Origin of the sequence: Halohasta salina, from assembly GCF_024178165.1 — an archaeon.
GTDB lineage: Archaea > Halobacteriota > Halobacteria > Halobacteriales > Haloferacaceae > Halohasta > Halohasta salina.
The window spans coordinates 329,132-382,605 of the sequence record NZ_JAMZIE010000003.1; the positions used below are offsets into that span (position 1 = coordinate 329,132).

General features: G+C 64.3%; 61 protein-coding genes and 1 tRNA gene (2 of these 62 running past the window's edge). 29 read left to right on the forward strand and 33 right to left on the reverse strand.

What is annotated here, in order from left to right; translation table 11 throughout:
• Together NKJ34_RS08845 and NKJ34_RS08850 are read left to right on the forward strand one after the other, a co-directional pair.
• Positions 1-4, forward strand: the end of a protein-coding gene (locus NKJ34_RS08845) for a DUF7836 family putative zinc-binding protein (protein ID WP_253737927.1). 182 nt of this gene lie to the left of the window's left edge; only the last 4 of its 186 coding nucleotides appear in the window; its start codon lies off the left edge, out of view; its stop codon occupies positions 2-4.
• A 199-nt stretch (positions 5-203) separates the two neighbouring features.
• On the forward strand, positions 204-449 hold the full coding sequence (locus tag NKJ34_RS08850; RefSeq protein WP_253737928.1) for a UPF0058 family protein: 246 nt from the start codon (positions 204-206) through the stop codon (positions 447-449).
• A 115-nt stretch (positions 450-564) separates the two neighbouring features.
• On the opposite strand, the gene NKJ34_RS08855 is transcribed toward NKJ34_RS08850, so the two are convergent.
• The 5 genes from NKJ34_RS08855 to NKJ34_RS08875 form a co-directional block, all read right to left on the reverse strand.
• A complete protein-coding gene (locus tag NKJ34_RS08855; RefSeq protein ID WP_253737929.1) occupies positions 565-1,566 on the reverse strand; it encodes a metal ABC transporter permease in 1,002 nt (333 codons plus the stop codon).
• Positions 1,563-2,306: a metal ABC transporter ATP-binding protein gene (locus NKJ34_RS08860; protein ID WP_321169448.1), complete on the reverse strand. Its 744-nt coding sequence runs from the start codon at positions 2,304-2,306 to the stop codon at positions 1,563-1,565. Before NKJ34_RS08860 ends, NKJ34_RS08855 begins: the two co-directional genes overlap by 4 nt.
• An 11-nt stretch (positions 2,307-2,317) precedes the next feature.
• Entirely contained in the window at positions 2,318-3,343 is a 1,026-nt protein-coding gene (locus tag NKJ34_RS08865; RefSeq protein WP_253737931.1) for a metal ABC transporter substrate-binding protein, read from the reverse strand.
• A gap of 97 nt (positions 3,344-3,440) precedes the next feature.
• Entirely contained in the window at positions 3,441-3,971 is a 531-nt protein-coding gene (locus NKJ34_RS08870) for an MOSC domain-containing protein (RefSeq protein ID WP_253737932.1), read from the reverse strand.
• A gap of 24 nt (positions 3,972-3,995) precedes the next feature.
• On the reverse strand, positions 3,996-5,015 hold the full coding sequence (locus NKJ34_RS08875) for a class I SAM-dependent methyltransferase (RefSeq protein WP_253737933.1): 1,020 nt from the start codon (positions 5,013-5,015) through the stop codon (positions 3,996-3,998).
• Between the two features lie 117 nt (positions 5,016-5,132).
• Here NKJ34_RS08875 and NKJ34_RS08880 point away from each other — a divergent pair, with 117 nt between their 5' ends.
• Positions 5,133-5,411 (forward strand): hypothetical protein, encoded by a 279-nt coding sequence (locus tag NKJ34_RS08880; protein WP_253737934.1) that lies wholly within the window; start codon positions 5,133-5,135, stop codon positions 5,409-5,411.
• 11 nt (positions 5,412-5,422) lie between these two features.
• Here NKJ34_RS08880 and NKJ34_RS08885 read toward each other — a convergent pair whose 3' ends face one another.
• Together NKJ34_RS08885 and btuC are read right to left on the reverse strand one after the other, a co-directional pair.
• Positions 5,423-6,256 (reverse strand): ABC transporter ATP-binding protein, encoded by an 834-nt coding sequence (locus NKJ34_RS08885; protein ID WP_253737935.1) that lies wholly within the window; start codon positions 6,254-6,256, stop codon positions 5,423-5,425.
• On the reverse strand, positions 6,253-7,350 hold the full coding sequence (gene btuC / locus NKJ34_RS08890) for a vitamin B12 ABC transporter permease BtuC (protein WP_253737936.1): 1,098 nt from the start codon (positions 7,348-7,350) through the stop codon (positions 6,253-6,255). The genes NKJ34_RS08885 and btuC overlap by 4 nt, the downstream gene beginning before the upstream one ends.
• A 59-nt stretch (positions 7,351-7,409) precedes the next feature.
• Between btuC and NKJ34_RS08895 the strand changes: the two genes are divergently transcribed.
• The 4 genes from NKJ34_RS08895 to NKJ34_RS08910 are packed head-to-tail and all read left to right on the forward strand — an operon-like array spanning position 7,410 to position 10,094.
• Positions 7,410-8,528: a PGF-CTERM-anchored ABC transporter substrate-binding protein gene (locus NKJ34_RS08895; protein ID WP_253737937.1), complete on the forward strand. Its 1,119-nt coding sequence runs from the start codon at positions 7,410-7,412 to the stop codon at positions 8,526-8,528.
• Positions 8,529-8,586: 58 nt separating this feature from the next.
• Positions 8,587-8,862: a signal recognition particle subunit SRP19 gene (srp19, locus tag NKJ34_RS08900; protein WP_253737938.1), complete on the forward strand. Its 276-nt coding sequence runs from the start codon at positions 8,587-8,589 to the stop codon at positions 8,860-8,862.
• Positions 8,862-9,086: an H/ACA ribonucleoprotein complex subunit GAR1 gene (locus NKJ34_RS08905; protein ID WP_253737939.1), complete on the forward strand. Its 225-nt coding sequence runs from the start codon at positions 8,862-8,864 to the stop codon at positions 9,084-9,086. Before srp19 ends, NKJ34_RS08905 begins: the two co-directional genes overlap by 1 nt.
• Before the next feature lie 48 nt (positions 9,087-9,134).
• Positions 9,135-10,094: a presenilin family intramembrane aspartyl protease PSH gene (locus tag NKJ34_RS08910; RefSeq protein ID WP_253737940.1), complete on the forward strand. Its 960-nt coding sequence runs from the start codon at positions 9,135-9,137 to the stop codon at positions 10,092-10,094.
• Positions 10,095-10,124: 30 nt separating this feature from the next.
• Here the strand turns inward: NKJ34_RS08910 and NKJ34_RS08915 are convergent, their stop codons facing one another.
• The 6 genes from NKJ34_RS08915 to NKJ34_RS08940 are packed head-to-tail and all read right to left on the reverse strand — an operon-like array spanning position 10,125 to position 13,182.
• Positions 10,125-10,658, reverse strand: coding sequence for a PUA domain-containing protein (locus NKJ34_RS08915; protein ID WP_253737941.1), 534 nt, complete (start codon positions 10,656-10,658; stop codon positions 10,125-10,127).
• 39 nt (positions 10,659-10,697) lie between these two features.
• Complete coding sequence (locus NKJ34_RS08920; RefSeq protein WP_253737942.1) at positions 10,698-10,871, reverse strand: hypothetical protein; 174 nt, start codon at positions 10,869-10,871, stop codon at positions 10,698-10,700.
• Positions 10,871-11,368, reverse strand: coding sequence for a LabA-like NYN domain-containing protein (locus NKJ34_RS08925; protein WP_253737943.1), 498 nt, complete (start codon positions 11,366-11,368; stop codon positions 10,871-10,873). Before NKJ34_RS08925 ends, NKJ34_RS08920 begins: the two co-directional genes overlap by 1 nt.
• Positions 11,361-12,038: a DUF2110 family protein gene (locus NKJ34_RS08930; protein WP_253737944.1), complete on the reverse strand. Its 678-nt coding sequence runs from the start codon at positions 12,036-12,038 to the stop codon at positions 11,361-11,363. Before NKJ34_RS08930 ends, NKJ34_RS08925 begins: the two co-directional genes overlap by 8 nt.
• Positions 12,038-12,562, reverse strand: coding sequence for a transcription factor (locus NKJ34_RS08935; RefSeq protein ID WP_253737945.1), 525 nt, complete (start codon positions 12,560-12,562; stop codon positions 12,038-12,040). Before NKJ34_RS08935 ends, NKJ34_RS08930 begins: the two co-directional genes overlap by 1 nt.
• A 56-nt stretch (positions 12,563-12,618) precedes the next feature.
• Positions 12,619-13,182 (reverse strand): tRNA (cytidine(56)-2'-O)-methyltransferase, encoded by a 564-nt coding sequence (locus NKJ34_RS08940; RefSeq protein WP_253737946.1) that lies wholly within the window; start codon positions 13,180-13,182, stop codon positions 12,619-12,621.
• 130 nt (positions 13,183-13,312) lie between these two features.
• Between NKJ34_RS08940 and NKJ34_RS08945 the strand changes: the two genes are divergently transcribed.
• From NKJ34_RS08945 to NKJ34_RS08965, 5 genes are all read left to right on the forward strand, one after another.
• Complete coding sequence (locus NKJ34_RS08945) at positions 13,313-13,801, forward strand: redoxin domain-containing protein (RefSeq protein WP_253737947.1); 489 nt, start codon at positions 13,313-13,315, stop codon at positions 13,799-13,801.
• Between the two features lie 45 nt (positions 13,802-13,846).
• Entirely contained in the window at positions 13,847-14,650 is an 804-nt protein-coding gene (locus NKJ34_RS08950) for an HD domain-containing protein (RefSeq protein WP_253737948.1), read from the forward strand.
• A 130-nt stretch (positions 14,651-14,780) separates the two neighbouring features.
• Positions 14,781-16,502: a type II/IV secretion system ATPase subunit gene (locus tag NKJ34_RS08955; RefSeq protein ID WP_253737949.1), complete on the forward strand. Its 1,722-nt coding sequence runs from the start codon at positions 14,781-14,783 to the stop codon at positions 16,500-16,502.
• Positions 16,502-18,562 (forward strand): type II secretion system F family protein, encoded by a 2,061-nt coding sequence (locus NKJ34_RS08960; protein WP_253737950.1) that lies wholly within the window; start codon positions 16,502-16,504, stop codon positions 18,560-18,562. The genes NKJ34_RS08955 and NKJ34_RS08960 overlap by 1 nt, the downstream gene beginning before the upstream one ends.
• A gap of 72 nt (positions 18,563-18,634) precedes the next feature.
• On the forward strand, positions 18,635-18,919 hold the full coding sequence (locus tag NKJ34_RS08965) for a DUF357 domain-containing protein (RefSeq protein ID WP_253737951.1): 285 nt from the start codon (positions 18,635-18,637) through the stop codon (positions 18,917-18,919).
• 75 nt (positions 18,920-18,994) lie between these two features.
• Here the strand turns inward: NKJ34_RS08965 and NKJ34_RS08970 are convergent, their stop codons facing one another.
• From NKJ34_RS08970 to NKJ34_RS08990, 5 genes are all read right to left on the reverse strand, one after another.
• Positions 18,995-20,863 carry a PAS domain-containing protein gene (locus tag NKJ34_RS08970; RefSeq protein WP_253737952.1) on the reverse strand — a complete coding sequence of 623 codons (1,869 nt, stop codon included), beginning with the start codon at positions 20,861-20,863 and terminating at the stop codon, positions 18,995-18,997.
• Positions 20,856-22,301 carry an ATPase domain-containing protein gene (locus NKJ34_RS08975; RefSeq protein ID WP_253737953.1) on the reverse strand — a complete coding sequence of 482 codons (1,446 nt, stop codon included), beginning with the start codon at positions 22,299-22,301 and terminating at the stop codon, positions 20,856-20,858. Before NKJ34_RS08975 ends, NKJ34_RS08970 begins: the two co-directional genes overlap by 8 nt.
• 94 nt (positions 22,302-22,395) lie before the next feature.
• Complete coding sequence (cysS, locus tag NKJ34_RS08980) at positions 22,396-23,874, reverse strand: cysteine--tRNA ligase (RefSeq protein ID WP_253737954.1); 1,479 nt, start codon at positions 23,872-23,874, stop codon at positions 22,396-22,398.
• Positions 23,875-23,929: 55 nt separating this feature from the next.
• Positions 23,930-24,223 carry a DUF7521 family protein gene (locus tag NKJ34_RS08985; protein ID WP_253737955.1) on the reverse strand — a complete coding sequence of 98 codons (294 nt, stop codon included), beginning with the start codon at positions 24,221-24,223 and terminating at the stop codon, positions 23,930-23,932.
• 58 nt (positions 24,224-24,281) lie between these two features.
• The gene (locus NKJ34_RS08990; RefSeq protein ID WP_253737956.1) at positions 24,282-24,788 is read right to left on the reverse strand and encodes a DUF7523 family protein; all 507 of its coding nucleotides are present in this window, start codon (positions 24,786-24,788) and stop codon (positions 24,282-24,284) included.
• Between the two features lie 102 nt (positions 24,789-24,890).
• Between NKJ34_RS08990 and NKJ34_RS08995 the strand changes: the two genes are divergently transcribed.
• Positions 24,891-25,769 carry a CbiX/SirB N-terminal domain-containing protein gene (locus tag NKJ34_RS08995; RefSeq protein ID WP_253737957.1) on the forward strand — a complete coding sequence of 293 codons (879 nt, stop codon included), beginning with the start codon at positions 24,891-24,893 and terminating at the stop codon, positions 25,767-25,769.
• Positions 25,770-26,891 (forward strand): DR2241 family protein, encoded by a 1,122-nt coding sequence (locus NKJ34_RS09000; RefSeq protein ID WP_253737958.1) that lies wholly within the window; start codon positions 25,770-25,772, stop codon positions 26,889-26,891. It abuts the gene before it with no gap.
• 23 nt (positions 26,892-26,914) lie between these two features.
• On the opposite strand, the gene NKJ34_RS09005 is transcribed toward NKJ34_RS09000, so the two are convergent.
• From NKJ34_RS09005 to NKJ34_RS09025, 5 genes are all read right to left on the reverse strand, one after another.
• Complete coding sequence (locus NKJ34_RS09005; RefSeq protein ID WP_253737959.1) at positions 26,915-27,487, reverse strand: DUF7524 family protein; 573 nt, start codon at positions 27,485-27,487, stop codon at positions 26,915-26,917.
• A gap of 46 nt (positions 27,488-27,533) precedes the next feature.
• On the reverse strand, positions 27,534-27,728 hold the full coding sequence (locus NKJ34_RS09010) for a methytransferase partner Trm112 (RefSeq protein ID WP_253737960.1): 195 nt from the start codon (positions 27,726-27,728) through the stop codon (positions 27,534-27,536).
• A 50-nt stretch (positions 27,729-27,778) separates the two neighbouring features.
• A complete protein-coding gene (locus tag NKJ34_RS09015) occupies positions 27,779-28,183 on the reverse strand; it encodes a response regulator (protein WP_253737961.1) in 405 nt (134 codons plus the stop codon).
• Positions 28,184-28,240: 57 nt separating this feature from the next.
• Entirely contained in the window at positions 28,241-29,554 is a 1,314-nt protein-coding gene (locus NKJ34_RS09020; protein WP_253737962.1) for a DUF7504 family protein, read from the reverse strand.
• 75 nt (positions 29,555-29,629) lie between these two features.
• The gene (locus NKJ34_RS09025; RefSeq protein ID WP_253737963.1) at positions 29,630-30,670 is read right to left on the reverse strand and encodes a hypothetical protein; all 1,041 of its coding nucleotides are present in this window, start codon (positions 30,668-30,670) and stop codon (positions 29,630-29,632) included.
• A 430-nt stretch (positions 30,671-31,100) separates the two neighbouring features.
• Here NKJ34_RS09025 and NKJ34_RS09030 point away from each other — a divergent pair, with 430 nt between their 5' ends.
• The gene (locus NKJ34_RS09030) at positions 31,101-32,159 is read left to right on the forward strand and encodes a DUF5305 family protein (RefSeq protein WP_253737964.1); all 1,059 of its coding nucleotides are present in this window, start codon (positions 31,101-31,103) and stop codon (positions 32,157-32,159) included.
• On the opposite strand, the gene NKJ34_RS09035 is transcribed toward NKJ34_RS09030, so the two are convergent.
• Positions 32,156-33,262, reverse strand: a complete 1,107-nt coding sequence (locus tag NKJ34_RS09035; protein WP_253737965.1) for a S26 family signal peptidase — start codon at positions 33,260-33,262, stop codon at positions 32,156-32,158. The genes NKJ34_RS09030 and NKJ34_RS09035 overlap by 4 nt on opposite strands.
• 399 nt (positions 33,263-33,661) lie before the next feature.
• Here NKJ34_RS09035 and NKJ34_RS09040 point away from each other — a divergent pair, with 399 nt between their 5' ends.
• The 4 genes from NKJ34_RS09040 to NKJ34_RS09055 all read left to right on the forward strand — a co-directional run bounded on the left by NKJ34_RS09040 (position 33,662) and on the right by NKJ34_RS09055 (position 37,502).
• Positions 33,662-34,399, forward strand: a complete 738-nt coding sequence (locus NKJ34_RS09040; protein WP_253737966.1) for a hypothetical protein — start codon at positions 33,662-33,664, stop codon at positions 34,397-34,399.
• A gap of 103 nt (positions 34,400-34,502) precedes the next feature.
• Positions 34,503-35,303: an inositol monophosphatase family protein gene (locus NKJ34_RS09045; RefSeq protein WP_253737967.1), complete on the forward strand. Its 801-nt coding sequence runs from the start codon at positions 34,503-34,505 to the stop codon at positions 35,301-35,303.
• Between the two features lie 67 nt (positions 35,304-35,370).
• Complete coding sequence (locus tag NKJ34_RS09050; RefSeq protein ID WP_253737968.1) at positions 35,371-35,829, forward strand: PH domain-containing protein; 459 nt, start codon at positions 35,371-35,373, stop codon at positions 35,827-35,829.
• Positions 35,826-37,502 (forward strand): PH domain-containing protein, encoded by a 1,677-nt coding sequence (locus NKJ34_RS09055; RefSeq protein WP_253737969.1) that lies wholly within the window; start codon positions 35,826-35,828, stop codon positions 37,500-37,502. Before NKJ34_RS09050 ends, NKJ34_RS09055 begins: the two co-directional genes overlap by 4 nt.
• 9 nt (positions 37,503-37,511) lie before the next feature.
• Here the strand turns inward: NKJ34_RS09055 and NKJ34_RS09060 are convergent, their stop codons facing one another.
• Positions 37,512-38,162 (reverse strand): bifunctional 4-hydroxy-2-oxoglutarate aldolase/2-dehydro-3-deoxy-phosphogluconate aldolase, encoded by a 651-nt coding sequence (locus tag NKJ34_RS09060; RefSeq protein ID WP_253737970.1) that lies wholly within the window; start codon positions 38,160-38,162, stop codon positions 37,512-37,514.
• 174 nt (positions 38,163-38,336) lie between these two features.
• On the opposite strand from NKJ34_RS09060, the gene NKJ34_RS09065 reads away from it, so the two are divergent.
• A complete protein-coding gene (locus NKJ34_RS09065; protein ID WP_253737971.1) occupies positions 38,337-38,609 on the forward strand; it encodes a DUF7123 family protein in 273 nt (90 codons plus the stop codon).
• A 27-nt stretch (positions 38,610-38,636) separates the two neighbouring features.
• Here the strand turns inward: NKJ34_RS09065 and NKJ34_RS09070 are convergent, their stop codons facing one another.
• A complete protein-coding gene (locus tag NKJ34_RS09070; protein ID WP_253737972.1) occupies positions 38,637-41,792 on the reverse strand; it encodes an adenosylcobalamin-dependent ribonucleoside-diphosphate reductase in 3,156 nt (1,051 codons plus the stop codon).
• Positions 41,793-42,199: 407 nt separating this feature from the next.
• Here NKJ34_RS09070 and NKJ34_RS09075 point away from each other — a divergent pair, with 407 nt between their 5' ends.
• Positions 42,200-42,403 (forward strand): DUF8029 family protein, encoded by a 204-nt coding sequence (locus NKJ34_RS09075; protein WP_253737973.1) that lies wholly within the window; start codon positions 42,200-42,202, stop codon positions 42,401-42,403.
• Between the two features lie 34 nt (positions 42,404-42,437).
• On the opposite strand, the gene trpG is transcribed toward NKJ34_RS09075, so the two are convergent.
• The 4 genes from trpG to trpD are packed head-to-tail and all read right to left on the reverse strand — an operon-like array spanning position 42,438 to position 46,337.
• Positions 42,438-43,085 (reverse strand): anthranilate synthase component II, encoded by a 648-nt coding sequence (gene trpG, locus NKJ34_RS09080; protein ID WP_253737974.1) that lies wholly within the window; start codon positions 43,083-43,085, stop codon positions 42,438-42,440.
• Complete coding sequence (gene trpE, locus NKJ34_RS09085; protein ID WP_253737975.1) at positions 43,082-44,677, reverse strand: anthranilate synthase component I; 1,596 nt, start codon at positions 44,675-44,677, stop codon at positions 43,082-43,084. Before trpE ends, trpG begins: the two co-directional genes overlap by 4 nt.
• Positions 44,674-45,321 (reverse strand): phosphoribosylanthranilate isomerase, encoded by a 648-nt coding sequence (locus tag NKJ34_RS09090; RefSeq protein ID WP_253737976.1) that lies wholly within the window; start codon positions 45,319-45,321, stop codon positions 44,674-44,676. The genes trpE and NKJ34_RS09090 overlap by 4 nt, the downstream gene beginning before the upstream one ends.
• Positions 45,321-46,337: an anthranilate phosphoribosyltransferase gene (gene trpD / locus NKJ34_RS09095; protein WP_253737977.1), complete on the reverse strand. Its 1,017-nt coding sequence runs from the start codon at positions 46,335-46,337 to the stop codon at positions 45,321-45,323. Before trpD ends, NKJ34_RS09090 begins: the two co-directional genes overlap by 1 nt.
• 493 nt (positions 46,338-46,830) lie before the next feature.
• Here trpD and NKJ34_RS09100 point away from each other — a divergent pair.
• From NKJ34_RS09100 to NKJ34_RS09125, 6 genes are all read left to right on the forward strand, one after another.
• Positions 46,831-46,905, forward strand: a tRNA-Val gene (locus NKJ34_RS09100).
• 199 nt (positions 46,906-47,104) lie between these two features.
• Positions 47,105-47,533: a hypothetical protein gene (locus NKJ34_RS09105; RefSeq protein WP_253737978.1), complete on the forward strand. Its 429-nt coding sequence runs from the start codon at positions 47,105-47,107 to the stop codon at positions 47,531-47,533.
• A gap of 140 nt (positions 47,534-47,673) precedes the next feature.
• The gene (locus tag NKJ34_RS09110; protein WP_253737979.1) at positions 47,674-48,360 is read left to right on the forward strand and encodes a hypothetical protein; all 687 of its coding nucleotides are present in this window, start codon (positions 47,674-47,676) and stop codon (positions 48,358-48,360) included.
• The gene (locus NKJ34_RS09115) at positions 48,353-48,985 is read left to right on the forward strand and encodes a J domain-containing protein (protein WP_253737980.1); all 633 of its coding nucleotides are present in this window, start codon (positions 48,353-48,355) and stop codon (positions 48,983-48,985) included. Before NKJ34_RS09110 ends, NKJ34_RS09115 begins: the two co-directional genes overlap by 8 nt.
• A 208-nt stretch (positions 48,986-49,193) precedes the next feature.
• Positions 49,194-49,583 (forward strand): hypothetical protein, encoded by a 390-nt coding sequence (locus NKJ34_RS09120; RefSeq protein WP_253737981.1) that lies wholly within the window; start codon positions 49,194-49,196, stop codon positions 49,581-49,583.
• A 500-nt stretch (positions 49,584-50,083) separates the two neighbouring features.
• Entirely contained in the window at positions 50,084-50,440 is a 357-nt protein-coding gene (locus NKJ34_RS09125; protein WP_253737982.1) for a hypothetical protein, read from the forward strand.
• 160 nt (positions 50,441-50,600) lie between these two features.
• On the opposite strand, the gene NKJ34_RS09130 is transcribed toward NKJ34_RS09125, so the two are convergent.
• Positions 50,601-50,774, reverse strand: coding sequence for a hypothetical protein (locus NKJ34_RS09130; protein WP_253737983.1), 174 nt, complete (start codon positions 50,772-50,774; stop codon positions 50,601-50,603).
• A gap of 427 nt (positions 50,775-51,201) precedes the next feature.
• Between NKJ34_RS09130 and NKJ34_RS09135 the strand changes: the two genes are divergently transcribed.
• The gene (locus tag NKJ34_RS09135) at positions 51,202-51,393 is read left to right on the forward strand and encodes a hypothetical protein (protein ID WP_253737984.1); all 192 of its coding nucleotides are present in this window, start codon (positions 51,202-51,204) and stop codon (positions 51,391-51,393) included.
• Positions 51,394-51,480: 87 nt separating this feature from the next.
• Here the strand turns inward: NKJ34_RS09135 and NKJ34_RS09140 are convergent, their stop codons facing one another.
• On the reverse strand, positions 51,481-51,696 hold the full coding sequence (locus NKJ34_RS09140) for a hypothetical protein (RefSeq protein WP_253737985.1): 216 nt from the start codon (positions 51,694-51,696) through the stop codon (positions 51,481-51,483).
• Between the two features lie 85 nt (positions 51,697-51,781).
• On the opposite strand from NKJ34_RS09140, the gene NKJ34_RS09145 reads away from it, so the two are divergent.
• On the forward strand, positions 51,782-52,498 hold the full coding sequence (locus NKJ34_RS09145; protein WP_253737986.1) for a hypothetical protein: 717 nt from the start codon (positions 51,782-51,784) through the stop codon (positions 52,496-52,498).
• 224 nt (positions 52,499-52,722) lie between these two features.
• Here the strand turns inward: NKJ34_RS09145 and NKJ34_RS09150 are convergent, their stop codons facing one another.
• Positions 52,723-53,474: the 3' portion of a matrixin family metalloprotease gene (locus NKJ34_RS09150; protein ID WP_253737987.1), read on the reverse strand. 283 nt of this gene lie beyond the right edge of the window; only the last 752 of its 1,035 coding nucleotides appear in the window; the start codon falls outside the window, past its right edge; the stop codon is at positions 52,723-52,725.

Sequence of the window (53,474 nt, forward strand, 5' to 3'; positions counted from 1 at the left end):
CTAGCGCGCCGTCGACTGCCGGGGTGCGCGCGAGCCGAATCCGGGGGGAGAACCGCCCGAATCGCCCGCACAGCCTGGCGGACTATCATCATTCATCAGTGGCAACCCGTCGCTCGGCGGCTATATAGCCACAATAGATACACTCCTTGTTAACTCATCTCAAGATAGTACTATAACCCTCCGGTCGCAACGAGAGTTTGCTCATGAAGAAGCAGGAGCTCATTCACCTACACGGCCTGCTTGCCGAGGTACGTACTCAGTGTGAGATGTGGGAAGGCGAATTCGAACTCACCGAATACGAAACCCTTGGCATCAAGCCGACATCGATCCACAAGTCGAAGACCGATCACAAAGCAGCTGTTTTCAAACTGGCAAAAGGAATCACGTCCTCGATGGCCGAGGCCGAAGCGGAATCGGAGTCCGAACCGCTGGCTCCCAACGCTGACTAACACTTCGAACAGTGTTCTGCAGCTCTCGATCGCCGAGCGACAGCCTCATTTGCTAGTCCGTACCCGTCTTGTCGACCCGACTCGGTGATCGCCAGCGGCGTCGAACGAAATCGGATCAGTCCGCCATCTGGTCGTCCGTCGCTTGCTCGTCGGCCGACACCGTGTCGACGGTCCCTGCCCGACTCGACCGTAGTTTGCCGTACAGCACCGCCCCGATGTAGAGCCCCACGGCAACGAGGACGATCATTCCGCCGGCGGTCGCCTCGTACTGGAACGAGAGTGTGATCCCCACGAGCACCGCGATCTCGGCCAGCACCACCGACGCGAGCAGGGCTTCACGGAAACTCCGGGCGATCTGTGTGGCCCCCGCGACCGGGACGACGAGCATCGCCGCGACGAGGATCACGCCCATGATCTGCATCGCGCCGACGACCACCATCGCGGTCAGCATGACCATCACGCGATTGTACCACCGGACGTTGATTCCTGCGACCTGCGCGGCCGTCTCGTCGAACGTCACGTACAACAGCTGTTTGTAGGTCACCCCGACGACGAGTGCGATGATCGCAAACAAGCCCACCAGAAGGATCGTGTTCTGGTTGGTGACCGTCGACAGATTGCCGAACAGGTACTGGTTGACTCCCACCGCGAGCCCACCCGAGTTGAGACTGATCAGCACCGCGCCGAGCGCAAAGCCGGTCGACAGCACGATCGCCATCGAGACGTCGTTGTAGGCGTCGGTCGCTTCCGAGATCAACTCGATGGCGAGGGCGGCGAGCATGGCCACGACGACGGCCGTGAGGTACGGCGAGACGCCAACCCCGAGGACGGCGTTGACGAACAGCCCGACCGCAACGCCCGCAAACGCGGTGTGTGCCAGCGCGTCGCCGATCAACGCGAGTTGACGGTGGACGAGAAACGTCCCGATGAGGGGGGCCATCACCGCGATCAGCATTCCGACGAGAAACGCCCGATGCATGAAGCCGTACTGGAGCATCCCGATGCCGAACTGGTCGGCGACCAAGAGTATGGCGTCGCTCCACCGTTCGAGCAGCCAGTACAGGACGTCGTACGGGACGCCGAGGGCGCCCGACACGACCAATAGGGAGGAACTCATCGCGGCTCCACCCGCTCGCCGCGGTGGACGTTAGTGCCGTAGGCCCTGTCTAAGGCGTCGCTGTCGGCGAACTCGGTCGGCGAGCCGTCGAAGTAGAGTTCGCGGTTGAGACAGACCACCCGATCGGCGTGTTCGAGGACGGCTCCGATGTCGTGTTCGACGAGCAGCACCGTCATTCCGTCGGCGTTGAGCCCGGCAAGGAGTTCGAAGAAGGCATCCACCGATTCGGCGTCGACGCCGACGGTCGGCTCGTCGAGCACGAGCAGATCGGCCTCACCTGCGAGTGCGCGAGCGATGTAGGCGCGCTGGCGCTGGCCGCCCGAGAGTTTGGTGATCCGCCGGTCGGCCAGATGGTCGATCCCGACCGTCTCTAGGGCCTGCTGTGTGAGCTCCCGGTCTCGTTTGCCGACGCGACCGAAGCCGGTGTGTGGGAACCGGCCCATCAGGACGACTTCGGCGACCGTGATCGGCATCTGTTTCGTGTTTTCGGTGACGTCTTGGGCGACGTAGCCGACGCGTTCGCGGTCGACGAACTCGTCGGCGGGATGGCCGAACAGCTCGATGCGGCCCGCATCCGGCGTGTGAAGCCCCAAACACAGCCGGAGGAGCGTGCTTTTCCCGGAGCCGTTCGGCCCGATCAGGCCGACGTACTCCCCGGCGTCGACGGTGAGTGAGACGTCTTTGACGACGGGACTCGCCGTGTAGCCGAACGAGACGTCGTCGAGTGTGAGTAGTGTCATGGTATCGCTGATTACTCGAAATTGCGCCATTCGGCGTCGAACCCGGCGTCCGGCTCGCCCGCATCGAGCAGTAGCTCGAAGGTGTTCATGTTGATGTTGCGGGCGATCTCGAAGTAGCCCCAGCCGCGGTCGACCCATTCGGGGGTGGTTCCGGCGTACGGCGTCACGGGGTAGTAGGCCTCGACGGCGGTTTCCTCGCGGAGCTGTGTGGCGGGTCGGCGGGGTTCGAAGACCGCCGCCCCGATGGCCGTAAGATCGTACTCGGCGATCGTGTCCTCGGCGCGCTGCATATCGGCCGGTCTGACATCGCCCTCGGCGGCGAGGTTCGAGACGAGCGGGCGGATGGTCGCCCCGTATCGTTCGCCGACGTAGGCGAAGGCGTTGTGGGCGGCCAGAAAGACGACATCCCGCTCGGCGGCCGCAAAGATCGCCTCCCACTCGGCGTCGAGGCTGTCCAACTCGGCTTTGACCGATTCCGCGTTCTCACGGAGGGCGGTCTCTTCGTCGGGAACGACGTCGACGAGACCGTCGGCGATGGTGTCGACGGCCTGTCCGGCCAGCGAGGGGTCGAGCCAGAAGTGTGGGTCCTTCCCGCCGGCGATCTCCTCGTCGTCGTCGACGGTGGCGAGCAGATCCATCAACTCGACCCCCTCGCGGGCGTTGATCATGTGGGTATCCGCGCCGTCGTCCTCGACGGTCCGGATCGCCCGGTCGGCCCACGGCTGGAAGTCGGGGCCGACGGTGATGAACGCATCCGCGTCGATGATGTCCCGCGTGATCGACGGGTCGGGCTCCCAGCCGTGGCCGTGGAGCCCGGTCGGCACGAGGTTGTCGACCGTCAGTTCGGTTCCGTCGGCGATCTGCCGAGCGAAATCGTAAAACGTGAAAAACGAGGCGACAGCCACGGGCCCGTCAGTGTCGGCTGTACTACCGGTACAGCCGGCGAGCCCGGCGGTAACTGTTGCTGCCCCCAAGCCGAGAAAGCGTCGCCGAGAGGTGCGATGGGGTCGGTTTGCCGTACCTGCGTCGTCTGGCATTACACGCCTATCGTCGACGGCGGTATATTAGTTTTGGGTAGCTAATTCAAAATTTAGTCACTTCTAATTCATTGGTGTCGGGCCTGCGAGAGACCACTCACGAGGAGTCGGTGGTCGTCGACTCGGCTTCGAGTCGTTTGGCGATCGTCACGCCAACCGTCCGGGGGTCATCCTCGAGAATCTCGATGGAATCACCGACCGCGATCGTGCCCGGCGACACCACACGCGCACAGATTCCACCGCGGCCCTCCCCGAGGGCGCTGGCGACACCCTCCTCACCAGCGACCGCCTCGACGTGTGCACAGGGCGGTCGCGGGCGGGTGCCGCGGAGTTGGGCACTGCCGACGCGAAACGTCGTTTCGAGCAGGTCGTGGAGCGCCCGGCCCCGAGTGACGATGTTCCGGCGATGTCGACCGTCGCCGAGATCGATCCCGACGGTGTCGCGGATCGTCTCGATGGCGTCGGCTTCCAGTAGCGTGATTTCACAGACGTCGTACGGCGAGTAGTAGCCGGTCCCGCGGCGATAGCGGTCGCCGACGAGGCCGCCCTCGACGGCCTCTACGCTCTCGCGTCGTTCCATCGGTTCGCCACCTTCGGGCGCGATAAACAGTTGGTCGACCGTTCCCATACCAACCGTCCGCTCCCGGTCGGCCTAACGGTTCGCTTCCGATTTCGTGAGCCGCACGTCGAGACAGACGTTCTCCTCGTGCGGCGCATACGACCGCACGACGTGTTCGGTTTCGACCTCGATCTCGTATTCGGGCTCGGCAGCCGCCCGGATCGCCTCGATGCCGGGGCCGAACGGGTCCGAATCGTGCTGGATATCGTAGTAGTGGAGCACACACTCCTCGCCGGCGAGTTCGACCGCGGTCTCCAGGAACTCACCTGCACTGTGTGGTAGATTCATGACGAGTCGGTCGGCCCATCCGTGGTAGTCGCTGGCTACTGTTCGCACGTCACCGGCAATCGCCGTTATCGACTCACTAACGCCGTTTCGTCGGGCGTTTTCGCGGAGATAGTCGACGGCCGTCTCGTTGAGGTCGACGGCGACGACGTCGGCACCACGGCTAGCCGCCGGGATCGCAAACGGGCCCACGCCGGCGAACATGTCGAGGACGTGTTCGCCGGGGTCGATGCCCTCGACGACACGGTGGCGCTCGGTCGCCAGCCGTGGCGAGAAGTAGACTGCCGCGAGATCGAGCAAGAACTCGTGGCCGTACTCCCGGTGGACGGTTTCGGTCGGCGACCGGTTGGTGTCGGTGTCCTCGCGTTCGGCCAGTAGCTCCCAGTCCCGGACCCGGAGTTCGCCTTTGATCTTCGAGGCCCGATTGAGCACCGAGCGAACGGGCAGATCCGACGCCATCACCGCGTCGGCGATCTCGGCGGCGCGCTCGGCGTCGTCCTCGTCGACGATGATGACGTCGCCCAGTCGTTCGAGCGAGGGCTCGTAGCCGAGGATATCCGCGGGCGTTCGAGCCGTCCGCCGCGTCGGGAGGTCGCGGGTCGTCGTCTCGAATCCGTCGGGGACGCCGTCGGGGTCAGTTACCGGGATGTAGAGGGTGCCCTCGTCGTTGACGATTTGGTAATCGTCGTCTAACACCCCCGCTTCGGCTAACGCCTGCCTGCTCTCTTCGCCGGCTTCCCGCGGGACGGCGATACACGGAACCTCCATACGAGTCGGTAGTTGCCGAGCGGATGAGTAAGGGTGACGTTTCGGTGTGGCTGCTGCGGCTCGGGCCGCTCACCGCATAACCGGTGGTTTTAGGCCGTCGACGCCAACTGGTTGGTGATGGTCGACACGGAGTTCCCGGAGCCCCAACCCGGACCGTCGTGGGAGCAGCTGCGGGTTCGGCTCGCCTGTAGCGCGGGCGTCGCAGTCCTCCAGCTCGTCGTCTTCTGGGAGTTCGTTATCCGGTCGCTACCGCTGCTGTGGCCGCCGATGGAGCCGCTCAGTCAGTGGGCGACGTTCCTCATGCTCTCGGCGGGTTCGTTCGTCGTGATTTCGGGGCTGTTCGGCACGCTCATCGCCGATCAGCTCTACAAACGGTATCTGGTCGACGACCGGTAGCCGCCGGCTACTCACCGCTCGTCGGCCCGTTCTTCTTCGGCTCGTTCTCCTTCGGCCCACTCTTCTTCGGAGAGCGCGGTCACCCGCGGCGAATCGGTCGTCGGATCGGTCGCGACGACCGTCCGGGCGTCGAAGGCCGCTTCGAGCGTTCCGCTCGTGAGCACTGCTTCGGGCGCGCCGGCCTCCAGTACTGACCCCTCGGCGAGCAACACCAACTGGTCGCAGTAGCGGGCGGCCAGATTCAGGTCGTGGATCGCCGCTACCGCCGCCCGTCCCTCGTCGACCACCGACCGCACCAGATCGAGGGTGTTGATCGCGTGGTTGATATCGAGGTTCGCGGTCGGCTCGTCCAACAACAGCAGCGGCGTCTCTTGGGCGAACGCCCGCCCCAGCAGGACGCGCTGGCGCTCGCCGCCGCTCAGTTTGGTCACCGGTCGATCTGCGAGCGCCGTGAGATCGGTGTGTTCGAGCGCTTCGCGGACCGCCCGCCGGTCGTCGGCGTCGGCGGTCCCGAACCGGCCGATATGCGGATTCCGGCCCATGGCGACCGCATCCTCGACCGAAAAGGAAAACGAGAGTCGCGTCTCCTGTGGCACCGTGGCGACCAGTCGACCGGTCTCGCGGGCCGACAGGTCGCCGACCGCGTGACCGTCGACCCTCACCCGTCCCCCTGTCGGCTCGATGCTTCCCTGCATCGCCCGCAGGAGCGTCGTCTTGCCGGCCCCGTTAGGGCCGACGAGCCCGACGAGGTCGCCCGCACCGGCGGTGAGCGAGACCTCGCTGATGATCTCACTGCCGGCGAGGTCGACCGACAGGTCCTCAACGACGAGCGTCGGGTCGCTCATAGCTCGTGGACCTCCCGGCTGCGCAGTAGATAGAGGAAGAAGGGCGCACCGAGGGCGGCGGTGACGATGCCGACCGGGATCTCGGTCGCGCCCGCACGAGCGATCGTATCGGTCACCACGAGGAACGACGCCCCAGCGAGCGCCGCCGCGGGCAACAGCACCCGGTGGTCGGGGCCGGCGACCAGTCGAACCATGTGGGGGACGATCAGTCCGACGAAGCCGATCACCCCGGAGACGGCGACCGCCGCGGCGGTGAGGACGGCCGAGACCGCAAGCAGGATCCGCTTAGTTCGTTCGACCTCGACGCCCAGCCCGTGGGCGGCCTCCTCGCCGAGCAGGAGGACGTTGAGATCCCGCGCGTAGGCCAGCAGGATTCCGAACAGTAGCGGGACAACGAGGAGGGTGACTGTCACGTCGTCCCAGCCGGCGTTGCCGAGGTGGCCCATCAGCCAGTGGACGACCTGTCGGAGCCCGTCGCCGCTTTTCAGTTGGAGGAAGGCGATCACCGCACCCAGAAAGGCTTGGATGGCGACCCCCGCCAGCAGTAGTGTCGCAACCGGCGTCCGGCCCCCCTCGGTGGCGATGGCGTAGACGGCGAACGCCGACAGCAACGCGCCGGCGAACGCCGCCCCCTGCAGCCCGAGGCCAAAGGGGATCGCGATCGGGACGACCAGAAACGCGACCGCTCCCGCCGCGGCCCCCGAGGAGACGCCGATGATCGAGGGGTCGGCCATCGGATTCCGAAAGAAGCCCTGCATCACGGTGCCGGCGGCCGCCAGCGCGAAGCCGACGCCCGCCGCCAAAAGGATTCGCGGGAGCCGGACCCGCATCACGATCGTCCGGTGGGTGGCGTCGACCGGATAAGCGAACGGCGACTGCCACTGGATCGACGGCGCGGGCAACTGGAGGACACCGCCGGCCGAACTGCCGGTCAGCTCGATCCCGGTCGGCACCGCAACGGCGTTGAGCAGCACCTGCAGCACGGCCAGCGGGTGGATCGACACCGGGCCGATCCCGGCGCTCACGGTGATCGCCACCCCGAGGATGGCGGCCAACCACAGCGACCAGCCCACCGCACGCTGGCGTACGTCCATGACTGAAAGCGACCTTGGAGTAGTGAAATACTTATTGACTTCCCACCGAAGACCGGACAATGCATCGGAATTCACGAATTCTCGTGTCGCTCCTCGTCGTGGTCGCACTGCTGGCGATCGCGCCCACAGGAGTCACTGCACAGCCAGCCGAGCCGACCAACGACTCGGCGTTTCCGGTCACGCTGACCGACGCGACCGGCACCGAAGTGACACTCGACGAGCGGCCCGAGCGCGTCACGACGACGAACCCGAGCGCCGCACAGGTAATGTGGGAACTCGATGCCGACTCGCAGGTCGTCGGCCTCACGCAGTTCGCCCACTATCTGGAGGGAGCCGAAACCAGACAGAACGTCTCGTCGACGGAGTTAGGCGTCAGCGTCGAGCGCGTCGTGGCGACCGAGCCGGATCTCGTGCTCGCGCCGAACGCAACGAGCGTCGAGACCGTCGAGCGGCTTCGGGAGGCCGGGTTGACGGTGTATCACTTCCCGGCGGCGACCGACTTCGCCGACGTCAAATCCAAGACTTCGACCATCGGGCAGTTGACCGGCAACGAGCAGGCCGCCCGCGAGACCAACGCGTGGGTCGACGCCAACGTCGAGGCGGTATCAGCGGCGACCGCCGACGCCGACCGGCCGCGGCTGCTGTACCCGCTGTTGGGTGGCTTTGCGGTCGGCGGTGACACCTTTATCCACGAGATCATCACGACTGCGGGGGCCGAAAACGTCGCCGCCGCCGAGTTCGACGGCTACGAGGTCCTCAACGACGAGCGGGTCATCGAACTCGAACCCGAGGTGCTGTTGGTCACCGACCAGACCGAGGGCCAGATCCTCGGCAGCGAGCCCCACGCGTCGACGCCCGCCGGCCGGAACGGCGAGACGGTCTCCCTCGAAGTGAACTACATCAACCAACCGGCCCCCCGGAGCGTCGTCTACTCGACGCGTGATCTGGCGACACAGCTCCACCCCGGACCGTACGACGAGTCGGCGTTCGTCAGCCGCAGCGAGGCCGCCGCCAGCCTCGATGGGTCGGCTGCCAATGCGACCGATATGGACGACTCGAATGCGACCACCGACGACAGCCCGACTGGCGTCTCGGCCCCCGGCTTCGGGCCGGTCGTCGCGGTGCTGTCGCTGGTCGGTGGGAGCCTCCTGCTCGGCCGGCGGTCGGGAGCCGCCTGAATCGGTCGACCGGTCGACAGTCGTAACGGTATTACCGCAGCGCCACCCTTGCCCCTGTATGGTCGAAAACGTGCTGTGGCCCGCCTACTTCGACGCCGGGCTCACCCGGTCGGAGGGCCGACGCGTCCCGATGGATCTCGCGGTCGACGAGCCGACGGTCGACGAGATCGCCGACGCCGTCCAGCAGGTCGGCTACGACGCGGTGATCGAACGCGAGAAATCCTACTCCCGGGAGTTCGACGCTCGCGGTCGGGTGCTCGTCAAGGGGGCCGACGACACCAAAAACGACCTCGTCCAGGCGATCGGGGCCTACGTCGACCTCCTCCGCGAGTAATGCGCCGGATTGGCACCGTCGACCGAACCGCCCAAGGGTTGGCGATCGTCGGCGTCGAGAGCGACGACGTCCCCGACATCGGCCTGATGGTCGTCGATGAATCGCTGTCTACTGTCGGCCGGATCGTCGACGTCTTCGGCCCCGTCGATGGCCCCTACGTGGCGATCACGCCGACCGGCCCGTCGCTGACCGAGCTCGTCGGGACAAAGCTATACGCCCGTTGAGCGGCCGGGAACACAACGCCCAAAGCCCCCTCGGCCCAACCCGGTGATATGTTTCCCCGGGAGTACCGCGGTGTCGCGGGTGCCGTCCTGCTGTTTTTGTTGATCCAACTCGGCTCGCTCGCGTTGGTCCAGACCTTCTTCGAACAGGGGTATCAGGCCGTCGAGAACCCCGACGATCCGACCAACAGTCTCCTGTATATCGGTGCGATTTTGGTCGCAACGCTAGGCTTTCTGGCCGCCTTCAAGTACGACTTTGACTGGATCGTCCGGGTGGTCATCGTCGCCACCAGCGGCCTGCTGTCGTGGTACGTCTTCAGCGCGCTGATGCCGTCGACCGTCGCCGCCGGCCTCGGCGCGGCGGTTTCGGTCGCGCTGTGGGTCTACCCCGAGTGGTACGTGGTCGACACCGCCGGCGTCCTGATGGGCGCGGGCGCCGCGGGCCTGTTCGGCATTACCTTTGGGCTCTTGCCTGCGCTCGTGTTGCTGTCCGTGTTGGCAGTGTACGACGCGATCAGCGTCTACGGCACCGAACACATGCTCGATCTCGCCGACGGCGTGATGGATCTCCGGATTCCCGCGATCCTCGTGATCCCGCTGTCGCTGTCGTACTCGCTGCTCGATGACGACCCCGAGACGGGCGACCAAGTGGCTACCGACGAGGACGGACACGACGACAGTGACGCCGACGAGGACGTCGAGGACGACCGCGACGTGTTCTTCATCGGGCTCGGCGATGCGGTGATTCCGGGCGTGTTGGTCGCCAGCGCCGCCTTTTTCTCGCCAGCCCCGCAGTTCGTGGTGCCGGTCATCGAACTCAATCTCCCCGCGCTGCTCGCGCTGGTTGGGACGCTCGGCGGCCTGCTCGTCCTGATGCGGATGGTGATGAAGGGTCGCGCCCACGCCGGGCTTCCGCTGCTCAACGGCGGGGCGATCGGCGGCTACCTGCTCGGCTCGCTTCTGGCGGGGGTCTCGCTGGTCGAGACGGTCGGTCTAGCCGGCATCGTATAACAGTAGTCGCCGACTACTCATCAGCGTCTGTCAGTCGTCGACGCCCTCGCGCACCTTCACGGCCATCCCGCTGTCGAAATCAGCCATCCCGTCGGCCGACAGTTCGGCCCGTCCCACGGCCAGCAACTCGCCACGCTCGTGGACGACCAGAACCTCGTCGCCGGGTCTGACGGCGGGGTCGACCTCACTCACGAACTTCGCAAACGTGTTTTTGCCGTCGCGGACGAACGGTTCGGACTCGTCGCCGACGACCACCCGGTTGGCCGGGGCCGGAAGATCGAGCAGCCGACGCCCGCCCGCGATCCCGAGGGTAAACCGGCCGTCGACGCCGTAGGAGACCAGCCGGGCATCGTCGGTGTGGACCTGTCGGGGCCGGCCGCCGGTCGACCGGCGGATCTCGAAGCGCTCGTCTGTCGGGAACAGCGTCGTCCCCGCCCCAGCACCGAACTGGTAGTCGGCGACCGTCCGCAGGGCGTCGATATCGCGGGCCGGCGTGCTGCCGTCGGCCCCATCACTGGCGGCACCGACATCCGACTCCCCGGTCGACGCGGGCTCGTCGCTCATACCGTGAGGTTCCGCCGAGTAAATAAAAATGGGTGGATTTCAGACGGCCTCGACGAGCCGATTGCGGAACCACCACAGCAGCCCGAACAGCACGACGCCGAGGGCGACCCCGGCCAGCGTACTGCCGAAGACGGCCCGGCCGAGGGCCATCCCGACCGCCCCGCCGACGATGAGCGGTACGGCCGCCGATTCGATCCGTTGTGGGTCGATCATTACAGGAGGAAGTGGTTCTCGTCGTCGGAGAGATCGGTGAACTCGTCGGTCGCGTCGATCAACTCCTCGGCGGTCGAGGAGCCGAAGGCCATCACTTCGACCTTGACACCCTCGTGGCGGAGATGCGAGCAGAGTCGCGAGAAGTCGCCGTCGCCCGTACAGAGGACGACCGTGTCGACGTGGTTGGCGAGCGTCACGGCGTCGAGACTCATCCCGACGTCCCAGTCGGCCTTCTTCGTGCCGTCGCCGAACGTCTTGATCTCCTTGATCTTGGTCTCGAAGCCGATGTCGATCAGCGCCTCGAAGAACTTCTCTTCCTCCGGGGAGTCCGCCCGGATGACGTAGGCGATCGCCCGCGTGAGTTCGCGGCCCGAGACCGCCCCATCCAGCAGCGCGGAGTAGTCGATGTTTCGGGAGTAGAGGCTCTGGGCCGTGTGATAGAGGTTCTGGGAGTCCGCCAGCACGGCGACCCGCTGGTTGGGGTGGATATCAGTCATCCTCGCCCCCGATCACACACCGGAGTTCGGACGGGAGGTACTCGCCGATCGCTGCGAGCAGTCCCGGCGGGTCGGTCCCCTCGCCGGTGATGATCGACTGTTCGAGCAGGCCGAGCCGCTCGACGGTGACGATGTCTTGGGCGTGGCCCGCGCGGTTGACCGTCGCCCGGACCTCGCCGCGAGTGGCGCTGTTGACGTTGACCCGACCGCGACCGCGGCTCCAGTCGTAGAGCCGGTCGACTTCTTCGTCGGCCAGTCGCGAGGGGTCGCCGTAGACGAACGTCATCGGCAAGTGTTGAACGAGGCCGAACCGCTCGCGGATCTGTGAGGGTGTCCCCTGTCCGAGGCCGAGTTCGGCGGCCGGAACCCGGATCTTCTCGCCGGCATCGAGGGTGATCCCCTCGTCGTCCCACGAATCGAGGGTGCCGACGTAGGTTTCGCCCTCGGTGAAGTGGTCGGTGATCTCGCCCCACCGCTCGCCGAGGACGTTCCGGGCGGCCGTCGCGTCGTCACCGGTGAGGGTGACGGTCACGAAGTCGTCGCGGCGGACGCCGATCTCGGCCTCGACGCTGAGCTGGTGGATGTCGTTTTCTATCAGTGATCCGAGGCTCTTGAGCGCGCGCTCGCGGGCCTCACCGTCGACGTAGCATTTGGTTGCGAGGACGACCATTAGGCGTGGATGTCGACGTTGAGTTCGTCGCGGAGGTCGTCGATTCGCTCCTCCATCGCGCCGACGAGGCGGTCGTTGTCCATCGACTCCAGCGGGGAGGCACACTCCGGACACTCGAAGCCGAAGTCCATCGCCTCGCCGAACTCGAAGCGGATCGAACACACTTCACAGAGGTAGAACTCGTGGGTGCGCTCGTACTCCTCGCGTTCTTCGAGCGCATCCAGCAGGCGGTGCATCTCCGCTTCGAGGTTCTCGGGAATGTTGTCGTAGTGGAACGTCCAGAGATAGGTCAGCCAGCCGGAATCCTCGTCGCGGAGCCGGCGGTAGGAAGCCAGATCGTTCTCGTAGAGGATGAACAGGGCACGGCGGACCGTGTTGAGTTCGAGATCCAACTGCTCTGCGAGCTCTTCGTCGGTTACTTCGCCGTCCGGCGGGGCCGCCGCGACCGGCATCCCCTCCGGACCGACCAACTCGTGGAGGTACTTCTGGATAACCGGGTCGTTCAGTAGATCCTCAAAAGCCATTACCGGTCTTGGGCGGTGAACTCGGTTAAAACCACCGAACCGCCCCCGTGGTCGCCTCAGGCGTCGGGATTCCGGTCGACCGCGCTATCTCCGGAGACGACTTTCTTCCCGGTCGACTGCGGGATCACGCGGTTCTCTGCGTCGACCCACTCCTGATCCAACTCCCGCCCCTCGAACAAGCGATCCAGAAAGACGGCCAGCCCGGCGACCTCGGAGTGGGGTTGGTTGGTGACGCCGACGTTCCAGTCGGCGTACTCGTAGATCTCGAAGGGGACCTTTTCGCCGCCGACGACCACCAGCAGCGGCTCGTCTTCGATGGCGGTTCGAACCTCGCTTTCGACTTCTTGGACCGGCAGCCCGTACATCGTGAGATGGACGACCCTGCCATCCCAGTCGTCGACGAGCGCCCGGAGGCTCCCGCTCTGTTCGATCTCGAAGGCCCCCCCGAATCGGTTGGTGATGTCCCGAACGGTCTCGACCGACTGGCCCGCGTTGTCGGGGACGATCACCCGGTCGGCACCGAGCGCGCGGGCGGTCAGCCCGACGTGGGTCGTCATCCGGTCGTCGCGTCCGGGGCGGTGGCCGTAGCGGACGACGACGACCTCGTGTGGCGTCTGCATGCCGGAGTCGACTCGGCGCGCGGCCCTGTGGGTTTCGTTTCGCCGCTCGACTCGGGGTCGGTTCCGGCCGGTAGCCGCTGACTACTGCGTCGACCACAACGTTCAATCGGTGGTAGTGGCTGGCTACCGTATGGTCTCTCCCGGCGATCAGGCACCCGATTTCACCGCACCGCTCGTCAGCGACGGCGACACTGTCGCCACTACCTTGTCGGACCATCTCGGCTCGGGCCCGGTCGTGTTGGCCTTTTTCCCGGCGGCGTTCTCCTCGACCTGCACGACGGAACTCTGTACGTTCCGCGACGATCTCGCGCAGTTCAACGACCTCGGAGCCACCGTCTTTGGCATCAGCACCGATACCTCGTACGCGCTCGAACGGTTCCGCCAAGAGGAAGGGCTAACGTTCGATCTGATCAGTGACAACGACGGCTCGATCATCGACGCCTACGACATCGTCGACGACGAGTCCTTTGCCGGGAAGGGCATGACCGGCGTCGCCACCCGCTCGGTGTTCGTGGTCGACGACGCGGGGACGATCCGGGATGCGTGGATCGCCGACAATCCGGGCCAAGAGCCGGACTACGAGGCGGTCGTGTCGGCGGTCGAATCGCTGGCCGACTGACGCTCGGGGGAGTGTTTTTGCCGGTCGGGTCGAAACAGGCTTCGAATGAGTGATACCGAGCAGTCGACCTTCGAGTACGACCCCGACGCCAACCATCCCTATCCCGACGAGCGGCTGAACGAGCTCCTGCCGATCGTCACCTCCGATCCCGAGATCGTCACCTATCTTCGGGCCCAGAACGTCAACGCCGTCACCCGCAAGCGCTACAGCGACCACGGCACGAAGCACATCGAGATCGTCCGGAACCGCGCGCTGCGGCTGTACGAACTCCTCAAACGCGCCGGCGTCGAGTGCAACGGGGCCCGAGAACAGGGCCTCGAGGAGTCCTTCGAGCCAGTGATCCTCCTGCTGGCGGCGACGCTCCACGACGTCGGCCACGTCGTCCACCGCGACAGCCACTCGTATTATTCGATCCCGCTGGCCGCCGATATCCTCGACCGACTGCTGTCTGACCTCTACGACATCGAAACCGCCGTCCGTGTGAAAGCGGAGGTCCTGCATGCCATTCTCTGTCACCATACTGCCGAGACGCCGCTGACGACGGAGGCCGGCATCATCCGGATCGCCGACGGACTGGACATGGAGCGTGGCCGCTCGCGGATCCCCTACGAGCACGGCGGCCGCGGGATCAACACGCTGTCGAGTCAGGCCATCGAGAACGTCCGGCTCATGCCCGGCGACGACGTGCCGGTGTTGGTCGAAATCGAGATGATCAACGCCGCCGGCGTCTATCAGGTCGACAACCTCCTGAAGGCCAAACTCGACGACTCGCGGCTCGAAGACGAGGTCCGGATCGTCGCGGTCAACACCAAGGCCGACGACATGCTAGTCGAACGCATCGAACTCTGAGACCACGGCGACGGCGGCCTCCACCCCGGCGCGTCGTCGAACGGTCGACGAACTGACTGCATTTCAACATGATTTTCCGATTGATTATTAAGTAGGCCGAACAGATATGTCGGCTACCACGGCCACCAGTATGTCAGACACAGAGCCGTCACCGGAGACCGACTGGGACAGCGAGCGTGGCGACCGCTCCAGTCGCGGCCGGGGCGACACCGCCGGCCGAGAGGGCTTTTTCGAGACCGCGGCCGCCCGACTCGAAGCGCTCCGCCATCGCTTCGACGTGGCCGCCGAAGTCGTTCGTGGCTCGTCGCTGTCGACCCGGCCGTTCCGGCCGACCGACGGGCCCGTGGCCACCTTTCGGGTGCCCGACGGGGAAGCCGAGGTCGACCGCTACTGGGTCAACGCCCCCTTCGCTTACGTCGTGATCACCTACGACGACGAGGCCAGCGAGCGCTACTACTACGCCGTCGAACCGGATCTCGATTCCTTCGAGCGGGAGCTGCTGGCCCGGATCAAAACCGACATCCGCGCGCCGCTGATGTACCAGTCCGACGACGACGCCAGCACCGACGACGTGCTGATCGAGGAGCTGGCGCGACTCATCGAGACCTACGGCATCGAGGTCGACATGGGGACGTTCCACACGCTGTTCTACTACCTCAAGCGGGATTTCCGCGGGTTCGGCAAGCTCGACCCCCTGCTGAACGACGCCCACATCGAGGACATCTCCTGTGACGGCTACGAGCTACCGATCTTCGTCTACCACGACCAGTACACCGATATACAGACCAACATCTCCTTCGGCGAGCAGGAACTCGACAACTTCGTGATCCGGCTGGCCCAGCAGTCGGGCCAACACATCAGCGTCGGCGATCCGATGGTCGAAGCCACCTTGGAGGACGGCTCCCGTGCCGAACTCTCGCTGGGTCGGGAGGTTACCCCTCGTGGGTCGGCGTTTACGATCCGGCAGTACGCAGACGACCCCTTCACACCGATCGATCTGATCAACTACAACACCTTCAGCATCGAGCAGATGGCCTACTTCTGGCTCTGTATCGAGCACAACAAGAGCCTGATCTTCGCCGGCGGCACCGCCTCGGGGAAGACCACCTCGATGAACGCGGTGTCGATGTTCATCCCGCCGCGGTCGAAGGTACTGACCATCGAGGACACCCGCGAACTGTCGCTGTACCACGACAACTGGCTGTCGTCGGTCACCCGCGAGCAGATGGACGAGGGGTCGGATATCGACATGTACGACCTGCTGCGGTCGGCCCTGCGGCACAGACCCGAATACATCATCGTCGGCGAGGTCCGCGGGCAGGAAGCGGTCACGCTGTTCCAGGCGATGAACACCGGCCACACCACGTTCTCGACGATGCACGCCGACTCCATCGAGACCGTCATCAACCGGCTTGAAAACGAGCCGATCAACGTCCCGCGGGCGATGGTCCAGTCACTGGATATGCTGTCGGTCCAGACGCAGGTCCGGATCGACGACAAGCGACTCCGGCGGTCGCGGGTGATCGGCGAGATCCGCGGCATCGACCAGCGGACCGGCGAGTTGGACTACGCCTCGGCGTTCAACTGGGACGCCAACACCGACAGCTTCCAGAGCAACGACAGCGAACTCCTCGGGGAGATCCAGGACGAACGCGGCTGGAGCCGCAACGAACTCCTCGAGGAGATGCGGAACCGACGGCGGGTGCTGTCGTACCTCCAGCAGAAGGGCATCAGCGACTACCGGGAGTTCACTGCGCTGATCAACGAGTATTACGCCGACAAACACCGGGTGCTCGACCGCATCGAAGCCGACGAGTCGGTCGACGATCCGACCGCCGAGCCCGCCGAGTGATGCTCAGCTACATCCCCCTTCTGGTCGGCCTCGCGCTGTTCGGCGTGCTGTTGTTGCCGCTGGTCAGCGACCGCGCCGAGATCGTCTTCGACGGCGTTGGCCAAGCGCTGCTGGGGTCGACGCTCAGTACCGAGCCCCGCCGTCGCAACCAACGTCCGAAACTCGAGGCCGCCCACGTCCCGCGCTCCCACCGATCGTTTGCGGCCCAGACCGTGCTGTACTCGATCGTTGCGGCGGTCGCTACGGGGATCGCCAGCCTCACGGTCATCTGGCAGCTACTGGCCTTTCTCGCGGGGCTGGCCGGCGATATTGCCCTCCTGTCGACGCTGGAGGGGGTCGGCGTCTTCGAGTTCGACGTGCGGCTGGCGATCACGTTCGTCGGGAGCCTGCTGGTGACCGTCGCGGTCGGCGTCGCCGCCAACTGGCTGCGGTGGTTCGTCCTCGATCAGCGGGCCTACTCCCGTGGCTCGCAGATCGACGCCTCCCTGCCCCGGACGGTCGCGTTCATGTACGCGCTGTCCCGCAGCGGGATGGCCTTCACGCAGGTGTTGCGGACGCTGGCGGAGAACCGCGGGGTCTACGGCGAGGCCGCCGTCGAGGTCGACGCCACGGTCAAACAGATGGACCTCTTTGGGGTCGACCTCCAGACCGCCATCGAGGACATGGGCGACCGGACGCCCTCGGAAAACATGGGAGAACTCAGCGAGAACCTCGGCAGCGTGCTGGGCAGCGGCCGGAGCCTCTCGGCGTACCTCCACTCGCAGTACGAACGCTACAAGGAGGAGGCCGAGGCCCAACAGGAGCAGTACCTCGAACTGCTGTCGACGTTCGCGGAGGCCTACGTCACCGTGTTAGTGGCGGGGCCGCTGTTCGTGATCACGACGCTGGCAGTCATCGGCCTCGTCCTTCAGGACACGCTGGCGCTGATGCGGGTGATCACCTACGTCGGCATACCCCTAGCGACCTTCGGCTTCATCGTCTATGTCGACAGCGTCACCGAGGACGCCGAGACACAGCAGGCCGCGGATCACGACGAGGAACTCGTCGACGCGGGATCGATCCAGCAGCCGCCGGCGGTCGCCGACGGTGGCGTGGTCGACCGGTGGACGAGCCAGCGCGAGCGGCTGGCGATGTACGACCGCCTCGACCGCTGGCTGACGTGGCTCACCCAGCCACTCGAGTTGGTCCTCCGTCGACCGAGGATCACCTTCGGGCTCACCGTCCCGGTCGGGCTGCTGTGGACCGGCTTCACGATCGGCGACTTCGAGTTGACCCCGTTTGCCGTCCTCGAAGCCGTCGTCCCGCCGCTGGCCGAGGCGACCATCGTCGCCCTCGGGGTCTATGCGCTGGCCTACGAGCTTCGCAAGCGGCAGACCCGTGACATCGAGCAGGCGGTGCCGGATTTCCTCGATCGGTTCGCCAGCGTCAACGACGCCGGGATGTCGATCGTCGAGAGCTTCCGGCGGGTCAAAGACAGCGATCTCGGCGCGCTGACGCCCGAACTCCGGCGGGCGTGGCGGGACGTCCAGTGGGGGTCGGACGTCGCCACCGCGCTCAAGCGGATGGACCGGCGGATCGGCTCGCCGCTGGTGACACGGGCGGTGACACTGTCGACCAACGCGATGGAGACCAGCGACGACATCGCCCCCGTCCTGGAGATCGCTGCCGACGAGGCACGGTCCGCACAGTTGCTGAACCGCCAACGCCAGCAGGTCATGCTCACCTATCTGGTCGTCATCTACGTCGCGTTCCTCGTGTTCCTCGGGATCATGGCCGCGCTGATGATCTCGTTCATCCCCGCGATCGAGGACGTCATGGCCCAGACGGCCGAACGTGCCGCCGGGGCGGGGCCGGCTCCGGGTGGCGGGATCGGGCTGGTCGGCAGCGGCGAGGACATCAACATCGCCGGCTACGAGACGGTCTTCTTCCACGCCACGCTCGTTCAGGCGATCTGTTCGGGACTGGTCGCCGGCCAGCTCGGACAGGGATCGGTCAACGATGGCGTGAAACACGCCACGGTGATGTTACTCGTCACCTACGTCGTGTTCACGTTCCTCTAGGGAGCGACTACTGCCACCGGTCGGCGTGGGTCGACCCGACACGGCTTTCCCCACGAGGGAGTACCCTCGGGTATGCCCGCCGACCTCATCGAGAAGACCGACCGCTACGAGCAGATGCTCGCCGACGCCCTCAATGTCGCCGAGGCGGTCCCGCCGGCCGAGACGCCGCTGGCCGAGGCGGCGACCGACTGTCGGGTGATGGCCGCCTCCTATCTGGAGGACGGTCGACACTTCCGCGAACACGACGACCCGGTCAACGCCTTGGCCTCGTTTTCCTACGGCTACGGCTGGCTCGATGCGGGCGTCCGGATGGGGCTGTTTTCGATCCCCGAGGAGACCGAACTGTTCACGACGTGAGCGGCGTCCGTGGCGTCGCCACCACGCGAACATCGGTGATTGCGTCGACGGGTGTGCGGCTCCCGTCCGGTTCGACTACCGACCGCCGTCACGGCTCTCCCCGTCGACGGTCGTCGAGACGACCGGCAACGAGACCGTCACCGCCGTCCCGCGGGGATCGCGGTCGGTAATCGTGACCTCGCCGTTGGACCGTTTGACCACCCAGTAGACGAGCCACAGCCCCAGCCCGCTGCCGTGGGACAGCGCCCCGATCGCGGTTCCCGTCTCGAGGACCTCCCGGTCGAACGCCGAGATGCCGGGCCCGTTGTCGGCGACCCGAACCTCGGCCATCCCGTCGTCGACGGTCACCGTCACCGTGACCTGTGGCGTCTCGTGGTCGTTGTGGGCGGCTGCGTTGGTGATCAGTTCTTCGAGCGCCGAGTCGATCGTCGGCAGCGCCGTCACGACGACCGCCTCGGGCACCGATACCGACAGCTCTGCGGGCCACTCGTCGGCCACCGTCGCGGCGATCCGTTCGATGTGGTCTGCGAGGTCGACGCGTCTGATCTCGGCGTCCTCGCTGAGGACCTGCGTGATCTCGTGGGACTTCTCGCTTGTCGTCAGGAGGTCGTCGGCCGTCTCGATGATCGCGTCGGCGGCGGTCTCGAGGTCGCCGTCGACGGCGGCCCGAAGCTGGTTGCCCCGGCCGTAGATCACGTTGAGACTGTTGCGGATGTTGTGCCGGAGGATGTTGTCCAGTACGTGCAGTTGGCGGGTTCGCTCGTCGAGATCGGTCACGTCCCGACAGATCGCCAGTGTCCCCGCCAGTTCGCCGTCGTCGTCGTAGTAGGGATATCGGCTCGTGTAAAAGACCGCCTCCTTGCGGCTGTGTTCGAACGTTGGGGTGACGCTGTAGGTGACCGGCTGTTCGGTCCAGTAGACGAGCCGTTTCCGTCGCTCGATGGTCCGGGCCGTCTCCTCGTCCATGAAGGCGTATTCGTCGGTTCCCATCAACTCCTCGGCGGGAAGCCCGGCGAACTCACACAGCGCGTCGTTGACCAACAGGAACTGGCCGTCGGTGTCCTGCAGCATGATCGGGTCTTCGAGCCGCTGGACGATGTCGCGGTGGCGCTTCAGCTGGTCTTCGAGCTGTTTCCGCTCGGTAACGTCGGTCTGGACGGCGACGAACGCGCTCGGCTGGCCGCTGTCGTCGGTGATGGGTGCGATCGTCTGATCGGCGGTGTAGCGGCTGCCGTCCTTGCGGCGGTCGACGATCTCCCCGTGCCACGTTTCGCCTGCCGAGATCGTCTCCCAGAGCTGGTCGTAATGTGAGTCGGTCATCTCGCCGGAGTTGAGCATCGTCGGCGTGTTGCCGACCGCCTCCGCTTGGCTGTAGCCCGTCGTCTCCTCGAAAGCGGGGTTGATGTACTCGATGGTGCCGTCGGCGTCGGTGATCATGATCCCGTGGCCGGAGGCTTCGACAGCCCGCCGGAACTTCCGGAGCCGTTCGGTCCGGGCCTTGAGGTCCAGCGACTGCTCGCGGAGCCGCTGGAGTGCCCGCAGTCGCCATTCGAGTTCGGCCTGCCGGATCGGCAGCGAGATCAACTCGTCTACGGTCGTCGCGAACACGTTGTCGGCGAGTTCGCCCCGGTCGGTGTCGACGAGATCGCTGTTGAGATCCGAGACCAGCAACAACACGGGCAACAGCGCCGGCTCGGCGGCGGCCTTCGCCGCCGCGATCGTCTCGCTGTGTTTGAGCAGCGCGGGCTGGTCGACCAGACAGATGTCGACCGTCGACTCGACCAACGGGCCGTCGTCGGCGACCACGTAATCGTCGTGGGCCTCGAGCCACTCCCGGAGGACGCGCTCGTTGCCGCTGTTGGCGATCAACGGATAGATGACCGTCGGATCCTGCGAGGGGTCGTCGGTCCGATTCCCTGCCGGACCGTCGCTCGGCTCAGTCATCGTTCCAGTCCGGCGTTCCGGTGAGGATTCCACGCAACTCCGCCAGCGGCTCGCCCACCACGAGCCCTTTGTCGGTGATTTCGAGGGCGCGGAGCGTCGACTCGAAGTCGCTGGTCCGTTTCTTGAGGACGCCGATCACTTTCCGGAGTTCGCCCCTGTGTTCGACGTGTCTGAAGAAGACGATATCGTCGGCCAGATGGCTGATCCGGTGTTCGGTCGCCCTGAAGTCGCCGGTGATCCGGTGGACCTCGTTGGTGATGATCCCCGTGACGTTCATGTTTCGCAGGTATTGGCCGATCTTGACGAGCCGGTGGCTGGGGTCGGCGCCGGCCTCGCTGAAGGCCCGCTCGTAACCGGTGACGCCGTCGATCATGACGATCTCGGCGGCGTCGTCCTCGACTGCGGATCGAACGCGGTGGGTAAACTCATCGAGGGTTAGCTCGTCGGTCCCGATCTCCCGAATCACGACGGTTCCGGCGTCGACCTGTTCACCGAGCGGCATGCCGAGGGCCTCCGCACGGGTCAGCACGGTCCGTCTGCTCTCCTCGAAACTGTACAGCACCGACCGCTGGCCGTTGGCGGCGGCCTCGGTGATGAACTGCAGGCCGGTCGTCGTCTTGCCGACCCCGGTGGGCCCGCTGAGAAACGAGACCGTGCCGGTGGTGAGCCCGCCGCCGAGCAGCGAATCGAGTTCGTCGACGCCCGACGACAGCGTCGAAACCGAGCCCTCACGGTAGTGGTCGGTCGGATCGAGCCGGGGCCAGACGCGCATGCCGTCGGCGGAAATCGTGACCGTATGCGGCCCCCGACGAACGGCCGACCCGCGGAACTTCGGGACCGACAGCGTTCGATGGTCGCTGTCGGCCGAAAGCGAGATCACCGCGTCGGCGAGGAACTGCAGATCGTCGTCCGGCACCGAGTCGGCGGCCTGCGAGGTCAACATCACGGTCGCCCCGTGACTTTTGAGGAAATCCAGCAGGCTCAACACCTGTGTCCGGAACTGTCGGTCGTCGCGGGCCAGATGTCGGAGCTCGGTGACGGGGTCGACGAGTACCCGCGTCGGCTGGTGTTGCTCGACGGTCTCGCGGATCCGGTCGACGAGCGACGTCGTCTCGACCTCATCGGGCTCGAACAGATCGTACGACTGGTTGCCCTGAAACTGCTCGCCGGACGGCGAGAGGTCGAGGAACTCGACGTGGTCGACGTCCAGTCCGAACCCCGCGGCGGTCGCTTCGAGATAGTCCGCCGGCTCGCCGAGATTGATGTACACCACCGGCTTGTCGGCCGCTGCCAGGAAGTAGAGCCCGAAGATCGTCTTGCCAGCGCCGGGCGTCCCACGGACGAGCGTCGCCGATTCGGGGAGTAGTCCGCCATGCAGGACGCTCGTTGCGTTCGGCACGCCCGTCGGAACCCGTCGCTGACCCGTCGGATTATCCATATCTATGGCATACGATAACATCGCATAACATACTTTCCCATACCGACGCACTGCAGTCCGACGGCGTCGACCGGCGTGGTGCCGCCGGTCCCGCCTACTCGAAGCGGAACGTCGACTCCTCGCCGCTGTCTTCGACCGTGACTCCGAGGGCATCCAGTCGGTCCCGGATGGCGTCGGCCTGCTCGTAGTCGCCGGCCTCGCGGGCCTCCTCACGCACGTCCAAGACGAGGTCGACCAGATCCGTGGCGATCCCGACGTCGCCGTCGGAGACGCCGCCGAACTGCAGTCCGAGGGCGTCGCCGCCGAACCGCTCGAACGTCTCGACCGCGCGTTTGAGCCCGCCGTAGTCGTAGCGTGGGGCGTCGTCGACGTGTTTGTTCACGGCGGTGGTCAGTTCGAGCAGGGCGGCGGTCGCCTCCCGGACGTTGAAGTCGTCGTTCATCGCTGCGGTGAACTCCTCGCGGGTCTCCTCGACCGCCTCGCGGAGGTCGTCGTCGGTCGCCTTGGCGTGGGCGTCGACCGAATCAAGGGCGTCGACTGCCGCGTCGTAGGCCCGCTGGAGGCGCTCCCACCGCTGTTCGGCTTCGGCCATCGCCGCCTCGGAGAAGGTCTGTTTCGAGCCGTACTCGGTCGACAGATAGAACGTCCGGATGACGTTGGGGCCGAACTCGTCTAAGGCTGCCTCGACGGTGAAGAAATTGTCGAGGCTCGAACTCATCTTCTCGCCTTTCGTCTCCAGCAGGCCGGTATGGAGCCAGTAGTTGGCGAACTGCTGGCCCGTCGCGGCCTCGCTTTGGGCGATCTCGTTTTCGTGATGCGGGAAGACGAGATCGTGGCCGCCGATGTGGATGTCGATGGAGTCGGCCAGATGGGTCATCGACATCGCCGAACACTCGATGTGCCAGCCCGGCCGCCCCTCGCCCCACGGCGACTCCCACGTCTCCCCTGTAGGGATATCTGCGCCGTGGTCGTGTTTGGCGTGTTCTTCGATGGCGGTCTCCGAAACGCCGCCGGCCTTCCAGAGCGCGAAGTCCGCGGGGTTCCGCTTCTCGGAGCGCTCGTCGGGATCGCCCTGAGCTTCGAGCTCCTCCAGCCGTTGGTTCGAGAGCTTGCCGTACTCCTCGAACGTGATCACGTCGAAGTATACTGATCCGTTGGTTTCGTAGGCGTGGCCCGATTCGACGAGCGTCTCGACCAGTTCGATGATATCGGGAATGTGTTCGGAGACCCGTGGGTAGACCGAGGCGCGCTTGAAATTGAGGCCACGCATGTAGTCGACGACTTTCTCGATGTAGTGGCGTGCCACGTCGGCTTCGGTCTCCCACTCCGGTCGCTCGCCGATGCGGGCGGCGATCTTCTCGTTGACGTCGGTGAAGTTCTCGACGTGGGTGACGTCGTAGCCCGCCACGTCGAGCCAGCGGTGGATGACGTCGGCGTGGGTCCACAGCCGGGCGTGGCCGAGATGGGGGTCGTCAGAGACCGTCAGCCCACAGACGTAGATCAGGACATCGTCGCCGGTCGGCTCGAACTCCTCGCGCTCGCCTGTCAGCGTGTTGGTCACCGAGAGGGGCATCGTTGGCCGAACCCAGAGCGGGAGGCGGTTTGAAGCCGTCGAAAACGGAGCCGACCTACCGCTTCAGCGAGTAGGCGATCATAACGAAGCCGATCAACACGAAGCTGCTCTCGATGACCACGCCGACGATCAGCGCGGTTTCGAGGAGTTCGTAGGCCAGCCCCGCGAGAATCGAGCCGAACAGCACGAGCCCGAAGCCGGCAGCGAGATAGCCCAGCGACTGGTCGCCGGTCCGCCGGTAGGCCTTGGTGGCGTAGTAGACGACCGACCCGCCGGCGACGACCATCAGCGCCTTTACCACGAGGAGCGCAAGCGGGAGGAGTCCGGAATCCACCGTGGTATGTGCCATACATTCCGTTTTAATGTGCGACTAATAACGGTTCCGAGTCGGTCCGTCGGCACGACGCTCAACCCGACTCCGCGACTGATTCGATCAGCCGGACCGCGGTCGCCCCTTCGCGCCGCGGGACGACCACGACCAGCGACCCCCCGACCATCCCGGCCCCGCCGACCGGCACCCCGGCGATCCGGAGCCGGCCGAGGACTGCCGCCAGCAGCCGGGCGTCGACCGCGCCGGTCACCGCGACCGCCGTGGGATCGTCGATTGCCGGTGTCTCGGCGGCCCCCTCGTCTCCCGCCTCGCCCGACCCACCCGCGGTGGCCCCGTCGACCGACAGCACCTCCTCGACGGTCTCGGCGTCGCTGTGGAGGCGGACGGTGATCGAGCGTGCTCCGGTGTCGGCGGGTTCGAGATCGGCGGCGAACCGGCGGAGGGCGGTGGCGATCGCCTCCCGGTCGCCGTCGACGTCCAACGATTCGGCGGCGGCGGTGTAGTTGACGACCCCGGCTGCGAGCGCCTCGTAGAGCGCCGGCCGGTCGCGGACGGCCTCGCGGGTGGCGGCGGCGAGTGACATACCGCTTCACGCGCAGGCGAGCAGCATGATTATTTCGCCACGCCGAGCCGGTCGTTGTGCCAACCCAAAGTCCCTAAGCCCGCGGGAGCCGTCCGTTCGGGTATGCAATCGCTGGTCATCGTCGCCCACGGCTCTCATCTCAACCCCGATTCGGCGGCGCCGACACACGCCCACGCCGACACCATCAGGGAGACCGGCGTGTTCGACGAGGTCCGAACCGGCTTCTGGAAGGAGCAACCCTCGTTCCGTGAAGTCCTCCGCACGGCGCGGGGCGAGGACATCTACGTGGTCCCGCTGTTCATCAGTGAGGGGTATTTCACCGAGCGGGTCATCCCCCGCGAACTCCGGTTGGAGGGGTGGGATCCAGCACTGTGGGAGTCCGATGGGATTTCGGCGGATACCGCCACGCTGGTCGCCAGCGACATCGACAAAGAAGTTCACTACTGTGGCCCCGTCGGCACCCACGAGGCGATGACGGACGTGTTGATCCGGCGGGCCGTCTCGGTCACCGGCGACGACGAGGTCGGCGAGGGCTTTGGGTTCGCCGTCGTCGGCCACGGCACCGAGCGCAATGAAAACAGTGCCAAAGCGATCGAGTACCACACCGAACGCATCCGTGAGACCGGTCGGTTCGACGAGGTCCGAGCGCTGTATATGGACGAAGAGCCGGAAGTCGACGACGTCGCTGACCACTTCGACAGCGAGGATATCATCGTCGTCCCGCTGTTTATCGCCGACGGCTACCACACCCAGGAGGACATCCCCGAAGACATGGGACTGACTGAGGATTACCGCACGGGGTACGATGTGCCCGCCGTGGTCGACGGCCACAGAATCTGGTACGGCGGCGCGGTCGGCACCGAGGAGCTGACCGCCGACGTGATTCTCGAACGCGCTGCCGACGCCGGTGCGGATATCGGCGATGCGATCGCGCGGGTACGCCAGCAGACCAAACCGACGACAGGGGCGGTGGGCGAGTAGATGTCTCTCGAACCCACGCTTTCGGACACACAGCTGGCGGCGTTCAGCGAGGCGCTTGCGGAGGGCCGAATCGACCACGACGGGCTGGCTGCCGACTACGACGCCGACGCGGACACCTATCGGATCGAGACACCCGACCGACAAACCACTGTCAGTGCCGAGGAACTTCCCGTCGACGCCGAGCAGGCGGCGTACATTTCGAACTGGTATTTCTATACGCGGACGGTCGACAGCGAGGTCACATGGGCGTTCTGTCGGTGGCTCGAAGCCGCCGCGGAACGCCCGGTTCCGGACCGCTATGCCGCCCTTGATGCCGGTATCGAGCGGGAGTGGGGCCAACTCGGGATCACCACGACGATCTCCGAGGACGGCACGCGCCACTACGAGCTTCGCCACGTCGACGACGGTGACGCGGACGCGACCACACTGACACCCCACACGGACCCCTTCGAAGCCCGTGATATCGGGACGCTCGATGCGAAGGGTCGATACCGCCCGCTCCGAACCGCGCCGTCGCTGAAACAGGGGTGGATCTTTCCCGATCTCACAGCCGACAAGCTGTACGAGGCCGTCGAGGCGTTCTATCCGGCGACGGTCGTCAACTGGTACCGCGAACAACAGGGCGAACTCGACGTCGACCACTGGCGGGACGAACAGGACCGACAGAGCGGGATCTACAATCTCATCACGGTGCTGCCGGACGAGGCCGTCGACTGGGCGGCGGCGGCCTGTTGTGACGACTCACAGTGTCTCAAACGACGCGAGTGGCAGCTGTCGGACGACGAACCACTCGATGCCGAGAGTGGTGACGGTGTCTTCCCCTGCCGCGAACCGTGCTCAATGGTCGTCGCTGCGGGGCGTGAGTGGGCCAAACTCGAACGGGAAGACACCCGAACCTACGAGTTCGAGCTGACGCCGAGTGAGAAAGCACAGATCGAGGAGCTCATCGACGTGGTCGCCGACGGCGCGGTCGACGAGATCCGGGAGGCCGACGTCGGCGAGGGGGCCAACCGCTACCGGGTGCGGTATCTCCGCGAAAAACGGGTCGACGAGCAGGGGAACCTTTCGGGAACACCGACCGACCCGGAGGACGAGCCGGATGTCGACCACGACGGCGACTGAGCGGCCCTGTGATCAGTCGCGGCTCACCGCTGCCGCCTGACCGCCAGTGTGGCCGCCAGCGCGGCGATCAGCGCCACCGAGCCGAGGAACGCGGCGGTGTTCTGGGCGAGCGCTGCCACCACGAGGGTGGCACAGATCAGCAGCGTTACGCCGGCGACCAGCGCCGTCGACCCGCGGTCGGCAGCGGCGAGTAGCCGCTCGCGGGGGGTCGGCGGCTCGGGGGCCTCCCGCTGGGGTTTCGCCAGCGACTCGTCGACCGTGACCGACTCGGTGACCGTCCCCGGCGGCGAGACCGTGACGGTTGTGTAGGCCGACTCGGCCCCGTAGGCGGTGACGATCTTCAGCCGGCCGGTGACCGGGGTGTCGATGCGCCGGGTGTCGACCGGGACCGAGCGGCGGCTGTAAGGTTCGACGTAGTGGTTGGTCTCGGCGAGGCTCGCGACCGCAGAGAGGTCGTCGTCGAGGTTACAGTGGACGTGGACGGCCTCGCCGTGGTTACGGAGCCGGATCTCGAAGGGGCCGTCGGTTTCGAAGTCGGATGGCGCGGCTATCTCGTGGAGACCGCCGCGGTTGAGGTCGACTGAGAGGCGCGCCACGTTCGAGAGTCGTTCCCACACCTCAAAAAACTTCAGGCTAGACCGGTTAGGCGGCGGCGTCGTCCCGCATATCCGGCGGCAGCAGGTTCGGAATGCCGTCCTCGATCGGATACGTCTCGCCGCACTCCGGACAGCTCAGCATCCCCGCCATGATCTCGCCGTCCTCGCGGTCCTCGACGGCCAACTCGAGTTCGTGTTTGTCGATCGGACACCGGATGATCTCCATCAGCGACTCCTTCATTGTTCCCTTTTCGGCGCGGCCCAATCAAAAGCCTACGGGTTCGTGGTCCGCTACAGTTCGGTTTTCGCCCGGTGGGCCAGTAGAACGGTCCGGATCCGGTTGGCCAGGACGTCCATCTCGCCGGTCGCCTGATCGCCCTTGTAGACGAACTCCGCGACGCCGGCCTCGATGGCCTCCCGCGCCAGCGGTTCGAGTGCTCGCCCGGTCAGGATGATCAGCGGCACCGACGGAATCTCGGGGTCGTCCAGCGATTCGGCCAGTTCGACACCGCTCTCGTCGGGCAGCTCGTAGTTCGAGATCATACAGTCGTAGGAGCCGTTTTTCAGCGCGTTCCGCGCCTCGTCGGCGGTGCTGACCGTCGTGATCACGAACTCGTGGGCCGACTCCAGAGTCTCGACGACCTTCGTCGCCATGAAGTTGCTGTCCTCGACGAGCAGGACGTGCGGTGTGTTCATTTGCCGGCTGTCCGTACTACTCCCACTAATAAATATAACATTCGCGCTATCGTGATACTACTCGATGTCGACATTCCCGTCGGGGCCGATCCGGATGACGATGTCGAACGCCGAGGTGATCGTCTCGAGTTCGGTGTCGGTGTGGGCTCTGGGATTCATGTGGTAGAACCCCATCACGCCTCTGGAGTTGAGTTGGCCTTTGAGTGTAAAGAGGAACTGGAACATGGTCTCGTTGCCGACGTACTGCTGGATCGCCGACAGCGTGTGGACGCCGACGACCGTCGGGCGGCGTTCGTCGTCCCACTGGGAGACGATGTGGCTGATGTTGACGCCCAGTTTAGCGAGGTGTTTGAGGTTCGAGATGTTCTTGTAGATGTCCAGCCGCCGGGTGGGGTCCGGCCCCGCGCCCGGCTCGCTCGGTCGGAGGCCACTTCTGCCGACCTCGATGACGGCCGTCTTCCCCCCTGCCCACGCCGGGACCTCCTCGGCGGCGGCCAGCTGGTCGTCGACGGTCCCTGTCGCCGAGACGAACAGCACGTTCTGGCCGGAGCCGTCGTCCGGCACCAGAAACCGGCGGTAGATCTCGTTGGTGATCGAGTGGGCTGTCGGGCTCAGCAGCAACACCTGCGAGGAGGCGGTCGCCCGCCCGAAGGCGTCGATGTTGTTGAGGATCTGATCGATCGTGTCGGCCTGTGTCGACCGACTCGCCGAGCCGGCTGATCGGCCGGTATCGTCCCGGTCGGTGTCGGCTTCCCCGCCGGTAACCCGGTGTGAGATCCGATCGAGGACGCTCCTGAACGACGAGCCGCCCCCATCGTCGCCTCCGTCCACGTCGCTCTCGTCGCCGCGCTCGTCGCCGCTCGTGGCCGCCGGCTCCGTGCCGAACTCGAAGTCGGTCGCCTGTTCGGCCACGTCGGTCCCCGCTCCTCCGGTCTGCCGGTCGGTCGGCTCGGTCGTTCCAGCCGACCCGGTGTCGGACGGTTCGGCCGGCGTCGACCAGTCCGGGCCATTCGTGTCGGGTTCCCCGGCATCAGTGGTGGTCGGCTCTCCCGCCTCCGTCCCGTTCGGCGGCTTCCCGTCGGCCGTCGGCTCCGCGTCGGTTTCCGGATCGGTCGACGAACCGAAACTGTCCCAGAGTCGGTCCTCGGGATCGGCGGCTTCGTCGGGCTGGGGCCGAGCATCGCCGGTGTTTTTGTCCGCCGCCGACCGGTTGCCGCCACCGCCGGTCACGGCGTCGGTATTGTCGCTGCCCCCGGTTGTGGCGGCGGGCGTCTCGTCGACCGGTTCGTCGTCCTCCAGCCGGTCGAGAAACGCGTCGATCCGGGCGTCGTCGATCGGCTCCTCGTCGTCTGGCTCTGATTCGTTACTCATACTCGGGTGGCCGGCAGTCGGTTCCTCGGGCGATACCGCGGCGGCCCGCCCCATATTGTCGGGTCGACACCGGGATCACCAGTTGGTCTGATAGTCGGGGCCGCCGGACTCCCGATCGGTCGGCTGGCGTTCCGGTCCCGTCCCGCCGGGCTGGCCGCCGGCGGGCTCGATGGGACGGTCGGTCGTCTGGAGTTTGTCGTTGGAAAACGGCAGCCAGCCGCCCTTCGTGATGCCGGTGAACCGCTGTTCGCAGCTCGGACACTCCGGGGCCTCCAGCAGCCCGAGGTCGATCGTTTGGCCGCAGTTGTCGCAGTCGGCGGCCTCGACCCCGTGGCGGATCGCCTCCTGTTTGAGATCGGCGAGCTCCTCCTGTTTGGCGAACTGCTCGCGGATGGGTGCCAGCGCCTCCTGTCTGGCGTCGCTGACCGCCCCGAGACGGTACTCGATGTTGTCGGTGGTATCCAGTAGGTGTTGGAGTACCTGCTCGATGCTGTCGAACTCCGACTCCAGCCGGCGTTCGAGTTCGGCGTGATCGGCCTCCGTCCGCTCGACGGCCGCCTTCAGCTCCGACAGCGACATCCCTTCGCTGAGCCGGCGTTCGACCGTCGAGAGCCGCTCGTCGACCGCCTCCAGCCGGTTGTCGAGCCGGTCGATGGTGTCGTCGGTCTCGGTCTGTCGGTCGACGACCGCCGACGAGAGGTCGTCGAGCTGTCCTTCGAGGGCCGACAGCTCCTCGTTACCGGCCTCGTCGGCGTCGGTATCCCGCTGGTCTCCCGACAGCTCTTCGATCGCTCCGCGGAGTCCCTGGAGCTCGGTTTTGAGTTCGGAGAACTCCGCGGTCGACGACCGGTCGTCGTCGGCCGCTCCGCCACCGGCGGCCGTACGGTCCCCCGACTCCATCCCCGGCTGCCCCTCGCCGTGTCGTGGCTCGTTGGCCACCTCGGAGTCGGTAACGACCCCCGAGAGTTCCTCGAGGACCCAGTAGGACGACAAGATCTCGTCGAGCAACTCCTGTTTGGAGACGCCCTTCTGTCTGGCCGTTTCGGCCACCCACTCCTCGAGGGCCTCGGAATCGAACCCGTGAGCGCCGCCAACTGGAGAGGAGTCGTTCGACATGTTTATTCGGGGAGATTAGGTATCGTGGATTGATACCCTCTGTCCTTAAATCTGTGGAATAAATACTTGAATATTGAACAGTACATTTAGATAGTCTTTCCACGAATACGCTCCGGTCGGCTCGCGTCCGTCGTTCTCGGCCGTGGGTCCGGGCGACTACGCCGCTCCGCCAATCATCATCATTATAGGTTTGGTAGTCGACAATGATAGCAGTGATTAGGCGTTTCAGACGGGGAGTGACACCCCCGACACCGGCCGGTTTCGCGGGCGTCAACCCGATCTGCGGGCGATCGCGCGCGGTTCGCATGGCCGGTCGTCAGGGGTGGACCGGCCGTCGGTTGCGGCCGTCCAATCGTCGGTTTCGGTCGTCCGGTCGTCGGGGGTGGACCCGTCGTCGGGGATCGACCGGCCGGTCGACGGGAGGGTGGCGATGTTAGCCCGACTGAAGCTCCACGTCTCGAATCACGGCACGGAGCTGGCGATCGGCTGTCTCCTCGCCGCGCTGCTGCTGTTCGCCGGGGCCGGACAGGTGTATACGACCCCCCAGTACGAGCAGCCACCGCCCGAGGAGGTCGACAGCTACGATATCGAACTCGCCGTCACCGAGAGTGCGGTCGTCCAGCGGGACAACCCGCTGTACGAGACGGGTACTCGGTTGGAGTCGCGGCCGGCCTACTTCGCGAACTTCACGCCGGAACTCCAACTGTCGGCGGCCGTCGACGGTTCCGACAGCCGGAACGTGACGCTGCGCCAGCGGTTGATCCTCCGCGAGGAGGCCACCAGAGACGGCTCGGAGCTCTGGAGCCGCGAGCGGCTGCTGGCGAGTCACAGCGAGACGATGACCGATGGCGAGACCCAGCTCAACACCACCCTCGACGTCGAGGACCTCGGGAGCGACCAGAGCGACGTCCGGTCGGCGCTCGGCTCGCTGGCGGGGATCACCACCACCCTTCGGATCGAGACCACCTACGAGACCGAGCCCGTCGAAGGCGAGTCCTACGAGGGGGATCTGGATCTCGAGTTGACCTTCGAGTCGACCAGCAACGCCTACTGGCTGTCGGGGACCCGTACCGCCAGCGACTCCGAGACCAGAGTGGCCCGGCCCGACCCGGTCCCCCAGCCGCCGAACTACACCCTCGTCGGGCTGTTGGGGCTTGCCGGCGTCGGCATGGTCGGACTCGCCGGCGTCGTCGTCCACAAATCGCGGGGGTACGATCCACAGCAGCTCCGGATCGATCTCTACAACGAGGAGTACGGCGAGTGGATCTCCAAAGGCGAGTTGGTCGTCGACCCCGACAAGCGGTACGTCTACGTCGACTCGCTGGGCGACCTCGTCGATATCGGGATCGACGCCGACAAGCGGGTGATCCACGACAGCGATCTCGGGGCCTACGTCGTCGTCGACGACGATCTGGTCTACTACTTCTCCCGGGAGTCCACCGACATCGAACTGTGGGCGAACGTCGGCAGCGCCTCGAAGGCCGACTAACGCTGGGTCGACCGCATGGTGATCGGTCGGATCCCGACGACGACCGCGTAGACCGCCACGACGGGCGTCGTCGACAGCACTGCGATCGTTATCATGGGCAGATACGGGTGGATCGCAGCCAGCAGCCCGATAACCGGCAGCGGGAGGACATGGAAGTAGTGGTGTTCAGTGTACGACCGGGCGAAGGGCCCGGTTTCGACCGGAACGTCGACCCTCATCGTGACCGACGCGCGTTCCCCGGTCTCGAGCGTCAGTTGCTGGGTGTCGATGTCGATACCGTCTCCGACCGGTTCGACGATGACCACTTTCGGGACGACTCCCTCGTTCTCGACGGAGACGGAGAGTTCCTCGGTCTCGCCGGCGGGGACTCGTCCCTGCCCGTCGGCCACCGAGGGGTCCGCACTCAGGAGGTTGGTCGTCGTCATTCCGCTCGGCAGGACCATCCCTGTCAGCACCGGCAGCGACAGCATGACGACGAGTCCGATCACCACCAGCCGACCGCTGATAACGCCGTCCCGTCGGGTCGACCGGCTCGTCGGCCGTTTCGCGTCGTCGGTCACGAAGCCGTACAGCAGCGTGACCGTGATCAACACGACCCCGAAGCCGGTCGTCGCGGCTCCGACCCGGGCCCCGCTGTCGAGGCCCAGGAGTCCGATTACAGATCCGAACCCGCTTTGGACGAACAGCGCCGCGTGTCCGATCGACGGCAGTGCGACCACCTCGCCGTCGACCTGGAGGACGACCGCGTAGATCTGGGCGTCGGTCACCGGCGGTTCGCCGGCATCCTGATCGGTAAAGGAGTTGGCGTCACCCTGCGTGATGTAACCCTGTGCCGTTTGGTCGATTACTCGGTGTGTCGTCGGTCCCCCGCCGTCGATCGACTGGGCCTCGAAGGTAACTACGTCGCCGGAGTCGATCTCCCCCGCCAACAGGGGCGGCATCGCGACGAACCCATCGCCAACCCCGAGCGTCGGCTCCATGCTCCCCGTCGCAATGTACCCCAGCAGGAACGGCTGGCCGAGTAGTTCGCCGATCACCATCACCGCCGCTATCCCGACCAACACCACCGTGATCGCCCGCTGGACGGTCGACGAGACACCCATTGATTCACACCTCGGACCGACGGCCCACAGTCGGCCTACGTCCGAACATCTTCTTACTCGAAAATACTGTATCTTCCGACTCGACCACCCGCCGAGCACCGTCAGCAACCGGTCTGACCGTTATCGGTCGACGACTGGGTCGACCGGTCGGCTGATAGCCGAAACCAGTAACTGATCTGTCTTGTACTATCTGTCATAGCGAAATGGAACTCAACGCACACATGTTTCCTAATATTGTCTTTCAAACTAAATACTAATATTCTGAGCGGATCAGAGTAAATGTCTGCATGTTAATGAAAGATAGAAGCTATTATATATATCGTGTACAAAGAAAGTCACCGTAGCATGAATAGGCGTAACTTCGTGGTGGGACTTGGGACAGTCGCTACCTTGAGTGGTGTGGCATCGGTTACCGCGGCGTCGTTCGCGTCCAGTACGACCGCGAGCACGAACTTCTCGATCGTCGCCTTGGAGGGCAACCTCGTCCTTCGGCGACTGCAGAGCACGCTCCCCGGTGGGAGCGACCCCAGTAACTACAGCGAACTGGCCGACACGACCGACGCGTGGAACGAATCCGCGATCACGGACTTCGGCAACGTGACACGTGAGAGCAATCAAAACAACTCGGTGGTCGCATACGTCAACGATAACACCAACGACAATCTGGAGGCCGACCTCGCCTTCGAGGCTCGGAACACGACGTACACCGAGTATACTGATAACGAAGCCAACGGTAACTACGGGTTCTTCGAGCTCGCCAACCTCGGTGAGACACAGGAGTCGGTCTCGATGACGTTCGGGTACAACTCCGACAACGTCGCCCAGAACGATACCGATACCGGCACAAGTACTGGCGACCCGCCTCTCTCGGAGGCCGACGTCGCTGAAATCTTCACGTTCACTGCGGACGGGAAAGACATCTCCCCGAATCCCGATACTCCGCGAGAGCCTGGAGACACAGTGTCGCTCGACGCGGGACAGGTTGTCACCGTCGAACTGGAGATCTCCATGACCGAATCGCAGGCCAGCAACGTTCAGGACGTGGCTGGTTCGAGCCCCTTCGGTGGTGGCCTCGACGAGTACAGCTTCCAGCTCATCGACAGCGTCACAGTCGGCAGCGACTTCACCAGCCCATAATCACCGGTTTCACGACCGGCGGTCGACCTTCTTTCTATTTCAGCCGCCCAGCGGCGAGCCCGTCGACCGACGTGCCCATACCCACCGCGGCCCACGAGTCGGTATGCGTGAGCCGACAGCCGACCTCGCGGCGGTCGCCGGCGAGGCGGTCCGGGCAAGCGGCGACTACCTCCGGACGGCGTTCAGAAACGGCCGAGTCGACGGCGAGTACGACGCGGTCGACGTGAAGGCAGCCGCCGATCGGGCGGCCCAACGCCGGATCCGATCGGTGATCGAGTCCCACTACCCCGACCACGCCGTCGACGGCGAGGAGTCCGACTCGCCGGCGACTGCTGGGGAGTCGACCGATGGGATCCGGTGGGTGGTCGATCCGCTCGATGGCACCAACAACTTCGCCAGCGGTCTCCCGAAGTTCGCCGCCGCGGCGGCCGCCTGCCACGACGGCGAGCCGGTGGCCGCCGCGATCTACGAACCGCTGGTCGACGAGCTGTACCTCGCCGAACGCGGCGACGGGGCCACGCTCGACAGCGAGCCCCTCCGGACCGAGTCGGCGCTCCCGCTGGCCCACGGGACGGTCGCCTTCGTGGTCGGCCTCGATGCGGCTACCGATCCGGCAGAGGCCGATCGCATCGAGGCGCTCGAAGCCGCCCTGTGGCACTGCTGCAAACGGGTGGTGACGACGTGGGCCCCCTGCGTCGACTGGGGGCTGCTCGCCCGGGGATCGATCGAGGGGCTGGTCGCGTTCCGCCCCGGCGTCTACGAGCAGGCCCCCGGCGCGCTGGTAGCGGCCGAAAGCGGGGTCGCGGCGGTCGACACGCTGGCCGCCGAGGGGCTGTATGCGGCCGCGCCGACGCGGGCGGTCGCCGAACGACTCCACGAGATCGCGGCAGGATCCGAGGCTTGAAACTTATACGGCCGCCACGAGTACGGCGAGACATGTGTGAGCGTTCCCGACGGCCGGAGGCGGCACGATGAACAGGCTCCACCCTCGGATCAGGCTCGTTTGGATCTTTCGGGCGGTGGCGCTGGCGGCCGTCGTTGGCGCGGTCGGCGTCGGGCTGGCGGTCTTTTTCGAGGTCTCGCCCCGGCTCCCGCTCGGGCTGGCGCTGGTGGTCGTCGTCGTCGGGGTCGTCCACGCGATCCTGCGGTACCGCAACTGGCGGTACGTGGTTCGGGAGGACGCGATCTATCTCGAACGCGGCGTGCTCACCGAGGTCAGGACGGAGGTACCGCTGGTCCGGATCCAGCACGTCGACTCCCGGCGGTCGGCCTTCGAGCGGCTGGTCGGCCTCGCCCGGACGGTCGTCTACACCGCGGGTTCCCGCGGCGCTGACGTGACGATTCCGGGACTGACGCCGGGGGATGCCGACGGGTTGCGGACCCGGCTCAAGCGGCTGGTGATCGACACCGACGGGGAGGATGCCGTGTGAAACTGGCTTCGACGTCGATCCCCTACCGCGCCCTCCAGAAGACGTCGACGATCGCCATCTCGGCGGTGTTCATCGCATCGATCGGGACCGCCGGCCTCGGGCTCCCCGCGCTGGGGGCGGTCATCGCCGGCGGATTCCTCCTCACGCTGGGCTACGAGGTCGCCTACTACCGCCGCTTCGAGTACGAACTCACCGAGGACACCCTCGACATCCGGTCGGGGGTGTTCAACCGCCGCGAGCGGGAGATTCCCTACGGCCGGATCCAGAACGTCGACTCCAGCCGAAACGTCTTCCAGCGGCTGGTCGGCCTCGCCGCGGTCAGCATCGAGACCGCCGGCGGGGGGTCGACCGAGGCCGCCCTGCAGTACGTCACCCCCTTCGAGGCCGAGCGGCTTCAGTTGGACATCCGCCGGGCCAAACGCGGCGAGTCGCCGACCGGCAACGCCGACACCGGTGCGGCCGACGCGGGGACGGGGGAGACGACGGCGGCCGAGGGGTCGTCGACCGCCGCCGGCACGAGCGTCGACCGCGAGGCCATCGACGAGGAAGAGGAGGTGTTGTTCGAGATCGCCCCCTCGGAGTTGGCGCTGGCGGGGATCCTCTCCTTTGATCCTCGGGTTCCGGGGGCTATTCTCGCGCTGTCGACGGGGTCGGTCCCGTTCGTCTCGCCGCTGATCCCGATCGATGCCCCGCCGCTGGTGCTGGTCGGCCTGCTGGCGCTGCTGGTGGCTGCTGGCGTCGTGTTGGCCTGGGTCGTCGGTGCGCTCTCGGCGGTCGTCAATTATTGGGGGTTCCGGCTCACCCGCTCGGCCGACGAACTCCGGTACGAACGCGGGCTGTTGCAGCGCTACAGCGGCACCATCCCCTTCGACAAGATTCAGGCGATCACGATCACCGATAACCCGCTGAAACGGCGGGCGGGGTACGCCACGCTGGTCGTCGAGACCGCCGGCTACGCTCCCGGCCAGAGTGGCAGCCGGGGGAGTGAGGCCGCCGTCCCCATTGCCGGCCGCGGTCGGATCGACCGACTGGCCGACGAGATCGAGGCCTGCGACGCCGGCCGCTTCGAGCGGCCGCCGAAACGCATCCGTCGGCGGTATCTGGTTCGGTACCTCCTCGGACTCGGCGTGATCGTCGGCCTCCTCTACGGCGGGGCGGTGCTGTTCGCCTCGCCTGACGCGGTGCCGTGGCCCCTCCTTGCGATCGCGGCGCTGTCGACCCCGCTGGCGGCCCACTACAAGTGGGTCCACCGCGGCTACCGGCTCGGAGAGGATCATCTGGTTACCCGCAATGGCTTCTGGTCCCGCGAAACCAAGCGGGTCGCCTACTACCGGATTCAGACGGTGATCGACACCCGGACGATCTTCCAGCGCCGGTGGTCGGTGGCGACGGTCACTGCCGATACGGCGGGCTCGCTGTCGATCCTCGGCACCGACGCCGCCGCCGTCGACATCGACCAGCGCGATGCCGACCGACTCCGAGCCGACCTGACCGACCGGCTCCGAACCGCCCTCGCCGAGCGCCGCCGTCAGCGGCGCGGCCGCTCGTTTTTCTTCGACAACGTCGAGCCAACTGGCGAGCCACCCGCAAACAACGAGCGAGCCGCCGACGAGTCCCCGGACGGTGCCGATCCTGATGCGGGTTCTGACGACGGTCGTGAAACCGGGCGGTAGACGGGTGGGTTAAGCGTCGCGGGCCTCGTCGATGACGCTCGTGAACTCCCGTGCCCGTTCGGTGATCGCCTCGAAGTCGCCGCGCTCGGCGGCCGCGTAGTCGACCAAGGCGCTGCCCGCGCCCACGCATTCCGCGCCAGCCTCAATGTAGGCGGCCGCGTTGTCGAGGTCGACGCCGCCGGTCGGCATCAGCGGGATCTGTTCGTAGGGGCCCTTGATCGCACTGAGATGGCCCGGCCCGAGCGAGGAGGCCGGGAACACCTTGACGAGATCGGCTCCCATCTCGTAGCCGCGGATGGCCTCGGTCGGCGTCATAACCCCCGGTGCGACCAGCGTCCCGTAGCGGTTGCAGATGTCGATGACGTCCTCGTGGAGGCTCGGGCTGACGACGAACTCCGCGCCCGCGAGCATCGTCATCCGAGCGGTCGCGGCGTCGAGGACCGTCCCGGTACCGATGATGATCTCGTCGTCGAAGGAGCCGGTGAGTGCTTCCAGCATCTCGGTGACGTCGGGGTTGTCGGCGGTGAGTTCGATTCCCGTGACGCCGCCTTCGAGAAGGGCGTCGGTGATCTCGATCAACGTGTCCGGATCCGCCCCGCGGAGGACCGCGACGACGCCGCTGTCGACCAGTCGCCCGTAGGTCTCGCTTTTCGCGTGCATATCTCCACCTTCCGGTCCGCTGTATTAAAATGGCAGGTGCGTGTTAGGCAACCGTACCTGTCGCCGGGGGCCCACGGGGAGTCGGGGGCGGTCGACGCCACAAAATCGCCCGACAGCGGCGTGTTAACCGGTCGTACCAAACGCCATATTAGCCGATACCCGCACTGTTCGGGTATGAGCACCACACAGGTAGCCGACCTACAGTCGACCGCCCTCCCCACGGACTTTGAGGCCGACCTCACCGAGAAACAGCGGCGCATTCTGGCCTACCTCCGCGAGCAGGTCGACAACCAGACCTACTTCAAATCCCGACTCATCGCCGACGAACTCGGCATGAGCGCCAAAGAAGTCGGGACGAACATGCCGCCGCTGGTCGAAAGCGAGGTCGACCTCACCATCGAGAAGTGGGGTTACTCCTCGGGGACGACGTGGATGGTAACCGCCTAAAACGGATTTTTCAGCCGGGTCGCCGAGTTAGCACTCCGACCAGCCGCAGGACTCGCAGGTCTTGCAGCCTTCCGAGAAGTACAGCGACATGCTGCCACACTCGGGGCATTCGGGGGATTCACCCTCCGCGAGTAGCTTGTCGGTCGCGTCGCTGGTCTCGGCGGCGTCGGGCGACTCCGTCGACTCGGTTGCGGGACCGGGCGTCGCGCCGTTGGCCGTCGTGTCGTCGGAGACGGCGCCGCCGTCGGTCTCGTGGCTCGCCGGCTCGCCGCTCAGCTCCGAGAGGTTCTGCTGTTTGGGATATGGCTCCTCGATCTCGCCGTCGAGATAGCGTCGAAGCGCAGTCCCGATCGCGTCCGGAATGGAGTTGATCTGTTCGCCTTTGTCCCAGGCGACCTTCGGGGATCGAATCCCGTTGAGTTCGTTGGCGATCTCCTCGGGGTCGACGCCCGAGCGAAGCGCCGTCGAGATCGTCTTCGCCAGCGCCTCGGTGAAGGAGGCGGTGAAACCGCCGGAGTTGCCGATATTCGCAAAGAGTTCGAACGGCTCGCCGCGTTCGTCCTCGTTGATGTTGACGTACACCTTGCCGTAGCCGGTGTCGACGCGCTGGGTCACACCGTACAGCACGTCCGGACGCGGGCGCTTCTTGCCGAGACCCTCTTGGCTCGTCGTCTCGGGCTGGGTGAACAGTTCGTCGAGTTCCGCGCCGAGCTGGGCGCGGACTTCCTCGTTGTCGAGGAAGCCCTCGATGCCGCCGAAGACCTCCTCGATCTGGGCGGTGATCTGCTCGGCTGCCTCGCCGTCGTCGGCGAACTCGGTGTTCTGGGCGCGGGTGGTCAGGACCTGCTTCGAGCGGGTGCCGTCGCGGTAGACGGTGACGCCCTTGCCGCCGTTGTCGTAGATGTAGCGGTAGACCTCGTCCATGTCCTCGACGGACGCGGAGTTCGGGAAGTTGCAGGTCTTCGAGATCGCCGAGTCGACGCCCGTCTGGCAGGCACACTGGACGCCGGCGTGTTCCTTGCCAGAGAGATCGGAGGTAACGACGAACAGTTCGCCGATGGCTTTCGGGACGGTCTCGAGGCCGTCGACGCCGTCGAACTCGTTGTTCGCCATCTGTGCTTGGGCTTCGGCTTTGACCGCGTCGATGTCGATGTCGTTCTCCTCCAGCACGCGGAGGAAGTAGTCGTCGAACTCGACGAGCATCTCGTCGCCTTGGACGTCGTCGGAGACGTTCTTGTAGTAGGCGACGTTGTAGATCGGCTCACAGCCGCCGGTGGTGTTGCCGATCATCGAGGTGGTGCCGGTCGGTGCGATCGTCGTCGTGTTGTGGTTGCGGATCTCGAAGCCGTCGGCCCACTCGTCGGCGTCGAGACCGGTGTGGTGTTCGAACCACTCGCGGTACTCGGTGGGGTTGGCGTACTTCGATTCGTCCCAATCGTTGAACGTACCGCGCTCCGTGGCGAGTTCGTGGGAGGCCCACTTCGACTCGTGGTTGATGTGGGTCATCAGCTGCTCGGCGATGGCGTTGCCCTCCTCGGAGCCGTAGCGGACCCCGATCTGGATGTAGAGTTGGGCCAGCCCCATGATGCCGAGGCCGATCTTCCGCATGTCGCGGACGGTCTGTTCGATCTTCTCTACGGGGAAGTCCGACATCGTGACGACGTTTTCGAGGAAGCGGGTCCCGGATTCGATCCGGCGCTCGAAGGCCTCCATGTCGACGGCCTCCTGCATGAACGCCTCGGCGGCCGCCTCGATCGAGTCGAACTCGTCGCCGTGGTTGTCGTACCAGACACGCCAGTCGGGCGCATCCTTGTCGGCCAGCGTCGAGAGGTTGATGTGGCCGAGGTTACAGGCCTCGTACTCTTCGAGTGGCTGCTCGCCGCAGGGGTTGGTCGCGAGGATCTCGTGGTCCGGGTGTTTCTCGACGTCGAAGGAGTGTTCCTTGTTGACGCGTTCGAGGTAGATGATCCCCGGTTCGCCGTTCTCGTGGGCCCCGTTGACGATGTGGGTCCAGAGTTCCTCGGCGGGGATCGACAGCTCTTCGCCGACCTCGACGTACTCGCCGAGACCGTGGAGTTCGTACAGTTCCTTCGTCTCGGGGGTGGCGATGTGCGGTTCTTCGGTTCGGGGATTGGTGAAGGTGAACTCCTCGTCGTTGTACAGCGCCTCCATGAAGTCGTCGGTGACGCCGACCGAGATGTTGAAGTTCGAGAGGTGGCCCTCGACGGCGTTCCGGAGGTGTTTGGGGACCTTGCCGTCCTCGTCGATCAGCTCGCGGGCTTCTTCGAGGGCGTCGGCAAAGGAGTTGTGCGTGAAGTCGTCGGGATCGTTCAGGCGCAGCGAGTGGGCCAGCGAGACGTCCTTGTTCTTGGCGTGGATGAACTGGATGACGTCGGGGTGCGAAACGCGCATGACGCCCATCTGGGCCCCGCGGCGGGCCCCTCCCTGGGCGATGGTCTCACACATCTGGTCGTAGGTCCGCATGAACGTGATCGGCCCGGAGGCGATGCCGCCAGTCGACCCCACAGAGTCGCCATAGGGGCGGAGCTTCCAGAACGCGTAGCCCATGCCACCGCCGGACTGGAAGACCTCGGCGGCCTCCTTTGCGGTCTGGTGGATGTCGGTGATGTCGTCGCCGGGGGAGTCGACGAAACAGGCCGACAGCTGCTGGAGTTCGTCGCCGGCGTTCATCAGCGTCGGCGAGTTCGGCATGAAGGACAGCTGGGTCATCAGCTCTTCGAACTCGTCGGCGACGTCTTCGACGTGACTCTTGATCTCGGCGGGGAGTTCGGGGACGACCGTCTCGTAGGCGAACTTGTTGACGTTGTACACCGAGAGCGTCGTCTCGGCGTCGTCGTCGGCGGTCGTACCCTTACCGAATACCTCGGCGGCGAGTTCGTCGCGGCGTGGGTGGTCGGGCTTGATCTGGTCGGGGGAGACCGTGATCTCGGTGTCCTGCTTGTCGGCCTCGAAGACGGCTTCGGCGAGAGCGACGTTCTGGGCGACGCGTTCGAACAGCTCCTCTTGGCTCTCGTTGACGTTGCCGTCGGCATCCTTGCGGAGATACCGGGCGGGGAGGATGTTGTTGTAGGCGTTGGCGGTGAGCCGATCTTCGAGGGTTTCGCCCTCGGTTCGCTTGATCGGTAGTTCGAGCTCGTCGGCGGAGAGATCCGCGTTACTCATCGGGACCACTCCGGGGCGTCTGCGACGTGCTGGACGGGGTTTACGGTCGATGTACTCATCAAGTGTACGGTCATTTGGGACGGAACAGTTGTACCAAGGGTATCCTCATAACAGCTTTGATTGCGGTAGCGAAACTCTTGTTGGACTCGCCAGCGCTGTCGCTGACGGGACACTGCGTCACAGCCGACGGCCCGGGAACACCGGGTCCGATCGGGTATCGTCGACACGCACGCCCGAGACATAAGCATATCCGAACCGCAGTGAAAGTAGAACGGAGCCGAACGGTCGACAGCCGGCGCGAGGCCCGTGTCGACTGGAGATTTCAGACTATCACGAACGGTGAAAGTAATGTCGACGATACGTCAGCTACCCATACGTTTATTCCTGCCCGTCCGCAGGAACCGAGTATGTCAGTCGACGGATTCCTCACCCTCCTCGCACAGGCCGGGCTGCTCGGCACGGAGCTCGGCCAGCTACTGGTCGTCCTGATCGGGATGTTGGTCGTGATGATTGTCGGTCGTGTCGTGCTCAAAATCGCCTGGCGGCTGGTCACTATCGGCGTCGTCGTCGTCGGTGCAGCGCTCGTTCTCACGCAGTTCGGCGTGATCTAACTCGGTTCGGCGCTCGTTTTCCACCGGGCGGCCGTCAGGCCGATTCGGGAGCCTCGGTCTCCGGGGTCGACGCGGCCGCCCCCGTCAGGAAGTTGTGGATCAGGTCGTGACCCACGGCCGTCAGCACGCTCTCGGGGTGGAACTGGACGCACTCGATGGGGTGCTCGCGGTGGCGGACGCCCATCACGAGTTCCGCGCCGTCGTGGTCGGTTGTGGCCGAGATCTCGAAGCAGTCGGGGACCTCGGTTGCGATCAGTGAGTGGTAGCGACCGGCCTGAAACCCCTGATCGAGGCCCGCGAAGACGCCCCGTTCGTCGTGATCCATCGGGTAGGCCTTGCCGTGGATCGGTTCCGGCGCGTGGCCCACGCTGCCGCCGTACTCGTAGACCGCCGCTTCGAGCCCGAGACAGACCCCCAGCGTCGGCACCTCGGGGCTGATCTCCCGGAGGACGTCCATCGTCACGCCCACGTCACGGGCGTTCTTGGGGTGGCCCGGCCCCGGACTGATGAGGATCGCATCCGGCTCCGCGGCGCGGATCTCATCGAGTGAGGCGTCGTTTTTGAGCACCGTCACGTCGATGGGCTGGATGCCGCCGTCGCCGTCGGGCACGCGAGTCTCGGAGACGTACTCGACGAGGTTGTAGGTGAACGAATCGTAGTTGTCGACGAACAGGACGTTCATTGCTCACCCTCCTCGATCCGGTCGATCGCAGCCAACACGCCGTCCATCTTCTGTTCGGTCTCCTCGTATTCGGAGGTCGGGTCGCTGTCGGCGACCAATCCGGCCCCCGCTTGGACGGTGATCTCGTCGGCGTCGCCGCTGTGGTCGATAGTCGCGGTGCGGATCACGATGGCCAACTCGGCGTCGCCGCTCCACGAGAAGTAGCCGACGCCGCCGCCGTAGACGCCCCGTGGCGTCAGTTCGAGGTCGTCGATGATCTCCATCGCGCGAACCTTCGGCGCGCCGGTCAGCGTCCCGGCGGGGAACGTCACCCGGGCGGCATCGAAGGCGTCGTACTCTTCGGCCATGCGGCCCGTGACGGTCGACTCGATGTGCTGGACGTGGCTGTATTTGAGGACGCTCATGAACTCCTCGACGGTGACGCTGCCGGGTTCGGAGACCCGCCGGACGTCGTTGCGCGCGAGGTCGACGAGCATCGTGTGTTCGGCCCGCTCCTTGCCGTCGGCCAGCATCTCCCCCGCAAGGCGGCGATCCTCGACGGGACTGGTCCCCCGCGAGCAGGTGCCCGCAATCGGGTTCGAGACGATTTCTCGCCCCTGCACGGAGACGAGGGTCTCGGGACTTGCCCCGACGATCGACAAGTCGTCGTGAGACATGAGATACATGTACGGCGAGGGGTTGATCTCCCGCAGTGCTTTGTAGAGACCGATCGGGTCGACCTCGCCGGTGAGCTGGCGGCGACGGGAAATGACGCCCTGATAGATGTCGCCGTCGAGGACGTGCTGTTTGGCCGTTCTGACGGCCGCTTCGTACTCGTCTTGTGGGCCTGCGGTCTCGCCGGTACGCGAGAAGCCGCCCGGCTCAGGGTCGGTCGCTGCCGCGAGCGTTTCGGCAATGTCGACTGCCTCTTCCCGCAGTGCGTCGTAGGTCTCGCCGGGATCGTCGTCGGGCGCGATGACGGGCGTGAACACCAGTTGAACCGTTCCTTCAGCGTCGTCGAAGACGACCGTCCGGGTCGTCAGCGCGAACTGGGCATCGGGTAGGCCTGAGTCGGGGCGGTCGAGCCCGACGTCTTCGAGCACGAGGTCGTAGACGGTCTCGTGGGCGAGGAAGCCGACGAGTCCCCCGGAGAGTTGTCGACGATCCGTCTCGGGGAAGCCGACGCGGTCAATGGCAGGCAAGCCGCGGCGGAGGCGGTCCAAGACATCCCCTTGGGTTTCGGCCTCGCCCGCGTACGCGTCGACCAGTAAGTCCGCTGCCGGACCGAGGTGGTCGACCTCGGTGCGGTCGGGGTACACCGAGACGATGGCCTCGGGATCGTACCCCACGAAGGAGTAGCGGGCGTGGCGCTCGGCGTCGGTGTTGGGCGCGAAGGCTCCGTCAGGGTCCGAGGAGGCGGTCTTGTCGGCGCTTTCCAAGAGGAAATTGTAGGGACTCCGGTCGGCCAGCGCGGCGTAGGCCGCCAGTGGCGAGGTGTCGACATCCAGCGTCACCGCCAGGCGGGCGACGACTGGTTCCTCATGTTCGCCGACGAGGTCGACGAACGCCCCCCGCTCGCGGTCGAGGCTGATCCGGTCGGTTGCGGTGCTCATACCGGCACCTCCAGTTCGCGGCCCGCGTTCTGGACGAACGTGGCGAGGGCGGTGTGGTCCTTCCGGCCGGGATCGCGTTCGACACCCGAGGCCACGTCGACCGCGAACGGCGCGGCCGTCCGCACCGCTTCGGCGACGTTGTCCGGCGTGAGGCCTCCAGCGAGGATGACCGGCGAGGTGAGTGTTTCGGCGAGGGTGCCGGTGGCCTCCCAGTCGTGGGTCTCGCCGGTGCCGCCAGCGCCCTCCTTGCTCGTCGAGTCGACGAGAATCGCGTCGGCCGCGGCGTCGAGTTCGTGGGCGCGCTCGGTGTCCGTGTGGTCGATCGCCGGGATCACTTTGATCCCGGTTTCGGCACGGATGTAGCCGATGTCGTCGGCGTCGAACTCCCCGTGGAGCTGAATCGCGTCGGGACGGATCGCGCGGATGAGGTCGACCGCGTGGTCGGCGTCCTCGGGCATCGTCACGAGCGTCGCGGTGACAAACGGTGGGACTTCGGCGACGAGTTCGGCGGCGGTGCCGCGATCGACCTCGCGGGGTGTGTCGACCGAGACCGCTGAGATGATCCCCACGGCGTCGGCTCCGGCCTCGATGGCCGCCCGGAGGTCGGCGGAGTCGGTGAAACCACAGATCTTGACGCGCGCCATTAGGCCTCCACGTCGGCTTCGGCGGTCTCGCGCAGGGCCTCCAGCTTGGCTTCGGCCCCGCCGTCGTCGATCGCCTTGGCGGCGGCTTCGACGCCGTCTGTGAGTGAGTCGGCTTCGCCCGCCACGTAGATCGCCGCGCCCGCGTTGGCGAGGATGAGGTCGCGTTTGGCTCCCTGTTCCTCGCCAGTGAGGATGGCTTCGAGATCGGCGGCGTTTTCTTCCGGTGTGCCGCCCGCCACGTCGGCGATGGGTGCCGAATCGAGGCCGAGATCCTCGGGCGTGAGCGTGAACTCCTCGATGGAGTCGCCCGCTACTTCGGCGACCGTGGTTTCGTCGTGGAGGCCGATCTCGTCCATCCCCGAGCCGTGGACGACAAGCGCGCGGTCGACGGGCATCTGGGTGAGCGCGCGGGCGATCACGGGCACGAGGTCGGGGTCGTAGACGCCGAGCAGTTGGGCGTCGGCCGCGGCGGGGTTCGTCAGCGGGCCGAGGACGTTGAAGATGGTGCGCATCCCCAGCTCCTTGCGCGGGCCGATGACGGCTTTCATCGCGGGGTGGAAGACGGGCGCGAGCATGAAGCCGATGCCGTCGGTCTCGATGGCCGATTCGACGGCTGGCGGTTCGGCGTCGACCGTGACACCGGCGACTTCGAGGACGTCCGCGCTCCCGGAGGAGGAGGACACCGAGTAGTTGCCGTGTTTGGCGATGGGGACGCCCGCGCCCGCGGCGACGATCGCGCTGGTCGTCGAGACGTTGATCGTGTCGTAGTCGTCGCCGCCGGTGCCACAGGTGTCGACCAGCGGCGTGCGGTCGGGTTCGATCGTCCGGGCCGCATCACGCATCCCCTGTGCGAACCCCGCGATCTCGGTTTCGGTCTCGCCTTTGGCCCGGAGCCCCGACAGCAGCGCGCCGATCTGGGCCTCGGTGGCGTCTTCGAACACGAGGCTGGCCGCCTCGCGTGCCTCGTCCTGTGTCAAATCCTCGCCCTCGGTCACTCGCCGAATATAATCCTGCATTGTTAGTCACCAGTGTATGAGTTCGTCTTGTAATGTACAACTCTGTACATTGGTAAAACGTTGTCGCCCATACGAACGATCAAGGCGTGATAGCATTTTGCATGGTAGCTGGCTGCGTAGCAGTGGGCTGTCGACTGCAAAACACTAGAAAAAACCCCGACAGGCTCCGGTCGAGGGTGGTTCGAGATGCCGAAGGCGTCTCGTCATCACGAGACGCTTTGCTCTCTCGAACGACCTCGCTGCGCTCCTCACTCCGCTGCGGTGTCTGCTCACGGCTGCACCGTTCGCGTGGGCCGAGGCGCGCAGCGCCTCGCGCCTTGCGTCGGCCGCCTTCCCGGAGCATGGGGGCTTTCTACGTCTCAAAAAACACGATTTCTCCGGTATAAGAAGCACAATCGTACTATGAGAGAAATCGCCAACCGGAGCGGAGATTCGAAACGTTCAATTACGTCCCCCGGATACGATAGGATGCGTTCGAAAGCACAACCGGACCGGGTTTGTGGTCTAGTCTGGTTATGACACCTCCTTGACATGGAGGAGGCCGGCAGTTCAAATCTGCCCAAACCCATCACCTTATAAGCGGAATCGTACAACGGTAGCAACCCCTTATTACAGACGGCTCTGCCGTGGGGGTGGCCGATGAGTCGCGCTGCAGAAACCGCGGACCTGCCGGATAGAGAGTCTATTCGGCCGATCTGCGACTTCTGCGGCGGTCGGATCACAGACGACGACCAGTGCCCAGCACGTGATAAAGGGGACTGCCGGCCATGAACCCGCTCGACTTCGCTCAGGAGCGCCGGGAGTCGACGGCCAGCTGGCAGCGAGCCGACCCCACGGAGGCACTGATCGAGCGGATAGCGTGGGACACGTGGCTGGTCACACTGCCGGATTCGGAAGACTGCCACGAAGTCACGCTGCACCGAGATCACGGCGCACTCATCGGAGAGTGCGAACTGAGGCACGAAGACGATCGGTGCCCCGCTCGCAAGTACAACGACGCCGACAAACCCTGTGCCCATCTCTGCACGATCCTGAAGGCGACGCTGTTCAACGATCCCGACATCCGCGGTTCGTCGATCGAGGTTTTCGATGTCAGCGATGTTGGGATGGCGTCGGCTGACACTCACATCGAGTCCGCGATGGCTGGAGATCGCGATCCAGTCGCTACCGACGGCGGACCGGAGGTGCGACAATGACGAACCCTTGTTTCGAGTGGATCAACTGGAACTCCCTTCGTCAGACAGCACGAAGCGCTGTCAGACAAACTAAAAACGCACTCACAACCGTATTGGGTGCTGAAACGGTCGAATCGGCGTCTGTCAGACACCCCTCCCCCGTGTCGCCACATCCCTCTCCGTCAGGTGCGAGCGCCTGTCTACGCGATCATAAAGCGGCGCGCGATGGGGGCGCACACACGCGCGAGGCCGGCACCGTCGACCGCGGCGACGGGATCCGGGCCGATGGCGGCTCAAAGCGGTTCACTGTTCGGGTCACCGATCCGGAGATTGTGGCGGCGCTGGATGATGCCGACTCGCAGTCAGACGCGATTCGGACGGCGCTCCGGCAGACGTACGGCGGCGAAGGCAGTCGAAAAGACGACGTCGACGTGCCGGCGAAGGCACTCGATGCCTACGACGAGTTGGTGGAGTTCGTCGGGATCGAGGCCGAGATTGATGAACAGTCCGCGCTGTCGCTGATCGCCCAAGACCTCCAGATCAAGAAAGAGGCGGCGAAGAAGGTGGCGATCGCACCGCTCGAAAGTGCCGGATACGTGACTGTCAGGGGCTCGAAAGTGGTCGTGCATCAAGAGCCGGGCGAGCACTACGACCGGTCGACAGGGCATCACGACATCGTAGATTTCAAAGATGGACTCACGGTCGGCACGAAGTTCGGCTGTCGCCGCTGCGGCCGAGTGGCCCGCCACAAACAGCACATCAAAACGCGACCGTGCAAGGTCGTGGGCGTCGACGCGTCTGCGGACGCATCGGCAGCGACTGCGGGAGGTGAGCCGGCAGATGACTAACATCGACTGGCCAGTTGCCTTCGAACGAACTGATGCGGTCGACCGCGAACCGAACCGGTCGTTCGAGGCGACGATCGCCGACACGACGCGCGACATCGCTACGGAGATGGATCGGATGGACGTCGACGAGTGGCGGGCGTCGACTGGATCCGGTGGGCCTCACACAAAACCGTCCGGAATGCCGAAACACAGCGCGAACCCAGACGATCCGGGGTTCGTGCTGTACTGGACGAAAGACGGCGAACAGTACGCAGTGGCCTGTGACGCCTCGCCAAAGCTCCGGGACAACGTGCGGTACTGCTACAAGTGGATCAACGAGACGCGGATGCGGTCGAACCGGCCCGTCGAAACAGGCGATAGCGAGTTCGCTACGGCACGGCTGCCGAGCGGTGACGAAGAGGCGACAACAGCCGACCCACCGGCTCACATCGTGCTCGACGTCGACCGGGATGCAACGCCGGCAGCGGTAGAATCGGCGTTCCGAGAGAAAGCCCGAGAAGTGCATCCGGATGCTGGTGGTAGCGAAGAAGCGTTCAAACGAGCCCAGCGAGCGAAAGAGCGGTTGCTACCTGACGAACCGGAGTGTGTGACTGACGGCGGCGTCGACATGGAGGACAAGCAATGAGGAATCCCGAAGGGCTGACGCGAGACGAGCATTACCGGCCGATCCAGTGTGTGAACTGCGATGCGACGGCTGATCTGAAGGCGCGTGGCGCGTCGTGTCCGGCTGAGATCGGTTGGCTACATCGGCATGATGGCAACGAGGTTAAGAACTACTGCCCGGACTGTCGCGGGGTAGTCGAAGTCGACGGAGAGCGATAGGAGGACCACTAATGTCAGAATCAGATGATGCTTTACCCGGACGAGTAGACGAGTACAGTGGAGACAGCGATATGGTCACGTTCGAGCGGGTCAGCGTACCTGAGCCAGCTGTACGTATCGAACAAGTCGGAGAAGACCCCGACATCCGCTACCGGTACGAGTGGGATGAGCGTGGCGAACCGACGCCAGAGCAGTTTGAGCGAGTCACTAACCTCGAAGTCAAACTCGCCGTGATGATGAACGATCTTGACGGCGAGGTTCTGGAGCAGGCCCACACCGTCCTCGACGAGCTGGCAGAACTCCAGCGGGTGATGTGCGGCGAGCGCGATCTCGACAGTGTGCAAGAACAGCAAGTACTGATGGGCAACATCGACGGCCTACCAGAGGTTGAGAGCCGATGAGTGACCTACCCGGAGACGTTACCTGTCTACGATCTGCCCGATGGGTGCCGAAAAATCACACTCCGCACAAAGAAACCGGTCGTTCTTTTTGTGGACGTAGGTTTCCTGGCATCCGCAGTTTGGACAGCTGTACTTACTCTCGTCGAGCATACTTTTCGGGGGCATCATCAGGCGGTGGATTGTCCACCGATATAATTGCTCGCCTACCAGGGGTGGTTCAGCGTGCCTGAAAGACCTGGAGACGTAGAACATCACGAACCCGGAAGTTGGGGAGGCTGCGACGGTTGTGGGTCGTCACTCAAACGACCAACCCATCGGATCGGAGCCGAGGACCTATGCGGCAGCTGCTACGGCGAGGAGCGTGGTTACATTGCCCAGCGAGCAACCTACAGACGGAATATAGTAGTTTTATTCGACAATATCGACATAACTAACATAAAAACAGCAATCAGTGATACAGATAAAATACATTGATAAACCACCCGCGAGCAGAGTATTGTATGGAGATTGACGACCCACAGTTGGCGGAGTTCTTAGATCGGTTACGAGAGAAAGGCGTAGAACCTGTTTCAATCGACCCACTAACAGGCGATAACGGGGTCTTTGGAGTCGAGACAGAACTTACCATTAATGATGAATCCTTCACGGGAGAGGTAGACTATGAAGTGAAGAATAACGGTATCCGATACTTCTTCTTAGAAATATACCTTGACGAAGACGACGAACGCAAACCTGTTCTCGATGAATCGAGTGCTGGCGAGATCGATCACCTCCTATACGAGTATAAACCAGAACGAGAAGAGATCGAGGACACTCTGGAGGTACTGGAAGATGCCTATTCCGAAGTTTACGAGTAGTCCAGCCAGACCGCCACAGCCACCGCTGTTATACACACTTCTTCAGACGCCAGAGGGCTACCACACCACAAGTAGAGTTGCCGACCAAGTAGGCTGTTCACGAACCAGCCCCGACGAACAGGTTGTTCGTAACTGGCTATTTATCTCTAAGTTTAGCGTATCAAATAGAGATATCTAGTCCAATGAGTTTGGCAAACGTACCGATTGCCGCAATGGCAGTAATCGCGAACCACACTTGAATCATCCACAGTTGACCGATCTCAAGAAGAACAATCGCCAGAACGAACCAGCCAACGGTTCCACCCGCAATTTCTCTTCCGTGTTCTAAGAACATGGGCGATATTCATTTGTAGAAACATAAATAACCATCACGGACTTCGCATTTCTATACAAGCACGAAACGAATCGGGCAGATTCTCTCGAATCTTCCACGAAATCAACGCCATAGAGAACTGATGTATGCGCCTAATATTTTTATACGATGTGGACAGACATCGTTGAGAACCCCCCTACGCCTCAGAAGAGGCTGACCGGGCAATGGTCGACTAGGGGGCTTCAGGAGTGAAGCGAATGTCACAATCGGATGCAAGCAATGCTAGGAGAACTATGATTGCGACCACGACTTCAGCCGGTATCGCGCAAAAGTGGTTTCGATCACGAGGGGCAGCAGTGAGTGATCTTGACAGTGATAGACAACCAGAACGGATCAACAATCACGACTGTGAACCTTTCACTGACCGGCAAGTGCGGGGGTGGGGGTAATGTCCGAAGCTCAAGGACGGACACCGCTCGAAGACGCCACCGACGACCGCGAAGATGCTGTGCGAGCATGGGCGGCCGAGTACGTCCAAGACGCTCGTGTGGAGTTGATAACTGATGAATTCGCGGACATAGAGCAGGCCAAGCGGGATCTAAGGGCTGCACTACACGTACTCGAAACAGAAATAGAGTAGCCAAATATGCTACAGGCGTCAACGATATCGAAGTCTGCAGCTACTGCCGTCTACGTATACAGGCTTCGCTGAAAATCGGCTTCCGGTTCAGATGTCCTTAATACCCCGATAGAGGATATAGGCAAATGCACCGAGTACTGGTGGGATGATGGGAGCAATCTCAGCTAACGACGACACGTTGTCTGGGGTAGACAAAGCCGTGATCGCTACTAAGAGCACGACTGCGACGATGATGGTAACGCCGTACCCCAGATTAGTTGCGAACTTTCGCTCGTCTGAAGGCTCCGGCGTCACTTCTACCATATGTAGAACACTGTACTAACCTCAAATGAGTCTTATGTAACGTCGCTTATATCAATTTAAGTATCGGCCACGAAAATACGGGGGTATGTCGTCCGAGGTATCGTCGATTGCACAATCCCAACTTGATTTGTATGACTTCTTCAGCGTCCTCCTACCGGGTGCTTATTTTTTGATCACTCTGATTCCAGTGGTACCAACTTCGCTACCGTTTGGAACAGCCTCAACGGCAGCGGTGTTATTAGTAGGCGGTTATGTTGTCGGCCGGGCACTCCACACGGCGGCAGAATCATATGACAAAATCTTCAATGTCCCCAGTAATCGGGAGACATTCATTAATGCGATCACGGATGAGGATATTGATATCTTGAGCGATGAAATGATAGATCGGTTCTATGGGACCGCAAAGGCTGATTCCGGACTGGCGATGCCATATGATCGACGCACAGCTGGCGATAAAGACCTAAGCGCCTTGTATGTATATGTCCGGTCGCAATTGTATCAGCATGGTAATGTCCGGTCACAGAGTTTCCAAGCAATTTATGCGTTCTATAGGAGCACATACCTTGCGACACAGCTTGCAGTGGGCTGTTATTTGATATATGCCATTGGACAGGCGGTAGGATACTGGTCGGGAGTTGGGGGTTATTCAACGTACATCGGAGGATTGGATATACAAGCAGGAACTATACTACTCAGTGCGGAGGTGCTATTCGTGATAGGTATGCTAACATTGCATGATGCAAAAGAGGATTATCGAAAATATTACATAGAGTATCTAATTGTAGATTATCTTTCTAAATAGCTGATGGATGGACTGAGTGATCTAATCGTGTCGAGTTTCCAGAATTCGCACGGTGGCCGGTGAATCGCGTCCATGGTCTGTAAGGGCGACGTAGTGACTGCGTTCTTATCTTAACCAGCATGCTCAGCTTGTCGTCGACGTTGTTGCAGATTGAACGATTCCAACGGCCAAATCAAACTGTTTCTCGCGGGCTGTGCCGATTATGATGTTCGACCGTTGCCGCGCTACGACGGCCACCATTGCCGGGTCTCTGGGTCACGGCTGGTCAACTCATCGGGCAGCACACCCTCTTCTTGCGAGCTAAACACATATGTAGTCCAACGACCGACGTGCCACGCCACGTAATCTTGATTCACGTCTGATTGGACGACAATATTGACTGTTGAATAAGTCTCGACTGCATCATCAGCATCAGGATCGAATCCGTCATATGTGGCTCTCGATACCCCCGACTCGACTTCGTCGACAATCTGAATTACGAGATCGGCCTCTGATTCGTCGGTAACTTTCTCAAAAGAGACATTCGACGGTACAATTTCACTTTCGCCTCGGTTATAGTAGCTCCAGACGTCATCGAGCTCCCCGCGCTCGTAGTCGTTGAGGCTGTGTTCGCTCTCGTTGTAGTAGACGCTGATCGTCTCTGATTCAAACGGATTGACCCGCTCAGTGGCGTTCGGTTGCAGTGTCGTTGCCACCGTGCTGGTTTTATTCATCACCGGCCAGCTGTCAGTATCATTGTGTGTCAAACCAAGCGTATGGCCGATTTCATGTGTAATGACGTCAATGGTGCTGGAGTCGTTTAGTGATGTGACAATCTCAACTCGTTCGGGCCGTTCGAGGGCCTCGCCAGTCTGGTTGTAGATCGGCGCGCAGCCTAGCAAAGGCTGCTCAGTGTCGTAGTACAATTCACTGCCGCACTGATTAATTTCGTCGACGATGTGGACTGGGACATCTGGGTCATCGGCAGTGGCATCAT

Excerpts from the sequence above, each read along its gene's own strand:
- NKJ34_RS08850 (WP_253737928.1), top strand. The coding sequence starts at position 204 with ATGAAGAAGCAGGAGCTCATTCACCTACACGGCCTGCTTGCCGAGGTA.
- NKJ34_RS08855 (WP_253737929.1), bottom strand. The coding sequence starts at position 1,566 with ATGAGTTCCTCCCTATTGGTCGTGTCGGGCGCCCTCGGCGTCCCGTAC.
- NKJ34_RS08860 (WP_321169448.1), bottom strand. The coding sequence starts at position 2,306 with ATGACACTACTCACACTCGACGACGTCTCGTTCGGCTACACGGCGAGT.
- NKJ34_RS08865 (WP_253737931.1), bottom strand. The coding sequence starts at position 3,343 with ATGCCAGACGACGCAGGTACGGCAAACCGACCCCATCGCACCTCTCGG.
- NKJ34_RS08870 (WP_253737932.1), bottom strand. The coding sequence starts at position 3,971 with ATGGGAACGGTCGACCAACTGTTTATCGCGCCCGAAGGTGGCGAACCG.
- NKJ34_RS08875 (WP_253737933.1), bottom strand. The coding sequence starts at position 5,015 with ATGGAGGTTCCGTGTATCGCCGTCCCGCGGGAAGCCGGCGAAGAGAGC.
- NKJ34_RS08880 (WP_253737934.1), top strand. The coding sequence starts at position 5,133 with ATGGTCGACACGGAGTTCCCGGAGCCCCAACCCGGACCGTCGTGGGAG.
- NKJ34_RS08885 (WP_253737935.1), bottom strand. The coding sequence starts at position 6,256 with ATGAGCGACCCGACGCTCGTCGTTGAGGACCTGTCGGTCGACCTCGCC.
- btuC (WP_253737936.1), bottom strand. The coding sequence starts at position 7,350 with ATGGACGTACGCCAGCGTGCGGTGGGCTGGTCGCTGTGGTTGGCCGCC.
- NKJ34_RS08895 (WP_253737937.1), top strand. The coding sequence starts at position 7,410 with ATGCATCGGAATTCACGAATTCTCGTGTCGCTCCTCGTCGTGGTCGCA.
- srp19 (WP_253737938.1), top strand. The coding sequence starts at position 8,587 with ATGGTCGAAAACGTGCTGTGGCCCGCCTACTTCGACGCCGGGCTCACC.
- NKJ34_RS08905 (WP_253737939.1), top strand. The coding sequence starts at position 8,862 with ATGCGCCGGATTGGCACCGTCGACCGAACCGCCCAAGGGTTGGCGATC.
- NKJ34_RS08910 (WP_253737940.1), top strand. The coding sequence starts at position 9,135 with ATGTTTCCCCGGGAGTACCGCGGTGTCGCGGGTGCCGTCCTGCTGTTT.
- NKJ34_RS08915 (WP_253737941.1), bottom strand. The coding sequence starts at position 10,658 with ATGAGCGACGAGCCCGCGTCGACCGGGGAGTCGGATGTCGGTGCCGCC.
- NKJ34_RS08920 (WP_253737942.1), bottom strand. The coding sequence starts at position 10,871 with ATGATCGACCCACAACGGATCGAATCGGCGGCCGTACCGCTCATCGTC.
- NKJ34_RS08925 (WP_253737943.1), bottom strand. The coding sequence starts at position 11,368 with ATGACTGATATCCACCCCAACCAGCGGGTCGCCGTGCTGGCGGACTCC.
- NKJ34_RS08930 (WP_253737944.1), bottom strand. The coding sequence starts at position 12,038 with ATGGTCGTCCTCGCAACCAAATGCTACGTCGACGGTGAGGCCCGCGAG.
- NKJ34_RS08935 (WP_253737945.1), bottom strand. The coding sequence starts at position 12,562 with ATGGCTTTTGAGGATCTACTGAACGACCCGGTTATCCAGAAGTACCTC.
- NKJ34_RS08940 (WP_253737946.1), bottom strand. The coding sequence starts at position 13,182 with ATGCAGACGCCACACGAGGTCGTCGTCGTCCGCTACGGCCACCGCCCC.
- NKJ34_RS08945 (WP_253737947.1), top strand. The coding sequence starts at position 13,313 with ATGGTCTCTCCCGGCGATCAGGCACCCGATTTCACCGCACCGCTCGTC.
- NKJ34_RS08950 (WP_253737948.1), top strand. The coding sequence starts at position 13,847 with ATGAGTGATACCGAGCAGTCGACCTTCGAGTACGACCCCGACGCCAAC.
- NKJ34_RS08955 (WP_253737949.1), top strand. The coding sequence starts at position 14,781 with ATGTCAGACACAGAGCCGTCACCGGAGACCGACTGGGACAGCGAGCGT.
- NKJ34_RS08960 (WP_253737950.1), top strand. The coding sequence starts at position 16,502 with ATGCTCAGCTACATCCCCCTTCTGGTCGGCCTCGCGCTGTTCGGCGTG.
- NKJ34_RS08965 (WP_253737951.1), top strand. The coding sequence starts at position 18,635 with ATGCCCGCCGACCTCATCGAGAAGACCGACCGCTACGAGCAGATGCTC.
- NKJ34_RS08970 (WP_253737952.1), bottom strand. The coding sequence starts at position 20,863 with ATGACTGAGCCGAGCGACGGTCCGGCAGGGAATCGGACCGACGACCCC.
- NKJ34_RS08975 (WP_253737953.1), bottom strand. The coding sequence starts at position 22,301 with ATGGATAATCCGACGGGTCAGCGACGGGTTCCGACGGGCGTGCCGAAC.
- cysS (WP_253737954.1), bottom strand. The coding sequence starts at position 23,874 with ATGCCCCTCTCGGTGACCAACACGCTGACAGGCGAGCGCGAGGAGTTC.
- NKJ34_RS08985 (WP_253737955.1), bottom strand. The coding sequence starts at position 24,223 with ATGGCACATACCACGGTGGATTCCGGACTCCTCCCGCTTGCGCTCCTC.
- NKJ34_RS08990 (WP_253737956.1), bottom strand. The coding sequence starts at position 24,788 with ATGTCACTCGCCGCCGCCACCCGCGAGGCCGTCCGCGACCGGCCGGCG.
- NKJ34_RS08995 (WP_253737957.1), top strand. The coding sequence starts at position 24,891 with ATGCAATCGCTGGTCATCGTCGCCCACGGCTCTCATCTCAACCCCGAT.
- NKJ34_RS09000 (WP_253737958.1), top strand. The coding sequence starts at position 25,770 with ATGTCTCTCGAACCCACGCTTTCGGACACACAGCTGGCGGCGTTCAGC.
- NKJ34_RS09010 (WP_253737960.1), bottom strand. The coding sequence starts at position 27,728 with ATGAAGGAGTCGCTGATGGAGATCATCCGGTGTCCGATCGACAAACAC.
- NKJ34_RS09015 (WP_253737961.1), bottom strand. The coding sequence starts at position 28,183 with ATGAACACACCGCACGTCCTGCTCGTCGAGGACAGCAACTTCATGGCG.
- NKJ34_RS09020 (WP_253737962.1), bottom strand. The coding sequence starts at position 29,554 with ATGAGTAACGAATCAGAGCCAGACGACGAGGAGCCGATCGACGACGCC.
- NKJ34_RS09025 (WP_253737963.1), bottom strand. The coding sequence starts at position 30,670 with ATGTCGAACGACTCCTCTCCAGTTGGCGGCGCTCACGGGTTCGATTCC.
- NKJ34_RS09030 (WP_253737964.1), top strand. The coding sequence starts at position 31,101 with ATGTTAGCCCGACTGAAGCTCCACGTCTCGAATCACGGCACGGAGCTG.
- NKJ34_RS09035 (WP_253737965.1), bottom strand. The coding sequence starts at position 33,262 with ATGGGTGTCTCGTCGACCGTCCAGCGGGCGATCACGGTGGTGTTGGTC.
- NKJ34_RS09045 (WP_253737967.1), top strand. The coding sequence starts at position 34,503 with ATGCGTGAGCCGACAGCCGACCTCGCGGCGGTCGCCGGCGAGGCGGTC.
- NKJ34_RS09050 (WP_253737968.1), top strand. The coding sequence starts at position 35,371 with ATGAACAGGCTCCACCCTCGGATCAGGCTCGTTTGGATCTTTCGGGCG.
- NKJ34_RS09060 (WP_253737970.1), bottom strand. The coding sequence starts at position 38,162 with ATGCACGCGAAAAGCGAGACCTACGGGCGACTGGTCGACAGCGGCGTC.
- NKJ34_RS09065 (WP_253737971.1), top strand. The coding sequence starts at position 38,337 with ATGAGCACCACACAGGTAGCCGACCTACAGTCGACCGCCCTCCCCACG.
- NKJ34_RS09070 (WP_253737972.1), bottom strand. The coding sequence starts at position 41,792 with ATGAGTAACGCGGATCTCTCCGCCGACGAGCTCGAACTACCGATCAAG.
- NKJ34_RS09075 (WP_253737973.1), top strand. The coding sequence starts at position 42,200 with ATGTCAGTCGACGGATTCCTCACCCTCCTCGCACAGGCCGGGCTGCTC.
- trpG (WP_253737974.1), bottom strand. The coding sequence starts at position 43,085 with ATGAACGTCCTGTTCGTCGACAACTACGATTCGTTCACCTACAACCTC.
- trpE (WP_253737975.1), bottom strand. The coding sequence starts at position 44,677 with ATGAGCACCGCAACCGACCGGATCAGCCTCGACCGCGAGCGGGGGGCG.
- NKJ34_RS09090 (WP_253737976.1), bottom strand. The coding sequence starts at position 45,321 with ATGGCGCGCGTCAAGATCTGTGGTTTCACCGACTCCGCCGACCTCCGG.
- trpD (WP_253737977.1), bottom strand. The coding sequence starts at position 46,337 with ATGCAGGATTATATTCGGCGAGTGACCGAGGGCGAGGATTTGACACAG.
- NKJ34_RS09105 (WP_253737978.1), top strand. The coding sequence starts at position 47,105 with ATGAACCCGCTCGACTTCGCTCAGGAGCGCCGGGAGTCGACGGCCAGC.
- NKJ34_RS09115 (WP_253737980.1), top strand. The coding sequence starts at position 48,353 with ATGACTAACATCGACTGGCCAGTTGCCTTCGAACGAACTGATGCGGTC.
- NKJ34_RS09120 (WP_253737981.1), top strand. The coding sequence starts at position 49,194 with ATGTCAGAATCAGATGATGCTTTACCCGGACGAGTAGACGAGTACAGT.
- NKJ34_RS09125 (WP_253737982.1), top strand. The coding sequence starts at position 50,084 with ATGGAGATTGACGACCCACAGTTGGCGGAGTTCTTAGATCGGTTACGA.
- NKJ34_RS09130 (WP_253737983.1), bottom strand. The coding sequence starts at position 50,774 with ATGTTCTTAGAACACGGAAGAGAAATTGCGGGTGGAACCGTTGGCTGG.
- NKJ34_RS09135 (WP_253737984.1), top strand. The coding sequence starts at position 51,202 with ATGTCCGAAGCTCAAGGACGGACACCGCTCGAAGACGCCACCGACGAC.
- NKJ34_RS09140 (WP_253737985.1), bottom strand. The coding sequence starts at position 51,696 with ATGGTAGAAGTGACGCCGGAGCCTTCAGACGAGCGAAAGTTCGCAACT.
- NKJ34_RS09145 (WP_253737986.1), top strand. The coding sequence starts at position 51,782 with ATGTCGTCCGAGGTATCGTCGATTGCACAATCCCAACTTGATTTGTAT.